At 68.6% G+C, this 57,344-nt stretch carries 48 protein-coding genes and 2 riboswitches (1 of these 50 running past the window's edge); of the genes, 35 read left to right on the top strand and 13 right to left on the bottom strand.

Annotated features, from left to right (window positions below):
* Nucleotides 1-101 carry the beginning of a dTDP-glucose 4,6-dehydratase gene (gene rfbB / locus PMI12_RS26590; protein ID WP_007838954.1) on the bottom strand. The gene continues 970 nt to the left of window position 1, outside the view, so the window shows 101 of its 1,071 coding nt (coding positions 1-101); the start codon lies at nucleotides 99-101; its stop codon lies off the left edge, out of view.
* Between the two features lie 114 nt (nucleotides 102-215).
* Nucleotides 216-312: riboswitch (glycine riboswitch) on the top strand.
* Between the two features lie 7 nt (nucleotides 313-319).
* A riboswitch (glycine riboswitch) is annotated at nucleotides 320-425 on the top strand.
* Nucleotides 426-516: 91 nt separating this feature from the next.
* Between rfbB and PMI12_RS26585 the strand changes: the two genes are divergently transcribed.
* The gene (locus tag PMI12_RS26585) at nucleotides 517-1,818 is read left to right on the top strand and encodes a D-amino acid dehydrogenase (protein ID WP_007838953.1); all 1,302 of its coding nucleotides are present in this window, start codon (nucleotides 517-519) and stop codon (nucleotides 1,816-1,818) included.
* 6 nt (nucleotides 1,819-1,824) lie between these two features.
* Here the strand turns inward: PMI12_RS26585 and PMI12_RS26580 are convergent, their stop codons facing one another.
* From PMI12_RS26580 to PMI12_RS26570, 3 genes are all read right to left on the bottom strand, one after another.
* Nucleotides 1,825-3,105, bottom strand: a complete 1,281-nt coding sequence (locus PMI12_RS26580; protein WP_007838952.1) for an FIST signal transduction protein — start codon at nucleotides 3,103-3,105, stop codon at nucleotides 1,825-1,827.
* A gap of 45 nt (nucleotides 3,106-3,150) precedes the next feature.
* Nucleotides 3,151-3,900, bottom strand: a complete 750-nt coding sequence (locus tag PMI12_RS26575; protein WP_007838951.1) for a PhaM family polyhydroxyalkanoate granule multifunctional regulatory protein — start codon at nucleotides 3,898-3,900, stop codon at nucleotides 3,151-3,153.
* Nucleotides 3,901-3,978: 78 nt separating this feature from the next.
* Nucleotides 3,979-5,403 carry an aminotransferase-like domain-containing protein gene (locus PMI12_RS26570; protein ID WP_007838950.1) on the bottom strand — a complete coding sequence of 475 codons (1,425 nt, stop codon included), beginning with the start codon at nucleotides 5,401-5,403 and terminating at the stop codon, nucleotides 3,979-3,981.
* 113 nt (nucleotides 5,404-5,516) lie between these two features.
* Here PMI12_RS26570 and PMI12_RS26565 point away from each other — a divergent pair, with 113 nt between their 5' ends.
* From PMI12_RS26565 to PMI12_RS29605, 15 genes are all read left to right on the top strand, one after another.
* Nucleotides 5,517-6,116: a LysE family translocator gene (locus PMI12_RS26565; protein WP_007838949.1), complete on the top strand. Its 600-nt coding sequence runs from the start codon at nucleotides 5,517-5,519 to the stop codon at nucleotides 6,114-6,116.
* 8 nt (nucleotides 6,117-6,124) lie between these two features.
* Entirely contained in the window at nucleotides 6,125-7,072 is a 948-nt protein-coding gene (locus tag PMI12_RS26560; RefSeq protein WP_237726178.1) for a DMT family transporter, read from the top strand.
* Between the two features lie 2 nt (nucleotides 7,073-7,074).
* The gene (locus tag PMI12_RS26555; protein WP_007838945.1) at nucleotides 7,075-7,482 is read left to right on the top strand and encodes a VOC family protein; all 408 of its coding nucleotides are present in this window, start codon (nucleotides 7,075-7,077) and stop codon (nucleotides 7,480-7,482) included.
* A gap of 58 nt (nucleotides 7,483-7,540) precedes the next feature.
* Entirely contained in the window at nucleotides 7,541-8,743 is a 1,203-nt protein-coding gene (locus tag PMI12_RS26550; RefSeq protein ID WP_007838940.1) for an aminotransferase-like domain-containing protein, read from the top strand.
* A gap of 14 nt (nucleotides 8,744-8,757) precedes the next feature.
* A complete protein-coding gene (locus tag PMI12_RS26545; protein WP_007838938.1) occupies nucleotides 8,758-9,396 on the top strand; it encodes a LysE family translocator in 639 nt (212 codons plus the stop codon).
* A 14-nt stretch (nucleotides 9,397-9,410) separates the two neighbouring features.
* The gene (locus PMI12_RS26540; RefSeq protein WP_007838937.1) at nucleotides 9,411-10,052 is read left to right on the top strand and encodes a glutathione S-transferase family protein; all 642 of its coding nucleotides are present in this window, start codon (nucleotides 9,411-9,413) and stop codon (nucleotides 10,050-10,052) included.
* Nucleotides 10,053-10,167: 115 nt separating this feature from the next.
* Nucleotides 10,168-11,091, top strand: coding sequence for a PhzF family phenazine biosynthesis protein (locus tag PMI12_RS26535; protein ID WP_007838935.1), 924 nt, complete (start codon nucleotides 10,168-10,170; stop codon nucleotides 11,089-11,091).
* Between the two features lie 23 nt (nucleotides 11,092-11,114).
* Nucleotides 11,115-11,807 carry a VOC family protein gene (locus PMI12_RS26530; RefSeq protein WP_007838933.1) on the top strand — a complete coding sequence of 231 codons (693 nt, stop codon included), beginning with the start codon at nucleotides 11,115-11,117 and terminating at the stop codon, nucleotides 11,805-11,807.
* Between the two features lie 2 nt (nucleotides 11,808-11,809).
* Complete coding sequence (locus PMI12_RS26525; RefSeq protein WP_007838930.1) at nucleotides 11,810-12,442, top strand: LysE family translocator; 633 nt, start codon at nucleotides 11,810-11,812, stop codon at nucleotides 12,440-12,442.
* A gap of 12 nt (nucleotides 12,443-12,454) precedes the next feature.
* Nucleotides 12,455-13,426 carry a threonine dehydratase gene (locus PMI12_RS26520; RefSeq protein ID WP_007838927.1) on the top strand — a complete coding sequence of 324 codons (972 nt, stop codon included), beginning with the start codon at nucleotides 12,455-12,457 and terminating at the stop codon, nucleotides 13,424-13,426.
* Nucleotides 13,427-13,869: 443 nt separating this feature from the next.
* The gene (locus PMI12_RS26515) at nucleotides 13,870-16,257 is read left to right on the top strand and encodes a type VI secretion system Vgr family protein (RefSeq protein ID WP_007838925.1); all 2,388 of its coding nucleotides are present in this window, start codon (nucleotides 13,870-13,872) and stop codon (nucleotides 16,255-16,257) included.
* Nucleotides 16,258-16,339: 82 nt separating this feature from the next.
* Entirely contained in the window at nucleotides 16,340-17,497 is a 1,158-nt protein-coding gene (locus tag PMI12_RS26510) for a DUF4123 domain-containing protein (protein WP_042674517.1), read from the top strand.
* 5 nt (nucleotides 17,498-17,502) lie between these two features.
* Nucleotides 17,503-20,385, top strand: a complete 2,883-nt coding sequence (locus tag PMI12_RS26505; protein ID WP_007838921.1) for a T6SS effector BTH_I2691 family protein — start codon at nucleotides 17,503-17,505, stop codon at nucleotides 20,383-20,385.
* A gap of 8 nt (nucleotides 20,386-20,393) precedes the next feature.
* A complete protein-coding gene (locus tag PMI12_RS26500; protein WP_007838919.1) occupies nucleotides 20,394-21,575 on the top strand; it encodes a hypothetical protein in 1,182 nt (393 codons plus the stop codon).
* Nucleotides 21,576-21,754: 179 nt separating this feature from the next.
* The gene (locus tag PMI12_RS29605; protein ID WP_272943566.1) at nucleotides 21,755-21,886 is read left to right on the top strand and encodes a hypothetical protein; all 132 of its coding nucleotides are present in this window, start codon (nucleotides 21,755-21,757) and stop codon (nucleotides 21,884-21,886) included.
* Here PMI12_RS29605 and PMI12_RS26495 read toward each other — a convergent pair.
* Nucleotides 21,883-23,010: a hypothetical protein gene (locus tag PMI12_RS26495; RefSeq protein WP_007838917.1), complete on the bottom strand. Its 1,128-nt coding sequence runs from the start codon at nucleotides 23,008-23,010 to the stop codon at nucleotides 21,883-21,885. The genes PMI12_RS29605 and PMI12_RS26495 overlap by 4 nt on opposite strands.
* A gap of 229 nt (nucleotides 23,011-23,239) precedes the next feature.
* A complete protein-coding gene (locus PMI12_RS26490; protein WP_007838915.1) occupies nucleotides 23,240-24,070 on the bottom strand; it encodes a creatininase family protein in 831 nt (276 codons plus the stop codon).
* A 371-nt stretch (nucleotides 24,071-24,441) separates the two neighbouring features.
* Between PMI12_RS26490 and pgaA the strand changes: the two genes are divergently transcribed.
* From pgaA to PMI12_RS26465, 5 genes are all read left to right on the top strand, one after another.
* Complete coding sequence (pgaA, locus tag PMI12_RS26485; protein ID WP_007838914.1) at nucleotides 24,442-26,955, top strand: poly-beta-1,6 N-acetyl-D-glucosamine export porin PgaA; 2,514 nt, start codon at nucleotides 24,442-24,444, stop codon at nucleotides 26,953-26,955.
* Complete coding sequence (gene pgaB, locus PMI12_RS26480; protein WP_007838913.1) at nucleotides 26,955-29,015, top strand: poly-beta-1,6-N-acetyl-D-glucosamine N-deacetylase PgaB; 2,061 nt, start codon at nucleotides 26,955-26,957, stop codon at nucleotides 29,013-29,015. The genes pgaA and pgaB overlap by 1 nt, the downstream gene beginning before the upstream one ends.
* Nucleotides 29,012-30,289, top strand: coding sequence for a poly-beta-1,6-N-acetyl-D-glucosamine synthase (pgaC, locus tag PMI12_RS26475; RefSeq protein WP_007838912.1), 1,278 nt, complete (start codon nucleotides 29,012-29,014; stop codon nucleotides 30,287-30,289). Before pgaB ends, pgaC begins: the two co-directional genes overlap by 4 nt.
* Complete coding sequence (pgaD, locus tag PMI12_RS26470) at nucleotides 30,279-30,860, top strand: poly-beta-1,6-N-acetyl-D-glucosamine biosynthesis protein PgaD (RefSeq protein WP_007838911.1); 582 nt, start codon at nucleotides 30,279-30,281, stop codon at nucleotides 30,858-30,860. The genes pgaC and pgaD overlap by 11 nt, the downstream gene beginning before the upstream one ends.
* Nucleotides 30,861-30,960: 100 nt before the next feature.
* Nucleotides 30,961-31,758, top strand: coding sequence for an SDR family oxidoreductase (locus PMI12_RS26465; protein WP_007838910.1), 798 nt, complete (start codon nucleotides 30,961-30,963; stop codon nucleotides 31,756-31,758).
* Between the two features lie 81 nt (nucleotides 31,759-31,839).
* Here the strand turns inward: PMI12_RS26465 and PMI12_RS26460 are convergent, their stop codons facing one another.
* Nucleotides 31,840-32,748, bottom strand: a complete 909-nt coding sequence (locus PMI12_RS26460; protein ID WP_007838909.1) for a LysR family transcriptional regulator — start codon at nucleotides 32,746-32,748, stop codon at nucleotides 31,840-31,842.
* An 86-nt stretch (nucleotides 32,749-32,834) separates the two neighbouring features.
* On the opposite strand from PMI12_RS26460, the gene PMI12_RS26455 reads away from it, so the two are divergent.
* On the top strand, nucleotides 32,835-33,845 hold the full coding sequence (locus PMI12_RS26455; protein ID WP_007838908.1) for a zinc-binding alcohol dehydrogenase family protein: 1,011 nt from the start codon (nucleotides 32,835-32,837) through the stop codon (nucleotides 33,843-33,845).
* 1 nt (nucleotide 33,846) lies between these two features.
* Here the strand turns inward: PMI12_RS26455 and PMI12_RS26450 are convergent, their stop codons facing one another.
* Nucleotides 33,847-35,613 (bottom strand): chloride channel protein, encoded by a 1,767-nt coding sequence (locus PMI12_RS26450; protein WP_007838905.1) that lies wholly within the window; start codon nucleotides 35,611-35,613, stop codon nucleotides 33,847-33,849.
* Nucleotides 35,610-36,035 (bottom strand): MarR family winged helix-turn-helix transcriptional regulator, encoded by a 426-nt coding sequence (locus tag PMI12_RS26445; protein ID WP_007838903.1) that lies wholly within the window; start codon nucleotides 36,033-36,035, stop codon nucleotides 35,610-35,612. Before PMI12_RS26445 ends, PMI12_RS26450 begins: the two co-directional genes overlap by 4 nt.
* A gap of 72 nt (nucleotides 36,036-36,107) precedes the next feature.
* Between PMI12_RS26445 and PMI12_RS26440 the strand changes: the two genes are divergently transcribed.
* The gene (locus PMI12_RS26440) at nucleotides 36,108-36,662 is read left to right on the top strand and encodes a GNAT family N-acetyltransferase (RefSeq protein WP_007838901.1); all 555 of its coding nucleotides are present in this window, start codon (nucleotides 36,108-36,110) and stop codon (nucleotides 36,660-36,662) included.
* A 6-nt stretch (nucleotides 36,663-36,668) separates the two neighbouring features.
* On the opposite strand, the gene PMI12_RS26435 is transcribed toward PMI12_RS26440, so the two are convergent.
* The gene (locus tag PMI12_RS26435) at nucleotides 36,669-38,012 is read right to left on the bottom strand and encodes a PQQ-dependent sugar dehydrogenase (RefSeq protein ID WP_007838899.1); all 1,344 of its coding nucleotides are present in this window, start codon (nucleotides 38,010-38,012) and stop codon (nucleotides 36,669-36,671) included.
* Nucleotides 38,013-38,142: 130 nt separating this feature from the next.
* On the opposite strand from PMI12_RS26435, the gene PMI12_RS26430 reads away from it, so the two are divergent.
* From PMI12_RS26430 to priA, 7 genes are all read left to right on the top strand, one after another.
* Complete coding sequence (locus tag PMI12_RS26430) at nucleotides 38,143-38,901, top strand: alanyl-tRNA editing protein (protein ID WP_007838894.1); 759 nt, start codon at nucleotides 38,143-38,145, stop codon at nucleotides 38,899-38,901.
* 44 nt (nucleotides 38,902-38,945) lie between these two features.
* Nucleotides 38,946-41,165 (top strand): protein-disulfide reductase DsbD family protein, encoded by a 2,220-nt coding sequence (locus tag PMI12_RS26425; RefSeq protein ID WP_007838892.1) that lies wholly within the window; start codon nucleotides 38,946-38,948, stop codon nucleotides 41,163-41,165.
* Between the two features lie 94 nt (nucleotides 41,166-41,259).
* Entirely contained in the window at nucleotides 41,260-41,952 is a 693-nt protein-coding gene (locus PMI12_RS26420; RefSeq protein ID WP_007838890.1) for a thioredoxin family protein, read from the top strand.
* An 11-nt stretch (nucleotides 41,953-41,963) separates the two neighbouring features.
* Nucleotides 41,964-42,599 carry a methyltransferase domain-containing protein gene (locus PMI12_RS26415; protein WP_007838889.1) on the top strand — a complete coding sequence of 212 codons (636 nt, stop codon included), beginning with the start codon at nucleotides 41,964-41,966 and terminating at the stop codon, nucleotides 42,597-42,599.
* 81 nt (nucleotides 42,600-42,680) lie between these two features.
* Nucleotides 42,681-44,018 carry an MFS transporter gene (locus tag PMI12_RS26410; RefSeq protein ID WP_007838887.1) on the top strand — a complete coding sequence of 446 codons (1,338 nt, stop codon included), beginning with the start codon at nucleotides 42,681-42,683 and terminating at the stop codon, nucleotides 44,016-44,018.
* A gap of 64 nt (nucleotides 44,019-44,082) precedes the next feature.
* On the top strand, nucleotides 44,083-45,192 hold the full coding sequence (gene hemE, locus PMI12_RS26405; RefSeq protein ID WP_007838885.1) for a uroporphyrinogen decarboxylase: 1,110 nt from the start codon (nucleotides 44,083-44,085) through the stop codon (nucleotides 45,190-45,192).
* A 476-nt stretch (nucleotides 45,193-45,668) separates the two neighbouring features.
* Nucleotides 45,669-47,744 (top strand): replication restart helicase PriA, encoded by a 2,076-nt coding sequence (priA, locus tag PMI12_RS26400; RefSeq protein WP_007838883.1) that lies wholly within the window; start codon nucleotides 45,669-45,671, stop codon nucleotides 47,742-47,744.
* A 33-nt stretch (nucleotides 47,745-47,777) separates the two neighbouring features.
* Here the strand turns inward: priA and PMI12_RS26395 are convergent, their stop codons facing one another.
* Nucleotides 47,778-47,987, bottom strand: a complete 210-nt coding sequence (locus PMI12_RS26395; protein WP_007838881.1) for a hypothetical protein — start codon at nucleotides 47,985-47,987, stop codon at nucleotides 47,778-47,780.
* A gap of 236 nt (nucleotides 47,988-48,223) precedes the next feature.
* On the opposite strand from PMI12_RS26395, the gene PMI12_RS26390 reads away from it, so the two are divergent.
* The 5 genes from PMI12_RS26390 (at nucleotide 48,224) to nadE (ending at nucleotide 53,855) form a co-directional block, all read left to right on the top strand.
* Nucleotides 48,224-48,898, top strand: a complete 675-nt coding sequence (locus PMI12_RS26390) for a hypothetical protein (RefSeq protein WP_007838880.1) — start codon at nucleotides 48,224-48,226, stop codon at nucleotides 48,896-48,898.
* 264 nt (nucleotides 48,899-49,162) lie between these two features.
* Nucleotides 49,163-51,259 (top strand): ATP-dependent helicase, encoded by a 2,097-nt coding sequence (locus tag PMI12_RS26385; RefSeq protein ID WP_007838879.1) that lies wholly within the window; start codon nucleotides 49,163-49,165, stop codon nucleotides 51,257-51,259.
* Nucleotides 51,256-51,720, top strand: coding sequence for a hypothetical protein (locus PMI12_RS26380; protein ID WP_007838878.1), 465 nt, complete (start codon nucleotides 51,256-51,258; stop codon nucleotides 51,718-51,720). Before PMI12_RS26385 ends, PMI12_RS26380 begins: the two co-directional genes overlap by 4 nt.
* Nucleotides 51,717-52,895 (top strand): phospholipase A, encoded by a 1,179-nt coding sequence (locus PMI12_RS26375; protein ID WP_007838877.1) that lies wholly within the window; start codon nucleotides 51,717-51,719, stop codon nucleotides 52,893-52,895. The genes PMI12_RS26380 and PMI12_RS26375 overlap by 4 nt, the downstream gene beginning before the upstream one ends.
* 120 nt (nucleotides 52,896-53,015) lie before the next feature.
* Complete coding sequence (gene nadE, locus PMI12_RS26370) at nucleotides 53,016-53,855, top strand: ammonia-dependent NAD(+) synthetase (protein WP_007838875.1); 840 nt, start codon at nucleotides 53,016-53,018, stop codon at nucleotides 53,853-53,855.
* A gap of 18 nt (nucleotides 53,856-53,873) precedes the next feature.
* Here nadE and PMI12_RS26365 read toward each other — a convergent pair whose 3' ends face one another.
* Nucleotides 53,874-55,250, bottom strand: a complete 1,377-nt coding sequence (locus PMI12_RS26365; protein WP_007838873.1) for a sigma-54-dependent transcriptional regulator — start codon at nucleotides 55,248-55,250, stop codon at nucleotides 53,874-53,876.
* Between the two features lie 7 nt (nucleotides 55,251-55,257).
* A complete protein-coding gene (locus PMI12_RS26360; protein ID WP_007838871.1) occupies nucleotides 55,258-57,114 on the bottom strand; it encodes a sensor histidine kinase in 1,857 nt (618 codons plus the stop codon).
* Nucleotides 57,115-57,344 lie beyond the last annotated feature (230 nt).

The following is a 57,344-nucleotide window of genomic DNA, read 5'->3' as shown; positions in this document are numbered from 1 at the left end:
GTCAGCTTGTCGAGGTTCACGACCGGCTCGTCGCTGTTGGCGATCCAGTCGAGTACGAAATTGGCGCCGATGAAGCCGGCGCCGCCGGTTACCAGGATCATGGGGTCCCCTGAATGTTTGTGAGAAGTTCGGTGCGGCAGATTAACAAATGATTATCCCATCGCTCATATGGGCAAAAGTCACAGGTCGGTAGTCGCACGAACCCCGCCTACAATCGCCCCACTGCAGGAGAGCGGGCCACCTTGGTGGCCCTACCGAAGGCGCAAACTCCCATAAACGCTCAGGTCGGCCCGAACAAGGGGTCTGTACTGCACCAACTGAAACGCCGTCTGGAGAGCCGCCACGCCATGTGGCGCACCGAAGGAGCAAACCCTCTGCGGGCGCAGCGGGTGAATCTCTCAGGTACCAAGGACAGGGGGAGCGGCAACTTGGACGGCGGTCGTCCGGTTGCTTGCTATTGATTCAATAGCACACCACGTCCGCCGTTCAAGCGCTGCAACCTCAAAGGTACTTGAAATGCGCGTGATCGTTCTTGGCGCCGGCCTGCTCGGCGTGACCTCGGCTTACTACCTCCAGCAACTCGGCCACGAAGTGACCGTGATCGACCGGCAGGCCACCCCGGCCGCCGAAACCAGCTTCGCCAACGGCGGGCAGATCTCGGTCAGCCATGCCGAACCCTGGGCCAATCCCAGCGCGCCGCTGAAGGTGCTGCAGTGGCTGGGCAAGGAAGACGCCCCCCTGCTCTTCCGCATCCGCGCCGACATGCGCCAGTGGCTCTGGGGCCTGCAGTTCCTGCGCGAATGCACGCCGGCGCGCACCCGCCACAACATCGAGCAGATCGTGCGTCTTGGTACATACAGCCGCTCGATGTTGCAACAGTTGCGCCGCGACACCGGCCTGAACTACGACCAGCGCACGCAGGGCATCCTGCACTTCTACACGACGCAGAAAGAGTTCGACGGCGCCCTCGCGCCCGCCGAGCAGATGCGCGCCCTGGGCTGCGAGCGCCAGGTCATCTCGGCCGACGAAGCCGTGAAGATCGAGCCCGCCCTCGCCCACATCCGGCCCAAGCTGGCCGGCGCCACCTACACGGCCGAGGACGAGTCAGGTGACGCCAACCGCTTCGCGCGCGAACTGGTGGGCCTGGCCACGGCAGCGGGCGTCAGGTTCCTGATGAGCCACACCGTGACCGCGCTGCGCGAGGCCGGCGGCAGCATCGACCACGTCGAGGCCACCGACAGCGAAGGCCGCTTCCAGCGCATCCGCGGCGACGCCTTCGTGCTGGCGATGGGTTCGCTGAGCCCGCTGTATGCCGCGCCGCTGGGCATCCGCCTGCCGATCTACCCGGCCAAGGGCTATTCGGTGACGCTGCCCGTGAAAGACGCCTCGAAGGCGCACCAGGTCTCGCTGACGGACGACGAATTCAAGCTCGTGTTCTCGCGCTACACATCCGAGTCGGGCGACCGCCTGCGCATCGCCGGCACTGCCGAGCTCAACGGCTACGACCGCGACCTGAACCGGGTGCGCTGCGAAGCCATCGTGCGCCGCGTGGAAGAGCTGTTCCCGGGCGCCGGCGACACGACGCAGGCGCAGTTCTGGACCGGCCTGCGTCCCGCGACGCCGAGCAACGTGCCGTTGATCGGCAAGACGAAGCTCCCGAACCTGTTCCTCAACACCGGCCACGGCACGCTCGGCTGGACGCACGCCTGCGGTTCGGGCAAGTCGATCGCGCGCATCGTGAGCGGGCTGGCGCCGGAGGTCGATTTCGTGTTCACCGGCATGCCCGCGCCCGCGCCGCGCGCGCTGCAGCCGGCCTGATCGCAGTCAGTCGTTGCTGGCGAACACCGTCAGCACGCCGGTATAGCCATACAGATGGTGGCGAGCGATCTCGCCCGCCGCGAAGAAACCCACCAGCGGCACGTCGCCCAGCGCGTGCCGCACGATCTGCAGTTCCGCCCCCGGCGCACCGAAGTGCGGGCCGCCGCGCCCGGAACAGCTGACGTACACCGCCCCCGCGATGCGCCGCGCTGGATGCGGCGCCGCCTCGGCCTCGCCTGCCGCCACGGCGCGCGCGGTGGCCAGCGTCTGCTCTTCGGGCTCCAGTTCCTCGCGGATTTCGGCGCAGATGCGCATCAGGTCGGCACGCGCGGCCTGCGCATTGCGGCGGCAGAAGCTCAGCCGCATGCCGGCCTCGGCCACGTCGGCGATCGCGATGCCGCGGCGCGTCGGGTCCAGCCCGATGATGTGGCGCACCAGCACGTCGGCCCCCAGGTCACCGGTGCGGCGGATGCCGTCGCTGCCCGCGTCGGCCAGGCCGACCAACGTGTTACGCACGGCGTCGATGGCCTCCTGCGGCCGCTCGAGCGACACCTGAAGGTCGGCCAGCAGCACGTCGAGCGCTGGCTCGCCGTCGAGCTTCAGCAGCAGGTTGCCATCGGCCTCGGTGATCTCGCGCTCGCGCGCCGCCCCCGATCGCAGCGGCTGGCAGCCCTGCGTGACGCGCGACACCAGCCGCACGCCCTCGCCGAAAACCACGCCTGACAGGCCGCCCGAGAACACCCCGCCCGCCGCCCCGTGCCCGCGGATGTTGCCGTTGCCGCCGACCGCGAACTGCAGCGCGCTGCCACGCCCCGAAGACAAGCCGCCGAACAGGTAGCCCGTGTTCGTGCGCCCCGCCATTTCGGCGATCAGCTCGGCAAGGTCGGGGGTGGCCGGATCGGCATGCACCAGCGCCGTGTGGGCCTCGAAGCCGCTCATCTCGGAGTTGCCCAGCGGCGCCACGCCCGAGAACACGCGGTATTGGTCGCTGGGCAGGGCACAGAGCATCAGGCTCAGCCCGGGCTCGTCGAAATACTCGGCATTGTTGGCCGACACGCCGACGCCGACCGTGCCCGACCAGTCGGTCACTTCGGGCAGCTCCGCGCTCAGGTGATCGAGGATGTCCTGCGCCTCGCTCGCATAGTGGTCGGTGATGTAGAGCAGCCCGAGCGTCGGCGAAGACGCGTAGTCGGGCAAGGCCATCTGTGCGCGCAGCTGGGCCAGCACGAGGCCGGCCGCCATACGCCATTGCGGATGGGTGGCGTGGCCGGAGGGAAACAACTTCATGGTGCGTGCCAACCCGTTCTCTTCAACGAATGAATGTGTATGACGTCAGCGCCGGCTGGAGGTTCGCTTGCGGGCGGCGGTCGACGGCCTTTTCTTTGCGGCCGGTGCTGCAGTCTTCTTGGCTGCTGCAGGCTTGCGGGCAGCCGCAGCGGGCTTGCCCATGACCTTGTCGACCGCGTCGGCCAACGGCTGGGCCATGGCCGGCACCTTCAGCTGCGCCGCGTCCTGCAGCGCCGAGCTTGCGATCTGCTGGAACTGCTCGGTGAGCGAGCCCCACCACTGCATGGGGTCGACCACGCCGGGGCCGTCGGGCGAGCCGGCATTCGCCTTGGCCGCGGCAGGCCTGCTGCGCGGCTTCTTCGGCGCCGGAGCTTGCTCCTCGGGCATCTCGTCCGCGTCTTCGACCTCTTCCGGTTCGGGTTCGGGCTCGGGCTCGGGGGATGCCGCTGGCGCCATCGCGGCTGCCTGCTTGGTGAACGCGTTGGCGATGTCTTCCATCCGCACGTTCATGCCGCGCAGCGTCGACAAGGTCATCTTCTGCACTTCGAGCGCCTGGATGGTGGCCTTGAGGGCATGGCCGTTCTGTTCGAGCCAGTACTGCACGGTCTTGAGTTCCTGGATGCGCTTGTCGACCTCTTCCACGCTCAGCGTGGGCGCCACCCAGCTCGCAAGGCTCGGCATCCCCGGCACCGAGCCGGCGCCCGAGCCCGCCGCGGCGCCGCCGGCGAGGTTCTTCAAGAAGTCGAATCCGGGAACGAACTGGCTGAAGTCGAAGGGCTTGCTGGCGTTGCTCATGCGGAGGTCTCCTGGGATGGTTTTCTTGTGTTGCCAGCTTACTCCAAGCCCCCGGCCTTTTTCGGCCTTTCGGCACCGTCAGAGTTCGCTTCGGACCTTGCTGAAGACCTTCCAGAAGGCCGCGTCCTGCGAGGTCGCGAAGTTGATCCGCATCATGGTGCTCGGCGGGCGGCGCGCGTGGAACAGCGAGCCCGGCGCCAACAGGTAGCCCTGGTCGAGCATGCGCTGCGTGAGCGCGTCTGTGTCCACGCCCGTATCGACCCAGCCGAACAGCCCCGCTGGCTCCGAGGCGAAAGTGCAGCCATGCGACATGGCCAGCTTCACCGCCCGTCCCCGTGCACCGTCGAGGCGGATGCGCACGCGCTCCGAATGCCGGCGCAGCTGCCCCTGGTCGATGCACCACGACAAGGCCCGCTCGAACAGCGTGGGCGAGGTCAGCGTGGCCAGCAGCTTGGTTTCGAGCAGCCGTTCCTTCAGCGCTGGCGGCGCGGCCAGGAAGCCGATGCGCCAGTTGGGCGCCAGGATCTTCGCGAAGCCGCTCACGTAGATGGTGCGCTGCAGCCCGTCGAGTGCGCTGAGCCGGGTGGCGTGCTCGGGCGCGAGGTGGCTGTAGGTGTCGTCCTCGACGATGTGGAAGTCGTGCTCGTTCGCCAGCTTGAGCACGCGGTGCGCGCTGCCCGGCGTGAGGCTGTAGCCGGTCGGGTTGTGTAGCACGCTCACGCTGACGAACAGCTTGGGGCTGTGCAGCTTGCAGTACTGCGCCATCACCTCCAGGTCGGGCCCGTCGGCGCGCCGCGGCACGGGCAGGATGCGCATGCCCAGCGCCTCCAGCCGCGCGAACTCCAGCGCCCAGCCCGGCTCCTCGACCATCACCGGATCGCCCGCGCGCAACAGCGTGCGGCTCACGATGTCCAGCGCGTGGGTGGCGCCGATGGTGGTCACGATCTGCTCGGGCGACGCCGGCACGTTGATGCCCACCAGCTTCTGCGAGAGGCTGCGCCGCAGGCTCATGTCGCCGGCCGGCTCGCCGTACTGGAGCGACAGCTCCTGCAGGGCGGCTGTACTGGTCATGCGCCGCACGGCCGTGGGCATGAAGGTCGACGCCATCCAGTCCGGCGGGAACACGCCCATGCCCGGCTGCGGCTTGTCGCTCGGGCGGTGGAACATGCTGCGGATCAGCGAGCTCGCATCCGCCGGTATGCGCGAGGCCATTATCTGCATGACCATGGGCGCGGCCGCGGCCGGATTCGGCGGGCGGCCCTCCTGCGCAGGGGCGGAATCCCGCACATAGAAGCCGCGCTGCCGGCGGGCCTCGACGAGGCCCTGCGCCAGCAGCTGATCGTAGGCGGCGACGACGGTATAGGGACTCACGCCCTGCTGCCGCGCGCATTCGCGCACCGAGGGCAGGCGGGCGCCGGGCGGCAGCAGGCGGGTGCGGATGCGCTCGGCCAGGCGGTCGGCCAACTGCCCCGTCAGCGACTGGGTGGAGGTGCGTGTCAGCATGCGTTTTCCGGGCCGGGCCGGCTTCTGTGTCGAAGGACTGACCAATACAGATTGCCTGATTGTTCGATCATCTGTACCGGAACTGTAATGGTCTCAAGTTTAGAGTGTGTGTCATGAACTGGCAAGAATTCACCGCGCTGCTGGTGCTGGCCACGGCGATGAGCTTCTCGCCCGGTCCCAACACCACGCTCTCCACCGCCCTCGCGGCCAACGGCGGCCTGCCGCGCGCCATGCGCTTCGTGGTCGCGGTGCCCGTGGGCTGGACCCTGCTGCTGGCGCTGTGCGCCGCCGGCATTGGCGCGCTGGTGGTGGCCATGCCCTCGCTGCGCCTGGCCATCAAGGGGCTGGGCATCGGCTACCTGCTGTGGCTCGCGTACAAGCTCAGCGGCAGCGCCACGCTCGGCAAGGCCGACGGGGCGAGCCTGTCGGTCGGCTTCGGACAGGGCGTGATGCTGCAGTTCGTGAACATCAAGGCGTGGCTGCTCGCGCTCACGCTGGTGGCGGGCTGGATCGCCGGCCAGACCGACGCCCTGGGCCGCTTCGCCATCGTGGCGCCGGTAATGCTCATCTATGCCTTCACGAGCAATTTCGCCTATGCGATGGTCGGCGCGCTGCTGCGCGAATGGCTTGCCAAGGGTTCGCGGCTGCTGTGGTTCAACCGCGCGATGGGCCTCGTCCTCGTGCTCACCGCCTGGTGGATGGTGAGCGTATGAAGCTCGCCATGAAAGACGAGACGCTGGGCATGTGGCTCGGCGTCATCGGCGTCGCGATGTTCGCCGTCACCCTGCCCATGACGCGCCTGGCCACCGGCTCGCAGGACGCGCCGCAGCTGTCGCCGTGGTTCGTCACGGTCGGCCGTGCGGCGCTGGCAGGCGTGCTGTCGGCCATCTTCCTGCTGGCAACGCGCGCGCCAAGGCCCGCCGCGCACCAGTGGAAGCCGCTGGGCATGGCCGTGCTGGGCAACGCCATCGGCTTTCCGCTTCTGCTGGCCTTTGCGCTGCGCGTGGTCACGGCCAGCCACGCGGCGGTGGTGACGGCGCTGCTGCCGCTGGTCACGGCCGCCGTGGCGGCCTGGGTGCTGCACCAGCGCGCGCGGCTCGGCTTCTGGCTCTGCGCCATTGCGGGCAGCCTGCTGGTGGTGGCGTTCTCGGTACTGCGCGCGAGCCAGGGTGGCCATGGCTTCGGCTTCGAGTGGGCCGACCTGCTGCTGGTGGGCGCGGTCATCGCCGCCTCCTTCGGCTACATCTACGGCGCACAGGTCACGCCGTCTTTGGGCGCCGAGCGCGTGATCTGCTGGGTCTGCGTGATGGCGCTGCCCTTTACGCTGCCGGCCGCGCTGGCGCTGTGGCCGCAGCAGCCCGTCGCGGTGTCGGCCTGGGTGGGCTTCGTCTACGTCGGCATGTTCTCGATGTGGATCGGCTTCTTCGCCTGGTACCGCGGCCTCGCCCTGGGCGGCGCGCTGCGCGTGAGCCAGACGCAGCTGCTGCAGCCCTTCCTGTCGATCCTCGCGTCGATCCCGCTGCTGGGCGAACCGCTCGACGTGGTGACGCTGGGCTTCGCCATCGCGGTGGTGGCCACGGTGGTCATCGGCAAGCGCCTGTCGCAACCGCAGGCCGCGCCAGCTGCAGCCTCGCTGCCCGCAGGCGCCGTCGGCCCGGGGAGAAGCTGACGATGTTCAGCCACATCACCGTCGGCTGCACCGACCTGCCGCGCGCCGCCACCTTCTACGACGCGCTGCTCGCCCCGCTCGGCCTGAAGCGCCGCCCGGTCACGCCCGACGGCGGGCCCGAGGCGGCCTGCTGGGTCGTGCCGGGACAGGTGCTGCCGCGCTTCTACGTGTACATCCCGCTGGACGGCGAACCCGCCAGCGCCGGCAACGGCAGCATGGTCGCGTTCTCCGCGGCCTCGGCCGAAGCCGTGAATGCCGCCCACGAGGCGGCCCTGCGCCACGGCGGCCGCAACGAAGGCGCGCCGGGCCCCCGCCCACGCTATGGCCATGGCTATTACGGCGCCTACCTGCGCGACCCGGACAGCAACAAAATCCATGTCGTGTACCGTGGCGACATCCCACCGGACTGACCTCCGGCCCGCCTGCCCCCTATCCGAATCTCACCTCACCGCCTGAAAGAAGAAAGCCATGAACTGGAAACTCGCCGCCCGCGCCGCCAAGATGAATCCTTCGGTGCTGCGTGAAATCCTCAAGGTCACCGAGCGCCCCGGCATCATCAGCCTGGCCGGCGGCCTGCCCTCGCCCAAGACCTTCCCGATCCAGGCCTTTGCCGATGCCTGCGCCGAAGTGCTGCACAACGACGGCCAGGCCGCGCTGCAGTACGCCGCCAGCGAAGGCTACGCGCCGCTGCGCCAGGCCGTGGCCGACATGCTGCCGTGGGACGTCGATGCCTCGCAGGTGCTCATCACCACCGGCTCGCAGCAGGGCCTCGACCTGGTGGCCAAGGTGCTGATCGATCCGGGCAGCAAGGTGCTGGTCGAGACGCCCACCTACCTCGGCGCGCTGCAGGCCTTCGGCCCGATGGAGCCGCACCCGGTGGGCGTGGCCAGCGACGATGACGGCGTGATCGTCGAAGACCTCGTGGCCAAGGCCAAGGACGCACGCTTCGTCTACCTGCTGCCCAACTTCCAGAACCCCACCGGCCGCACCATGACCGAGGAGCGCCGCGCCGCCGTGTCCGCCGCCGCCACGGCCGCCAACCTGCCCATCGTCGAGGACAACCCCTACGGCGAACTCTGGTTCGACGAAGCCCCGCCGCTGCCGCTGGCCGCGCGCAACCCCGAGGGCGTGATCTACCTGGGCTCGTTCTCGAAGGTGCTGGCGCCCGGCCTGCGCCTGGGCTTCCTGGTGGCGCCGAAGTCCATCTATCCGAAGCTGCTGCAGGCCAAGCAGGCGGTCGACCTGCACACGCCGATCTTCACGCAGCGCATGGTCTCTGCCGTGATGAAGGACAAGTTCCTCGACCGCCACGTGCCCACCATCCGCGCCCTCTACAAGCGCCAGCGCGACGCGATGATCGCCGCGCTCACGCGCGAGATGAAGGGCCTGGACGTGAAGTTCAACGCGCCCAAGGGCGGCATGTTCCTGTGGGCGCGGCTGCCCGAGGGCGTCGACACCGTCACGCTGCTGCCCAAGGCGGTGGAGCGCAACGTGGCCTTCGTGCCCGGCGCGCCGTTCTATGCGGGCGAAGGCGATCCGCGCACGCTGCGGCTGTCGTTCGTGACGGCCAGCGTGGAAGAAATCGACATCGCCATCGCCGCGCTGGCACAGACGCTGCGCGAAGAGCTGGTGCTGCTCGGCGACAGGCAACTGGCCGCCGCGCAGGTCTGACCCAGGAGCCTCCCTTGATCGGCCTCGCAACGCTCTCGCTCTTCCTGCTCGCGGTACTGGCGCTGTTCCTGTCGCCCGGCCCGAACATGGCCTTCGTGCTCTCGCACGGCGTGGCCCACGGTCCGCGCGGCGGCTTTGCGGCGGCCCTCGGCATCTCGGCGGCCGACCTCGTGCACACACTGTTCGCCGCCACAGGCGTCACCGCGCTGGTGGCGGCGTGGCCGCCCTCGTTCGACGTGCTGCGCTATGCGGGCGCGCTGTACCTCGTGTGGCTGGCAGTGCAGGCGCTGCGAAGCGGTGGCGGCTTGCGCATCGGCGCGCAGGCGCAGCCGGCCGGGTTCGGGCGCATCGTGCGCATGGCGCTGCTGAACAACCTCGTCAACCCGAAGGCGCTGCTGTTCTTCATGGTGTTCCTGCCGCAGTTCGTCGATCCGGCGCGCGGCAGCGTGCCGCCGCAGCTGGTGCAGCTCGGCGTGCTGCTGTCGATGGCCGCGCTGGCCTTCAACACGCTGCTGGGCGCATGCAGCGGCCAGATCGGCCGCTGGCTGCACAGCCGCCCCGGTGCGGCACGGTTCCAGAGCGGCCTGCTGGCCGCCGTGATGCTGGGGCTGGCCGTGCGCCTGCTCTTCCTCGACCGTCCTTCACCCCGCTGACAAAGAAACCGACCATGCTCAACATCTGGGGCCGCATCAGTTCGATCAACGTCCGCAAGGTGGTGTGGTGCGCACAGGAACTCGGGCTCGACTTCCAGCGCACCGAGGCCGGCGGCAGGTTCGGCGTGGTGCAGACGCCCGAATACCTCGCGCTCAACCCGAATGCGATGGTGCCCACCATCGACGACGGCGAAGGCGCCGAGCGCGTGACGCTGTGGGAGTCGAACGTGATCGTGCGCTACCTCTGCGCGAAGCATTCGCACGGCACCCTCTACCCGAGCGAGCTGCCCGCGCGCTTCGACGCCGAGCGCTGGATGGACTGGCAGCAGACCACGCTCAACCGCGCGAGCCGCGACGCCTTCGTGCAATGGGTGCGCACGCCGCCGTCGGAGCGACAGTTGACGCTCATCGACGACTCGGTGCGCGCCAGCGAGGCGCTGTTCGCAATGCTCGACGCGCACCTCGCCCGCCAGCCGTACATGGCCGGCGAGCGCTTCACCATGGCCGACATCCCCATCGGCTGCGAGGCGCACCGCTGGTTCGGCCTGCCCCCCGCCGAATACCGCCGGCCGACGTGGCCGAACGTCGAGCGCTGGTATGCCGAACTGCTTTCCCGCCCGGGCACGCGCGGCGTGCTCGACCTGAGCCTGGAATGACCCCCGGTCTCCACGCACTTCGTGTCGCTTCGCCACCCCCTGCGGCCCGGCAAGGCCGGCTCCACGGTATTCCCCGACTGACATCGCCCATTGATCTGATCCTCCCGAGTCTCCAATGAAATCCCGCCCCTTCAAGCAAGTCGACGTCTTCACCGCCACGGCCTACCGCGGCAATCCGCTCGCCGTCGTCATCGACGGCACGGACCTCGACGACGCCGCGATGCAGCGCTTCGCGCAGTGGACCAACCTGTCCGAGACCACCTTCCTGCTGCCGCCCACCGACCCGGGCGCCGACTACCGCGTGCGCATCTTCACGCCCGGCGGCGAGTTGCCGTTCGCCGGCCATCCGACCATCGGCAGCTGCCATGCGTGGCTGCAGGCCGGCGGCAAGCCGAAGGCCGCCGGCCTCGTGGTGCAGCAGTGCGGCGCCGGCCTCGTGCCGCTGCGCCGTGAAGGCAGCCGCCTGGCCTTCGCCGCGCCGCCGCTCAGGCGCAGCGCCCCGAGCCCCGCGCTGCTGGCCAAGGTGGCCGGCGCGCTGGGCCTGAAGGCGCAGCAGATCATCGCGGCGCAGGTGCTCGACAACGGCCCGGTCTGGTTCGGCCTGCTGGTCAACGATGCCGACGCCGTGCTGGCGCTCGCGCCCGATCACCGCATGCTCAAGGAGCTGGGCGTGAAGGCGGGTGTGGCCGGCGTGCCCGCCGCGCTCGACACCTCGCCGCTGATCGGCCGCTCGAACCGCGAGGCGCGCGCCTTCGGCAACCGCCCGGCGGCCGCTTACGACGACGGCGCGAAGATCGACCTCGAAGTGCGCGCCTTCGCCGAACCCATCGGCGTGCAGGAAGACCCGGTCACCGGCAGCCTCAACGCGAGCCTGGCCGAATGGCTGATCGCCGACGGCCACATGCCCGAGCGCTACCTCGCCGCGCAAGGCCAGTGCCTGGGCCGCGCGGGCCGCGTCCACATCGAGCGCGACCCCGAGGGAAAGATCTGGGTCGGCGGTGATGCCGTGACCTGCATCGACGGCCACGTCACGCTCTGAACCTCGGCGAGAACCATCGCACCATGCACGCGCAGCTCGACCACCTCGTGATTGCCGCCGCCTCGCTCGCCGAGGGCGTGGCGTGGTGCGAAGCGACGCTCGGCGTGACGCCGGCACCGGGCGGCTCGCATCCGCTGATGGGCACGCACAACCGCCTGCTGAACATCGCGAGCGACGCCTTTCCTGCCGCCTACGCGGAGATCATCGCGATCGAGCCGGGCAAGCGGCCCTCGCGCCCCAAGACGCACCGCTGGTTCGACCTCGACGACGCCGCGCTGCAGGCCGGGCTCGCGCGGCACGGGCCGCGGCTGATCCATTTCGTCGCCCGCGTGCCCGATGCGCATGCGGCAACGCGTGCGCTCGCGCATGAAGAGCACGCGCACATCGACCGCGGCCAGCTGCTCGAAGCCTCGCGCGACACGCCCGCCGGCCGGCTCGAGTGGCAGATCACCGTGCGCGACGACGGCCAGCGGCTGTTCTACGGCGCGCTGCCCACGCTGATCCAGTGGGGGCCGGTGCATCCGACCGATGCCATGCCTGCGTCGGGTCTTTCGATGCGCTCGCTGCGCGCCGTGCATCCGCGTGCGCCCGCGCTCTCCGCCGCGCTGTCGGCCATCGGCATGACCGGCATGGCCGTCGCTGCCGGAGCGCCCAACCTCATCGCCGTGCTCGACACGCCGCGCGGCCCCGTCACCCTCGAATCCCAAGGACTCTGACCATGCTGAGCCTCCCTGAAATCGCCTTGTTCGCCCTCGCCTCGCTGCTGCTGGCGCTCACGCCGGGGCCGAACATGATCTATTGCGTCTCGCGCACGCTGATCCAGGGCCGCCGCGCCGGGCTCATCTCGCTGGGCGGCGTGCTGATCGCCTTCCTGGCGCACCTGTTCGCCGCTGCGCTCGGGCTCACCGCGCTGCTGCTGGCCGTGCCGCTCGCGTTCGACGCGATCCGCATCGCGGGCGCGGCCTACCTGCTGTGGCTCGCGTGGCAGGCGGTCAGGCCCGGCGGCAATGCACCTTTCGAGGCGCGCGTGCTGCCGGCCGATCCGCCGGCCAGGCTGTTCCGCATGGGCTTTCTGACGAACCTGCTGAACCCGAAGGTGGCCATGTTCTATCTCTCGTTCTTTCCGCAGTTCATCCATCCCGAGCGCGGATCGGTGCTGCTGCAGAGCATGCAGCTGGGCGTCGCGCAAATGACCGCCAGCGCCGCGGTCAACACGGTGATGATCGTCGGCGCCGCGAGCATCACGGCCGTGCTGTCGCAAAGCGCCGGCTGGCTGCGCGCGCAGCGCTACATCATGGGCAGCGTGCTCGCTGCCCTGGCCGTGCGCGTCGCGCTGACGGAACGCAAATAGATGGGACACCCGATGAGGTTCACCCGCGAAGAAATCGAAGCCGCGCAGCGCACCGTGCATGCGGCCATGCCGCCCACGCCGCAGTACGCCTGGCCGCTTCTGTCGCAGCGCCTGGGCGCCAACGTGTGGGCCAAGCACGAGAACCACACGCCGGCCGGCGCTTTCAAGATCCGCGGCGGGCTGACCTACTTCGAGACCCTGGCGCGCGAGCAGCCGGGCGTGCGCCACGCCATCAGCGCCACGCGCGGCAACCACGGTCAGTCGGTCGGCTTCGCGGCGCGGCGCCATGGGCTGGGCGCGACCATCGTGGTACCGCACGGCAATTCGACCGAGAAGAACGCCGCGATGCGCGCGCTCGGCGTCACGCTGGTGGAGCATGGCGACGACTTCCAGGCGGCTGCCGAGCACGCGGCCGCGCTGGCCGAGCGCGACGGCCTGCACCGCGTGCCATCGTTCCATCGCGAACTGGTGCGCGGCGTGTCGACCGCGTATGTGGAGTTCTTCGACGCACTGTCGGCCACGCCGCCAGACGTGCTGTTCGTGCCCATCGGCCTGGGCTCCGGCTTTGCCGCGGCAGCGGCGGCGCGTGCGCATTGCGGCGCGTCGACGAAGCTCATCGGCGTGGTGTCGGCGCACGCCACGGCCTACCGCGACTCCTTCCGCGCCGGCAAGCCCGTCGAGTCGCCCGTCACCACGCGGCTGGCCGACGGCATGGCCTGCCGCGTGCCGGTGCCCGAGTCGGTCGAGGTGATCCTGCGCGAAGCCGACGACGTCATCACCGTCACCGACGACGAGATCGCCGAGGCCATGCGCATCCTGTTCAGCGACACGCACAACGTGGCCGAGGGCGCGGGCGCCGCGGCGCTGGCGGGCGCGCTTCAGCAGCAGGAACGCTGGCGCGGCAAGACGGTGGGCGTGTGCCTGAGCGGGGGCAATGTCGATACCGGCATGTTTGCCGCGGTGCTGGGGCACAGCGCTTCGTAATCCGGAGTCAGCAGGGCCTGGGCAGCGGGCCGGTGTTGGCGGTGTCTCATCGGCGCCGCCACCGCGTGCCTGCACGCCGGGAACGACCAACGCCAGAAGGCCGTTCAATCCGGACATCGACCCGGCTGGAGTCGGCGTGGACCACATGCGTGTGCATCGGGTCCCCGGTGCCATGCCGGACGAAAGCACCAACAGCCGCTCTCTGGATGCGACTCTTAAAACCAACACCGTACAACGACCGCTCACACACAGAAAAACCATCGCACAACATGACCTAATTCCAACATCGCGCCAGTGAATTCCCGCAGAATCGCCGCCACTGGACGCGACCGGCCACGGTGATGGCACAAAACGTTGCGGCAGTTGTCACCTTCCGAACAAGAACAGCAGGGAGTTCATGTGATCCATTCGCAGCAGAGGGCACTATTGCGCAGGTGCGCGCCATGACATCGCGCCGCGTCACCGTCCGGACGCCGCTGGTCGAAGCACTCCAGTTCCACCGGCTGGTTGGCACCGAGGAATTGAGCAGGCCCTACCTCTTCGAGGTCGATCTGCTGGCAGCCAGCAATGCCGTCGACCCGAAGGCGCTGCTCGGCAAGCACACCACCGTGGCGATCCAGACCGAGAGCGGCCGTGTCCGTCATCTCGGCGGAATCGTCACCCAGTTCGGCCTGTCGCACGAGGACGACCGTCGCTCCCTTTACAAGATGCGCCTGCGCCCGTGGCTGTGGCTGGCCACACGGCGTTCGGACTACCGCATCTTCCAGGATCTCACCGTCCCGGAAATCATCGCAGCCGTTCTCGGGCCCTACGGTTATCCGATGGAACAGAAACTCAGCCGCGAGTACCGTCGATGGACTTATTGCTGCCAGTATGGAGGCGAGACCGATTTCGCGTTCGTCTCGCGACTGGCTGAGCACGAAGGGATGTACTACTGGTTTCGTCATGAAGCCGGGCAGCACGTGCTGGTCTTTGCAGACGACATCGCCACTTCGCATGGGCCGTTGCCTGGCGGCGAGGCGATCCGCTACCACGTCGACCCGTTCGCCGGCATGACCGGTGGCCTCGAGGCCGGTGAACGCATCTACGAATGGACGATGTCCGAAGAGGTGCGCTCGGGTCTCTACTACACCGATGACTACGACCCCGGCAGACCCGGCGCGGATATCTCCAGTCGTCGACGCATGCCTGCCGGTCACGATCACGACCACTTCGAGCGGTACGAGTGGCCAGGCGGCTACACGCAATTGGCCGACGGTGAAGCCTATGCGCACATCCGCACCGAAGAGCAACAGAGCGAGCGCATTCAGGCACGCGGCTCTTCCAATCGGCGCAATCTTGCGCCGGGCTACATCTTTGAACTCTCCAGGCATCCGAGGGCCGACCAGAACCTGCGCTACCTTCTGGTCAGCGTTGCCTATGAGTTGCAGGAGAACCTTCAAGCCAGTGAAGGCGACGGCGGCGAAGGCTCCATCCAGTGCTTCGCCTTCAAGGCGCAGCCGGTGAGCCACGCGTGGCGACCGGCGCGCACCACACCCAAGCCGCGCACCAACGGTCCGCAGACAGCCCTTGTGGTCGGCCCGGCCGGCGAAGACATCTGGGTCGATCAGCTTGGCCGCATCAAAGTGCATTTCCACTGGGATCGGCTGGACCACAAGAACGAGCATTCCTCTTGCTGGCTTCGCGTGTCCTCATCCTGGGCGGGCGCCAGTTTCGGCGACGTCGCGCTGCCTCGCATCGGGCAGGAAGTGATCGTCAATTTTCTGAACGGCGATCCGGACCACCCGATCGTCGTGGGCCGCGCCCACAATGCCGATGAAATGCCGGCGTGGCAGCTACCGGACCAGAAGCACCTCTCGGGCATTCGCAGCCGCGAACTCGGCAGCGGCAGTGGTGGCCGCAGCAACCATCTCGCACTGGACGACGGGCCGCAAAAAATCCAGGCGCAGCTCAAGAGCGACCACTCAAGCAGCAGCCTCGGTCTCGGGCATATAGGCCGCATCGAGGACACCGCCGGGCGCAAGGACGACCGGGGCCAGGGCTTCGAGTTGCGCACCGATGGCCGTGGCGCCTTGCGCGCCGCCAGGGGAATGTTGCTGACCACCGAGGCGCGCCCCGACGCGCACGGTCACACTACCGATATGCCCGAGACGCTCGCGCGCCTCACGCAAGGCCGGGATATGCACGAAGGGCTCAGCCAGGCGGCGATGGAGGCCCAGGCCCACGAGGCCGGCGATCAGGATGCGGTCACGAAAACCCTGAAGGAGCAGAACGATGCTCTCAAGGGCCACGGCGGCAACCCGGCGCAAGGCGTCTTCCCCGAATTTGAAGAGCCCCATCTCACGCTGGCCAGCCCCGCCGGCATCCAGAGCGCCGCCGCGGGCTCCACCCATCTGATGAGCACCGAGCACACCGCCTTCACCAGTGGCGGGCACACGAGCATCAGCTCCGGCAAGAGCTTCCTGACCAGTGCCAAGGACGCAGTGCGCCTGTTCGCCCACAAGGCAGGCATGCGGCTGTGCGCCGCGAACGAGGACATCGACATCCGGGCTCTGAAGAGCAGTGTCAACATCATCGCCAGGCTCGGCATCAGGCTCGAAGGCGAGAGGATCATCATTGCCGCGCGCGAAGAGGTGGTCGTCAACGGCGGCGGCAGCTTCAGCCGCTGGAACGCCTCGGGCATCGAGCACTGCACCCAGGGCCTGTGGCGCGAACATGCGGCCTCGCACAACCTCGTGGGGCCCAAGAACATGCCGCCGCCGAAGGGCTATGAAGCCCGATGCGAATTGCAGAACAGCGATGCCGCAGGCGGCGCATCCGCCTCGCGCTGATGCGAAGAAAGCCATGAGCGCCACTGATCCTCGCGACCCCAGGCGCACGCCCTCGACCTCGCCTTCGCTTGACACATGGGCTTTGCTGCGCCGCCTGCAAAGCGGCTTCATCAAGGCGCAGACAGCTTTCGCATCCACAGCCGCACGTCCGATGCTCGGCGGCCTCATGCCGGCTTCATTGCACGCCTGCCTGGTGCTCGAACGCTGGGAGGCCAACCCGCTGGCTGCCCACCTGCAGGAGCACCATCCCACGCTGGCTGACGAACGAGCCGACGTGCCCGACGAGATCTACAAGGACCGACCCGAAGCCGCGCCTACCCTGGTGCCGCTCCCCGCGGACTGGACCTCGGACGCACCTTGCGACCAGACCCGGGCAGTGCTTCGCACCCTCGCAGTCGCGCTTGCTTCGGCCTGGCAGCAGGCGCGGCGGCGCCTGGCCGAACAGACGCTGTGCGGCGTCGTTTTCAGCCCCGCGACACCCGCGACCATCGCGATGCATTGGAACTGCCTGGGGTTTCAGACTTCGCCAATAGATGGCCACGACAAGCTGTTTCGCTATCAGGATGCCCGCGTCATGCAGCGCGTGTGGCCTGTGCTCGACGACGCGCAGCGATCTTCGTGGCTTGGGCCGGTCACCGAATGGTGGTCCCTGGAGCAACCTTGGGGACCGTGGGCGAGCGCCGAAGCCTTCGGCCAGGGCGATGAAACCGACGGCACCGAGGACGCATCAGGACATCAGCCCGAGTGGTTCATCGCCAGTCGTTTCGCCTTGGCGCGAGCATCGCTGCAGGCGCCCGGGCGGCTGCCATCCCGCGAGGCCATGCGCCACCTTCTGCACCTGGCCCAGTGGCATGCCGCCCACAGTGCATCCGCGGGCAACAGGGCATGGTTTCGCATGGCGTCGCGGCAAGTGCCCGTAGGCAGACAGCCCGATGGCATGACCATGGCTCACCTGCTGGGCCATGGCGCCGGGATGGGGTTGAGCCGGGAGAGCGATATCGCCGATTTCATCGACGCGTCGTGGCGCACCGACCTCCACGCCGGCAAGGCCAGTCCGCGCGACTGGTCGGCGCCGCAGGAAGCCGCCGTGCTGAGGCACACGCTTGCCCTGATGCATCCGGCCCCCGGTCTTGCGACCGTCGCGACGGCATCGCCTCCCGAAGCACCCAGCTTTGCCGGTGCGCTGCACCAGGCCCGGCAAGCAGCTTCGGCCCGCGCGCAGCCCTCACGAAACAACTGAAACCCATGGCTTGCAAAACTCCCTGCAGAAACTGCGATCGCAAGGGCCTGCCCATCCTGTTTACCCGTTATGCCGCCGCCTTCAGCGCGCAGGACCAGGGGATGACTGCGCTCGGGCAACTGCAGCCCACGGGTCATTTCCAGCGCAGGCCCGGCGGCGTTTCCATGCAGACAGCGCTGTACGGCGTCCGCATGCTGCGCCCGGGCTACCTGTACGTGCGGCTGCAGTATGCGGGCCAGGCCAATCCCGAGTGGCTCGCCTACATCGTGCACCCACACGGCTATCTCGCCCAGTTCGACATCGGATTTCCGGAAGCCGCCAAATCCAATCCCGCCTGCGAGATCGAGGTGCGCGGCGCCAACGCCAGCATGGTGTGGATACGCGATGCCAAGGACGTCACCGAACTGAACTACATGTTCCACCCGGACCCGATCGTGCCGAAGCACCTGTTCGAGCAGATCGAGCCGAAACGCAACATCTACATGCAAAGCTTCGATGTGGCGGGTTGGGCGGGTGGCAACACGAGCCAGCAAGACAGTTGCCAGCCCGGCCAGCTCAACAGCCAGGTCATGGAATTCTCCGCGCTGAAAAACCCCGCCGCGCAGACGGTGGGCTGCGAACAGCACTACGGACTTATGGGAATCCATGGTGCCGAGCGCGAGTGGGGAAACTACGAAGAAGCGCGCGTCGGACGGCACTTCGAAGCCGTGCGCCACGAAGCCCGCGGCGCCGACGGCGTGGTGGTTACCGACACAGGGGCGGCCGGTGGTCTGGCACACGGCCCCTACATTGCGCGCATCACCGGTGCGCCGTACAAGGACGTGCACGGTGCACGCCTGCGGAAAATGGTCGAGTTCCTGACCGAGCACAAGGGCGCGGTCGTCGCCTGCGAGGACGCCATCGGCATCGCGCAAGAACTCAGCCTGCACCATCTGACGGCCGCCACCGCTTATGTGGCGTGGCTCAAGGAAACCGACAACACCGACCCAGGCAACGCCCTGGTGACCAACGCCTGGAAGCACGCGGCCAGCGAGAGTATCAAGACCGTGCGCTCGGCCATCTACAAGAAGGCGATGCAGCTGTACGACTCGGAGACCGAGCGCCTGAAGAACGTGCACGAGGTGATGGGACAGCGCCACGCCTACCCGGTGGGCACCGTGATGGTCGAACAAAAGGATGGCAGCCCGGCCGAAGTCCCCGTCAAGGACCTGGAGGCGCAACGACGCACGGCCCTGCAGGAAGAGATCGCGGCGCGCGAGTCGGACCGCCGTCTCATCAGCGATGCCGAATCCAAGGCCGCGCTGCAGAAAACGCTCGCCCACTTCGACCCGGCCCGGCTCGAGGCCTTCGACAAGGCGCACCTGGCGCAGGTCAAGGAGCGCGACAAGCGCATGGACAAGATCAGCGAAGACCTGATCGCTTGGCTGCAGGCCGATGCCTTCCTGGTGAAGACGCTGGGGCGCTACAACCGCAAGCCCGACGGCATCGACACCGGCGACGGGGCGCGCTGCGCGGGCCAGTTGTGCGCCATCCTGGAGACGATGGACAGCAGCCCGAGGGGGCGGCGCTGGTATGCCGAGCTGCAACTGTTCAAAGACGAACCGAGGAACCTCGTGTGGCGCATGGCGAGCCTGAACAACGAGGAAATCTCGCAAGAGCTGCGGCGCGTGATGGACACCCTGCGCGACACCCTGCCGCCGGCCACCGAAGTGCACGACCCGCAAACGGCCGAGGAAAGCGCGCGCCAGCAGCGCGCCTGGGCCGCGATGGCTACGGCATTGAGCAAGATCCCCAAGACGCTCAAGGGCAGCCAGACCTTGATCAAGGAGGTCTACAAGCTGGGCGACCCGGGGCTGAACACGATGCAGAAGATCAAGTCGCTGCAGAAGATCGCCGAGACGGCCCGAAAGAATGTGCACGCGGTCTGGGCTGTGGCGGTGGTGCAGGCAGCGCAGAAGCTGAGCGCCTCGGCGATGGAACTGAGCTTCGCGAAGGCGCAGATCGTCCTGCTGTCGCACGGCCTGGGCGACAAGGCCGTGGAGTTCGTGCGCAATGAGCAGCGGGCGCTGGCCCGCAAGCTGGAAGACCAGGGCCGGCAGGCGGCCTACAGCAACAAGCGCAATCCGCAGCCCGACAGCCGGGCGTGGACGCGCCACTACGACCACAAGGGCGAGAAGATGCAGGTACGGGTCGACCGGGCCTTGACGCTGGTGGGCGAAGACAACGCGGTGAAGAACATGCGCATTCCCGGCGCGCTGGGCGCGCTGGAAATCATGAGCCTGATTCCGACCTTCGGACGCGCAAGCGAGCGCGGCGACGACCCGAGGGCGGGCAGCCAGAGTGCGGGCGCCGTGGCCAGCGCCATGGGCACCTGGAAGGGCCTGCGCTCCGACTACTACGAGAAGAACATCTTCGAGGCGATCAAGGCCGATGCGCCGCTGGCTGCGCGGGGCGATCTGGTGAAGGCGGCTGGAGAGGATCTGCGCATCTTGAAGATCGGTGCTGCGCACTGGGTTGCTTCTGCGGCTGTCGTGGGGGTGGTTTGGGATGCGATTGATGGCGTTACGGCCTTCAGAGAAAAAGACCGCGTGCTGATGGCTGCCTACTTTGGTCGTGCAGCAATGGGAACCGCAACCATTGGATCAACGCTTGTTGGAGCTTATTTTTACGACGTTACGAAGATCGTGCGCTGGTGCACGCGCATCAATCTCGTGACGGGGACGATCACGCTCGCCGCGAGCTATGCGATCGACAAGCTCAAGGAAAAGGAGTGGATCGACTGGCTGCAGGCCCAGCCGTTCCGCAAAATCGACAGCAAAAAGTTTCCGCATCGCAGCGAGCAGTTCATGCTCGGTCAGTTGGCCAATGCGATCGCCGACATGGATTGAACCAGACAATGTTTATCTCGGAGAACAGCTTCCGGCGGGAGTGCCGCAGCGGGGGTACGCCGGAAGCCTTGGCGTATTACGCGGACGTCAACCAACACACGCGCTTGTACGGTATTCATGAAGGCGTGCGACCTCGCGTCGGGAACGAACCCAAGCCCGCCCGCAAGGAGAAACTCCAACAGCAGGAATATGCACGACCCTCGCTCCATGGAATGCGTGTCCTGTTCGACTTCAATGAGCACTTCATCGAGCTGAGCAATGCGGGAGAAGAAAAGCGCTCACTTGGGCTTTTGCTTCTAACGCTATTTGGACTTGTTGCCTTGTTTCCGACCTATGGCATAGGTCTCTTGCTTACGGACCAAAGACCGTACCCGCAGGATTGGTACATCGCGATGGGCATCTTGTTGCTGATGGGTGTTCTGGTTTTTCTCCTGATCTATTTCATGATCTGGCCCTACATGCTCGCGCCAACCTTCCTGACCAGTCTGCGCGCCCGCTACCGCTTCAATCGAACCACCCGCAAGGTCTACGCGCTGCGCCCAAAGAAGTACGGCGGCAACGTGGTGCTCGACTGGGACCGCGTGCAGGCGCATGTGCGCTGGGCGCCGCCCAAGTCGTGGACAGCCGAGGAGCTGGCCGCCAGCGAAACCGCACGCGAAGAACGCCTGCGCTCGGCAGGCCTGGACAGCAACCTGCTGCTGTACTGGCCCCCGCTGGACCCCAGCGATCCCGAGCGCAAGGGAGAGGACGTTCTGTGGGTAGGCCCCAGCGGCAGCGATGCATCCCTGTGGCAGTACATCCGCACCTTCATGGAAGAAGGCATGGATGCCGTGCCTCCTCCCGGAGAGGACGACTGGCTGCGCAAGGGTTTCAGCGGCCCTGGCGAGCATCTGGAAGAGACTGTCATGCACGGCGCGCACAGGCGCGACGACATCCTGGGCAGAGGCACCTCAGGTGCGACTTTCACCAGCTATGCGGTGAACTTCATCTGGGCACCGCTGCACAGCCTGGCCGAGCGGCTGTGCTACTGGCCCACCTTCCCGGAAGAATGGGGCAGCGACTGCGGCCAGCGCCGCCGCGAGAGCGGCATCGGCCCTGAGGAACCATTGCGGTGGGCCCACGGGAGTTGTCCCCATCGCCTGCACGATGAGTTCGTGCTTCGCAACGGCGCTGATCGTTCGACGAAATGAACTGTGCCGGGCATCCGCTGCATCGTCGGCAAACGAGCCCTGAAGAGCCATCGATGGACATAGGCATGACCGCAGACCGGCCTCACAGACACGCTCCCGGTCCCACCAGATCGAGCGCTGCGCCTCGCTGATCAGAGACAAGAACACCGGCGTGACTCGTTCGCCGGTTTCAAGCAACCGTGCAACGCATCGGCCACTTCGTGGATGCCTGGAACGCCAGCTTCCGGCGCTGCAAGAGGATCGCGACCACAGTTTCGATCATCGAAAAGCTGCATCGACTTTGCTCGCTGATCGACGAAATCGGAAGCTAGGGCAACTTGGCCCTCCACCTCAGCGGTTGCTCGGGCCCGATGCCGCTTTCGCGTCGTGCCTGGCCCGAGTCGCTTTTCCACTCCGAGGGAAAAACCGGCCAATAGCACAGGCACTCCGCCAGCCAGTTGAGTACCCGATCCGGATCGCGGCCCTTGCATATCCATGCATTCGGGACTTCGGGAGCGGGCACGGCGTCCATGCCCCGCTGCATGAAAGTCTGCAGGTAGCGCCAAAAGCGCTCGCCGCTATTGCTCGGCCCAACCCAGATCAGGTCCTCCCCACGGCGTTGCGGATCCGCGGTATTCAGCGGTGGCCAATACAGCAGCAGGCAACCATTGCTGCTTGCACTGCGTCTTTTCCTTCGCGCTTCATCGGACAGGTCATAGCGTGGTACGCCAAGCCCCATGATCAGATCCAGCAGTCCAAAGTAGGCCAGGCTGCCATCCACTTCCCAGCCAAAGTGCCGCGATGCATTCAGCTGCTTGTGGAGTTCCTGAGTCGTTTCGTCGACCGACGCAGCATGGTGTCGGTTTTGCGCCGATTCGATAGGCGGCGCCCAATGAACGTGCGCTTGTGCACGCGACCAGTCGAGCATCGCATTGCCGCCCCATCGATCGGGCCGAAGCACATAGACCTTGCCAGTAGTCCGATTGAAGCGGTAGCGCGCACAGCGCGCGGTGAATATCTGGCCTGCGAACTCGCGCCACAGCATGACCGTCATAGGCACACTGAATATTGCCAGCGCCAGCACGCCAAGGAGCAGTCCAAGTTCCGCGAAGGAAGTCGGCGGAAAGGGCATCCGCGAATCGCCGACGAACACGATATTCCACAAGAACCACAGCGCACCCACGCCCATGATCAAGCAAAACGGTGCGAACAACGCCCGCATCACCAAGGCTATCCAACGCGGCGCTTCGCCGCTGCGCAGATTGCTCAGCTCCAGGAAGTGTTCGTTGAAGTCGAAGACCGTGGGCTCGGGCGGCCACAAGATCACCGGCTCTGACGAGGTGGGCTTGAGCGCGTGCCGCATGGGCGCATCTTGCAGATCGGCATAGTCCGCCAGTGCCTTGACAATGCCATGCTTGCGCCGATAGAGGTGAAAAGCAATTTCGAATGTGAACATCTTCGGAGGGGATATCTCGCGCGGTCTATTGCCGGTTCAAGCTGCAATTCACAACGCTTTGCTGAGGCCCGGCGTCAATCCTTCATTCGATCGATCGTCGTGCCGTCGGTCGCCGATATTTGTGTCGGCAATTGGCCATCTGGTCGCCCCCGCCCCGAGGAGAATTTGCAATGGGCGAGCCATCCCTGGCTGCGGCGCAGCCTGAATAACTCACGGCGGAAAAGGCAGGCTACGGCAGCAGCCCCGTATTGGCCGTGTCCAGCGGCAGCCTCGACACCTCTTCCAGCAGCAGCGCCAGCTGCCGGGCTGCCTCGTCCACCACCGCCTGCCCATGCGCCGCCGTGGCGGCGGCCGCGTTGCCGGCGGCGCCGTGCGGGTTGTAGTCCTCGATGGCCCAGCCCAGCTTGGCGCTCTTGCCGTTGCCCAGGATCGCGTAGTCGGCCGCGCGCTGGCGCGAGGTGGAGTCGAAATCCTGTGCCTTGCCCATGCGAACCAGCTGCGGCGACAGCGCCAGCATCATCGAGGTCTCGATCTCGCCCGCGTGCACGCCGAATCGGTGCTCCTGCGCGCTGAACTGCGCGCCCGCATCGCCCAGCGGCAGGTTGAACCAGCTCACGCTGTAGACGATGAGCCCATGCTCGGCGCGCAGCTCGCGCGCCACGATGTCCATCGGGCCCACGTGGCCGCCGTGGGCGTTGAACAGCACCAGCTTCTTCACCCCGGCGCGCGCCACGCCGGCGCCGATTTCCTTCCACATGCGGATCAGCGTTTCGGCCGACAGCGTGAGCGTGCCCGCGAAGCGCGCGTGCTCGGGGCTCAGGCCGATCTGCTGGGTCGGCAGGAACAGCACCGGCAGTTCGGCCGGCAGCAGGGGCAGCGAGGCGGCGACGATGCCGTCGGCCAGCACGGTGTCCACGCCCAGCGGCAGGTGCGGGCCGTGCTGCTCGGTCGCGCCCAGCGGCAGCACCGCGACGGTGGTCGCCGCATCGAGCGACGCGAAATCGCGCGTGGTGAGCTGGGACCAGAAACGGGGCAACGGAGGGGCCGAAGGAGCATTCATCACGCAATCTTAGGCTGGTGGCGAGCCGGCCTCGAAAGCTTCGGTCCGGACAAGGCGGTCGACGCGGACGCCAAAAACGCCAAGCTATTCACACATACAACCAGTTCGTGGCACTTTGGTTTGCGTTAGTTAACAGTTATGTCTAGAGTGATTCTTGATTTGATTTTCTAGAACCGCCGACCTGTCACATATCGGTGGTTCGGCTTTCGCGGCGGCATCTCTAGTCGTGAAAGCTGTGGTTCCAAGGGAGCAGAGTGTTCATCCAGAAAAAAACTGGAGGCACGGTCACGGACGGACGCAAATCGGCGTCCGCCCGATCGTTGCCTCGCCATCTCGCGCAGGCGGCACGAGAATTTCCGTCCCTCGTCTGCATGCTGGCCTTCGGCGCGTCCGGGGCATTCGCAGGACCGTCGGTCACCGCGGCACCCGCGGTCGACCGGAGTGCATCAGCCTACGACGCCCAGCGGCACGATGCGCTGATCGTCGCGCGCCGCGAAGGCCGCATCACCGCGGCCCAGGCGCTGCAGCAATTGAAGGACTGGCTCGCCGCGCCGATCGACGGCGCAGCCCGCCAGCGAGTGGCCTCCGATGCGATCGCGATCGCCTCCGCCGACGGCCGTTTTGCCGAAGCCGCCGCGCTGGGCCGCCAGGCCAAGCCGTCGAAACTGAGCGACTACGCCCTGGGCCCGCTCGCACTGGCCGCGCGGCGCACGCATGACCTTGCCCTGCAGGGTGAGGCCATCGGCCTCTGGCGCGCGCATCAGCCCGGGGCGCGCGAGGCGCGCATCCACGAGGCCTACTGGCGCCTCGACAGCGGCGACGTCGCGGGCGCGCAGGCGCTGTACCGCGCGCTGTCGCAGCCGGCGCCCACGCAGGTCGAAGACCGCGTCGCGCTGCTGGAGCTGCGCGCCGCCCTGGCGCGCGCCGAAAAAGATCCGCTGCAGGCGCTCGCCGCCTATACCGAGGCCGGCGCACTGCGGCCCGGGCGCGGCGACATCCGGCGCGAGGCCGACTTCCTGCTCGCGAGCAGCGGCGCCGCATCGAGCGCCTTCGACAACGCCGAGGCAGCGGAGCGCGCCGCGCCGGGCAGCTTTTCGCCGCTGGCGCTTTCCACCCTGCAGCAGGAGGCGCTGGCGCAGCGGCTGCGATGGGCGATCCAGGCGCGCGACCAGCGCATTGGCGCGGAGCGCGTCACTGCACTCGATCGCGTGCTCGGCGACCAGGAAGCCGCCTTGGCACGAGCCGATGCCGCGGCCTCGAAAGCCGCGCCCGAAGACGCCGGCGCATGGCGCACCGTGCGCGCGCGGCTGCTGTCCGATCGCCTGCTCGCGCTGGTCGAACGCGGCCGCCCGGCCGACGCCGTCGCGCTCTACGACACAGTGCGCGCCACAGGCACGGAACTGCCGCCCTACGGGCTCGGCGCCGCGGCGCGCGCGCTCGCACAGGAGCGCCGCTCGGCCGAGGCCGTGCCGATCTACGAGACGGCCATCGCCCGCGGCGGCGCCGACCTGCCCATGCCCAACGACATCCACCTGGGGCTGGTCTACGCCTATCAAGACGTCGGCCGCTTCAGCGATGCCGAGGCACTGCTGCAGCGGCTCGAAGCCGCCACGCCGGCCCTGCTGCACCTCGCGCCGGAAGCCGGCCGCCCCAACGGCGAGTACACCGAGGTGAGCGGCATGCGCGGGCTGATGCAGCTCTACACCGACCGGCCGGCGCTCGCGCAGCAAAGCTTCGCGGCCCTGGCGCGCGAAGCGCCGTTCAACGCCGGCTACGCCTCTGGCGCCGCCCTCACCGAGCGGCTGCGCGAGCACCCCGAAGCCGCGCTCGCACGCTTCGAGGCGCTGGCGACCGACGCGCCCTACGACGTCGGCGCACGCACCGGCCATGTCGAGGCGCTGCTCGATGCCGGTGAATTCGGCGAAGCCCGCCGCCGCGCGGAATCGCTCGCCGCCGACCTGCCCGACTCGAAGCAGGTGCGCGACATGGAACGCAGGCGGCTCACCCAGGTCGGCCCACGGCTCGACGTGGACGCCGGAGCCTCCTCCGGCGGCGCGGCCATCGCCAACCGCGAATGGCGCATCGACAGCCGGCTCGCCTCGGGCCTCATCGACGACCAGTGGCGCGTGTTCTACGACCAGTCGCTGGGCCGCGGAACCACCGACCTCGGCAGCGCGAACTGGGCGCGCGGCGGCCTCGGCCTGGGCTGGCAGCGCGGCCGCTGGCTGGCCGAAGGCGTGCTGCAGCATGCGAACGGCGGCCCCTACCGCAACAGCGCGGCTGGCCGGCTCGACTACCGCGCAAGCGACGCCTGGCGGCTGTCGGCCACCTACGACGGCGACAGCAGGGAACTGCCGTGGAAAGCGCGCGCGGCCGGCATCGGCGCGCACGAGGCCGGCGCGAGCGTGGGCTACGTGGTGAACGAATCGCGCCGCTTCGACCTGAAGTGGCAGCAGCTCGACTTCAGCGACGGCAACCTGCGCAGCGGTCTCGGCCTCGGCTGGCGCGAACGCTGGGTGAGCACGCCGGCGTTCCAGCTCGAAACGACGCTCGGCGCCGACGCGAGCCGCGGCCGCGACATCGACACCGCGCCCTACTTCAACCCGTCGAGCGACGGCAGCGCGCAGCTCTCGGCACGCGCGCAGTGGCTTGGCTGGAAGCGCGACGACCGACAGTTCTTCCACGTCGTCGAACTCGGCGGGGGCACCTATCGGCAGGCGGGCTTCGGCAGCGGCCCGACGTGGAGCCTGCGCTACGAGCACCGCTGGAACCTCGGTTCCAAGCTCGCGCTGCGCTACGGCCTGCGCATTGCCAGCCACCCCTACGACGGCGTGCGCGAACTACAGCGCGGCGTTTTCCTGAACCTCTCGATGCCCCTGCAGTGATGCGAACGACGAACAACCCTTTCACCTTCCTGCGCGCGGTCCTTGCGTGGCTGCTGCTGGCGCTTTCGCTGCCGGCCCTTGCGCAGCCCCTGCCGAGCGCCGACCCCGACGACGGCGTGAGCTTTCGCGTGATCGCCTTCCACGACGTGCGCGCCAACGTGCGCGCGAGCTTCGAAACCTCGCCCGAGGCGACCGCGGTGGACGAGCGCACCTTCGCCGAGACCTTGGCCTGGCTGCAGTACAACGGCCACCACCCGGTGAGCCTGCAGCAGATCGTCGATGCGCGCGCCGGCGGCAAGCCGCTGCCGCCCAAGCCCGTGCTGCTGACCTTCGACGACGGCTATCGCAGCGCCTACACCAAGGTGTTCCCGCTGCTCAAGCGCTACAACTACCCGGCGCTGTTCGCGCTGGTGACGAGCTGGCTCGAGGTGCCCGAGGGTCAACCGGTGCACTGGGGCGACAAGCCCGCGCCGCGCGAGAACTTCCTGCTGTGGAGCGAGGCCGCCGAGATGGCCCGCTCGGGCCTCGTCGAATTCGCGAGCCACAGCGACGCCATGCACACCGGCATCCTCGCCAACCCGCAGGGCAACATGCTGCCGGCCGCTGCCACGCACCGCTACGACCCCAAGACCGGGCGCTACGAGGACGATGCCGCCTACACGCAGCGCATCGAGTCCGACCTGCGCCGCAGCCGCGAACTCATCGAAAAGCGCACCGGCGCGAAGGTGCGCTCGATGGTGTGGCCCTATGGCGCCTACAACGCGGCAGCGCTCAAAGCCTCCGAGCGCGCGGGCATGCCCATCACCCTCACGCTGGACGACGGCTCGAACACGCCGACGGTTCCGCTCGCGCGCGTCCGCCGCGCGCTTGCGGAGTACGACAACGAGGCGCCCGAATACGCCCGGCTGCTGCGCAGCCCCGCAGGCGGCGAGGTCTGGCCCGTCAACCGCGTGATGCACGTGGACCTCGACTACGTGTACGACCCCGACCCGGCCCAGCAGGAGCGCAACCTCTCGAAGCTGATCGACCGCGTGGCCGCCGTGCGCCCGCGCTCGGTGTTCCTGCAGGCCTACGCCGACCCCGACGGCGACGGCGTGGCCGACGCGCTGTACTTTCCCAACCGGCACCTGCCGATGCGCGCCGACCTGTTCAGCCGCGCGGCCTGGCAGCTGCGCAGCCGCGCCGGCGTGAAGGTCTATGCATGGATGCCGGTGACGGCCTTCCGCCTGCCGGCCTCGAATCCGCTCGCCACCCACACGGTGATGGCGCAGGGCGGCGCGATGCCGGCCGGCCGCTACCACCGGCTCACGCCCTTCGACCCCGCGGTGCGCGCGCTGGTCGGCGACATCTACGAAGACCTCGGCCGCCACGCCTTCTTCGGCGGCCTGCTGTTCCACGACGACGCGACGCTGTCCGACGACGAGGATGCGAGCCCCGCCGCCCTCGCCACCTACGCCCGCTGGGGCCTGCCGGCCGACGTGGCCGCGATCCGCGCGAAGCCGGAACTGACGGCGCGCTGGACCGCCGCCAAGACGCGCTACCTGATCGACTTCACGCACGAACTGGCCGCGCGCGTGGGCGCCTGGCGGCCCGCGCTGGAAACCGCGCGCAACCTTTATGCACGGCCGGTTCTCGACCCCCAGGCCGAGCAATGGTTCGCGCAGAACTACGAGGCCTCGCTCGCGGCCTACGACTACGTCGGGCTCATGGCGATGCCGCGCATGGAGCGCGAGGCCCGAACCGACGCCGACAGCGATGCCTGGCTCTCGCGGCTCGCGCAACGCGCGGCCGGCACGCCGCGCGGCCTCGACGGCACCGTGTTCGAACTGCAGGCGCGCGACTGGCACACCGGCAAGCCCGTGCCCGACGCCGAGCTCACCCGCCAATGGACGCTGCTGCAGCGCGCCGGCGTGCGCCACCTGGGCTACTACCCCGACGACTTCCTGAACGACCAACCCTCGCTGGAAACCGTGCGCCGCGCGATCTCGGTGCGCACGCTGCTGCCGCGCGCGCTGCGTGCCCCGGCCGCCGCGACGACCCCTGCACAGCCCGCGCCATGACCACCGTCCAGATCCTCGCGCACTCGTTGCCCACGCTGCTGTTCGGCTTCGTCTTCTACTACCCCTTCTTCATGGCCTACGTGTGGATGGCGGGCGGCCTCTCGCATGCATGGGTGTTCGAGCGCAGGCGCGACGCCGACGCCAATCCGCTCGACTCGCTGCCCTCGCACCCGCTGGTCACAGTGGTGGTGCCCTGCTTCAACGAAGCGCCGCACCTGCGCGAGGTGATCGAACAGCTGATGCGCACGCGCTACCCGCACTACGAGGTCATCGCCGTGAACGACGGCAGCACCGACGGCACCGGCGAGCTGCTCGACCAGATGACGCAGGAATACAGCCGCCTGCGCGTGATCCACAACGCCAGCAACCAGGGCAAGGCGGTCGGGCTCAACACCGCCTGCCAGCTCGCGCGCGGCGAATACATCCTGGGCATCGACGGCGATGCGCTGGTGGACGTCGACGCCATCGCATGGATGCTGCGGCCGATGCTGCGCTCCGAACGCATCGGCGCGGTCACCGGCAATCCGCGCATCCGTACGCGCACCACGCTGCTCGGACGCATGCAGGTGGGCGAGTTCTCTTCGATCATCGGGCTCATCAAGCGCTCGCAGCAGCTGGTGGGCACACTCTTCACCGTCTCGGGCGTGCTCGCCATGTTCCGGCGCCGCGCCGTGATCGAGGTCGGCTTCTGGAGCCCCGACGTACTCACCGAGGACATCGACATGAGCTGGAAGCTCCAGCTCGGCGGCTGGAAGCTGCGCTTCCAGCCGCGCGCGCTGTGCTGGATCCTGATGCCCGAGACCTTGCGCGGCCTCTGGAAACAGCGCCTGCGCTGGGCCGTCGGCGGCATCCAGACCATGCTGCGCTACACCTCGCGCATCCTGCGGCCGCGCCACTGGCGGATGTGGCCGATCTACCTGGAGTACATGACCAGCGTGGTGTGGGCCTATTGCATGGCAGCGGTGCTGGTGATCGGCCTCGTGCGGCCGCTGCTGCCGGCGAACTCGTCCTGGCATTCGGCGCTGCTGCCGCACTGGCAAGGCACGCTGCTGGCCATGACCTGCATCCTGCAGATGCTGCTGAGCCTGTGGATCGACCGCCGCTACGACCGCGACCTGATGCGCTATTTCGCCGGAACGATCTGGTACCCGATCGCCTTCTGGATCATCACGATGGCGACCACCGTCATCGCCCTTCCCAATGCTCTGATACGCCGCCGCGGCAAGCGCGCGGTGTGGACGAGCCCCGACCGAGGAGTTTCCGATGCGCCCTGAGACCCATGCCCAAAGCCGCCTGCACGAGACGCACGACGACAAGCCGCCGCCGAGCCGCCAGCGCTCCTGGGGACAGCCCGCGGTGGACGAGCCGATCATCGACGCTGCACGAATCCCGCTGCGCGCCTTCGGCACGGGCCGCTCGCCACTGCGCACGCTGGCCATGTATCTGTGGCTGCGCGTGCTGCGCCCGGCGGTCACCCTCGGCGTCTGGCTCTGCGCGATCTGGTACGCATGGCCCTATGTGCTCGGCGCGCGCTCGCAGCCCGAGGTGATGCAGCTGCTCGGTTTCTATGCCATCGCGATCGGCGTGATCCTGGTCTCGATGCTGGTGATGGCGCCGCTGCGCCGCCGCCAGCAGACGCGCGAGACGCCGCCGGACCAGGAACAGTCGTCGCTGTTCGCGCTGGCCTCCTACATCGAGGTGCCGCCGGCGCGGCTGTCGGCCTGGCAGCGCGCGCGGCAGCTGCTGGTGCACCACGACAACAACGGCCACCTGCGCGACGCCACGGACACCGCGCCGGGAGCGCTGGAGCCCGAGCCGCTGCAGCGCGCGGCCGCGGGGCACTGACGCCGGACGGGGCACGGCGGCATACGGCCGCATCCGTGCAGGGGTTTCGCGGCGGTGCTTCAATCACCGCCACACTCCACTCTCCATCAAGGACTCTTTCATGGATCTCCAGCTCCAGGACCAGCACGTTCTCGTCACCGGCGGCAGCAAGGGCATCGGCCTGGCGTGCGCGCTGGGCTTCCTGCGCGAAGGCGCACGCGTGAGCCTCGTGTCGCGCGATCTCGCCAATCTGGAACAGGGCCGCAGGATGCTGGTGGATGCCTTCGCGCAGGCCGAAGGCCGGATCTCGGTGCATGCGGCCGACCTCAAGGACCCGGCCGGCGCCGTGGCCGCGCTCGACGCGGCCGAGCAGGTGTTCGGTGCGGTCGACGTGCTCGTCAACTCGGCCGGCGCCGCGCGCCGCACCCCGCCCGACGAACTGACGGCCGCGTCGTGGCACGACGCGATGGACGCGAAATACTTCACCTACATCCACATGATCGACCCTGTGGTGAAGCGCATGGGCCAGCGCGGCCGCGGCGCCATCGTCAACGTGATCGGCCAGGGCGGCAAGGTCGCGAGCCCGGTGCACATGGCCGGCGGCGCGGCCAATGCAGCGCTGATGCTGGTGAGTGCCGGCATGGCCGCGGCCTATGCCGCCAAGGGCGTGCGCGTGAACGCGGTGAACCCGGGGCTCACGCTGACCGAACGGCTGCAGGAAGGCATGAAGGCCGACGCGAAGCTGCAGGGCATCGGCACCGATGAGGCGCTTGCGCGCGCCAAGGCACGCCTGCCGCTGGGGCGCATCGCGACGCCCGAGGAAATCGCCAACACGGTGGTCTTCCTCGCGTCACCGAAGGCGAGCTACGTGACGGGCGCCATCGTGGCGATGGACGGCGCGGTGACGCCGATGATCTGAAGGCGCGGTTTCAAGCGCCGCCGCCCTCACCCCAACCCTCTCCAGGAGGGAGAGGGAGCCGATCCGGAGCAGCCTCTTTACTCAGGCAACAGCCTGCAACGCCTCGAACTTCAGCGCCAGGAAATCGACGAACGCCCGCACGCGCGCGGGCACGAAGCGCCCGCTCGGCAGCAGCGCATGCAGCGGGTAGGGCTCCGTCTCCCAGTCGGGCAGCAGGCGCACGAGGCGGCCTTCGCGGATGTCGTTGCGCACGTCGAGCGCGGACTTGAGCGACACGCCGTAGCCCGCCACCGTCCATTCGCGCGCGAGCGAGGCGTCGTCCACGCTGCGGTTGCCGTTCACGCGCACTTCGGTCCACTGGCCGTTCTGCGCGAAGCGCCAGACGCGGTGGCGGCGCCCCGAGCGGTTGAAGATCAGGCAGTTGTGGTGCACCAGGTCTTGCGGCACCTTCGGCGCGGGATGGCGGCGCAGGTAGCCCGGTGACGCCGTGAGCACCGGGTTGGTCAGCGCGAAGGGCCGCGCCACCAGGCGCGAATCGGCCAGCGCACCGTAGCGCAACGCCACATCGACCTCGTCGCGCATCACGTCCAGCGGACGGTCGCCGACCGACAGCGAGAGCTGCACGCCGGGATGCAGCGCCAGGAATTCGTCGAACCACGGCAGCAGCGTGCTGCGCGTGAGGTCCGAGGGCGAAGCCACCCGCAAGGTGCCGACCAGATCGCCGCGGTCGGCCGTGACGAGCGACTCGCCCTCGTCCAGCAGCTCGAAGGCGCGCACCGCGTAGTCGAGCAGCGTCTGGCCCTGCGGCGTGAGGCGCATGGCGCGCGTGGAGCGCTCGAACAGGCGCGCGCCGAGCTGTGCCTCCAGCCGCTTGAGCGTGGCGCTGGCGGCCGCGGGCGTGATGCCCAGCGCATGCGCCGCCGCCGTGAGCGTGCCGCCGCGCGCTGTCTGCACCAGTACCTGCAGGTCGGAGAGATTTTCAATCTTCATTTGAAAGTGTTGCTGACTCAAGCCGCCTTATCAAACCTTCCTTGCAATCCTACAGTTCAGGCATCGTCACTGAAAGGTTCCTCCCCATGAAAGCCGTCGGCTACTACCAGCCCCTTCCCATCGACAACCTCGAATCGCTGCAGGACATCGAGTTGCCCGCCCCCGTGGCCGGCCCGCGGGACCTGCTGGTGCGCGTGAAGGCGGTGTCGGTCAACCCCGTGGACACCAAGGTCCGCAAGAACGCCGCACCCGAGGCCGGCCAGGCCAAGGTGCTGGGCTGGGATGCCGTGGGCACGGTCGAGGCCATCGGCAGCGGCGTGAAGAACTTCAAGGTGGGCGACCGCGTCTACTACGCGGGCTCGATCGTCCGCCCGGGTGCCAACGCCGAACTGCATGCGGTGGACGAGCGCATCGCGGCGATCGCGCCGAAGACCCTCGACGACTCGCAGGCCGCCGCGCTGCCGCTGACCACCATCACCGCGTATGAACTGCTGTTCGACCGCCTGCGGGTGCCCAAGGGCGGCGGCGGAGGCCAGACGCTGCTGATCACCGGCGGCGCGGGCGGCGTGGGCTCGATCCTGATCCAGCTCGCGCGCCAGCTCACGAAGCTGCGCGTCGTCGCCACCGCTTCGCGCGCCGAAACGCGCGAATGGTGCCTGGCGCTCGGCGCGCACACCGTCATCGACCACTCGAAGCCGCTCGCGGCCGAGCTCAAGGCGGCCGGCATCGGCGAAGTCGACATGGTCGCCAGCCTCACGCAGACCGAGCAGCACTACGCGCAGATCATCGAGAGCCTCAAGCCCCAGGGCCAGATCGCGGTGATCGACGACATGAAGATGCTCGATGCGATGCCGCTGAAGACCAAGTGCATCTCGCTGCACTGGGAAATGATGTTCGCGCGCTCGCGCTTCGAGACGCCGGACGTCGCCGAGCAAGGCGCGCTGCTGGCGGAGGTTGCGGCGCTGGTCGACGCGGGCCGCGTCCGCACCACCGCCAATGCGAGCTTCGGCACCATCAATGCGGCGAACCTGAAGAAGGCGCATGCGCTCATCGAGAGCGGCAAGGCGCAAGGGAAAGTCGTGCTGGCCGGGTTCTGAGCTACGTGGACTGCCACGGCAGACCGCGCATGCGCTCGCGCTTTTCTTCCTCGTCGAAGTGCGCGAGCGAAGGCTTGATGAGGTCGCTGCGCGCCACGATGCCGGCCAGCGCGAGCGATTGCGCGTCCTTCACCACCGGCAGCCGTTCGAGCCGGTGGCGCGCGAGCCGGGTCGCGACGGCGCGACAGTTCTCGCCAGGCAGCGCGAAGTACAGCGGCGCGTCGGCGCAGGCATCGCCCACGGTCGCGATCGGGTCGCACGTACCGCGCGCGGCCAGCATCGCGCGGTCGGCCACGCCGATCACCGCGCCGTTGCGCAGCACGGGGAACGCACGGTGCGCCTGCCCTTCGCCGAAGTAGCTGAACAGCGCCTGCGCCACCGGCATGGCCGCGTCGATGCTGCGCACCTCGCGCGTCATCACCTCCTCGACCGAATGCCGCTCCAGCGGATCGATGCCGTACTCGCGGTAAATGTGATAGCCGCGGCGCGCGATTTTCTCGGTGAGGATCGAGCGGCGCATCGTGAGCACCGTGAAGCCGTAGGCCACGGCAGAGGTGGTCAGCAGCGGCAGCAGCGCATTGCTGTCGTGCGTGAGCCCGAAGGCGAAGATGGTGGCGGTGAGCGGCGCACGCATCACGCCGCCCAGCGTGGCCGCCATGCAGACCAGCGGCCACAGCATCGGGTCGTTGCCCGGCAGGATGTGCGAGAGCACCACGCCCAGGCCGGCGCCCATCATCAGCAGCGGCGCCAGCACGCCACCCGAGGTGCCCGAGCCTAGCGAGATGACCCAGATGACGGCCTTCACCGCCAGCAGCGCGATCACCACGCCGAGCGCGAGGTGGTTGTGCAGCAGGTCCCCGATCACGTCGTAGCCCACGCCCAGCGCACGCGGCTGCAGCCAGCCGCCGATGCCGACCGCGAGGCCGCCGATGGCGGGCCACCACATCCAGTGCAGCGGCAGCTTGCCGAACCAGTCTTCCACCTTGTAGAGCGAGATCGACAACGACGCCGACAGCGCGCCGCACAGCACGCCGGCGATCACGCACGACAGCATGGCGAGCGGGCCGGGCACGGCCGTCTGCAGCGGGAACAGCGGGCCGGCGTCCATCAGCAACGGCCGCGCGAAGCCCGCCACCGCGCAGGCCACGGCCACCGGCAGCAGGCTGCGCGGGCGCAACTCGAACAGCAGCAGTTCGACGGCCAGCAGCACCGCCGCCACGGGCGTGCCGAACACGGCCGTCATGCCGGCCGTGGCGCCCGCCACCAGCAGCGCCTTGCGCTCGGCCGCCGTGAGATGAAAGTGCTGCGCGATCAGCGAGCCGATGGCGCCCCCGGTCATGATGATCGGCCCTTCGGCGCCGAACGGGCCGCCGCTGCCGATCACGATGCCCGAGGACAGCGGCTTGAGCAGCGCGACCTTCGGCGACATCTTGCTCTTGCCAAACAGGATCGCCTCGATGGCCTCGGGAATGCCGTGGCCGCGGATCTTGTCGGAACCGTAGCGCGCGACCAGGCCGACGATCAGACCGCCTATCACCGGCACCACGATGACCCAGGCGCCCAGCGTGTGCGTGGCCGGCGAACGGTCGGCCAGCGAGAAAGTCTGGAAGAAGAACAGGTTGGTGAAGAAGCGGATCAGGTCGAGCAGCACGCGCGCGGCCACGGTGCTGACGGCGCCGATGACGGCCGCCATGACGGTGATGCGCATGAGGCGCGTGTTGAGCGCGAAGTCGCCGCGCGGCGGATGGGAGTTGGCTTTGGAGCTCATGGAATTTCCGGAAGATCGATTTGCGGCACGTCGAACACGCCCTTGAGCGAGCGCAGTTCCGCGCGGTGGAGCTCGGCCAGCCGCAGCAGCAGCTTCTCGCCCTCGGCGAGCAGGTGCACCTCGACCTGCCGGCGGTCCGTTTCGCTGGGCCGGCGCTGCACCAGTCCGAGCGCTTCGCAGCGCGTGACGAGCGCAACCGCGCCGTGCGGCTGCAGCTGCAAGCGTTCGGCGATCTCGCCCACCGAGGCCCAGTCGCGGCCGGGCACGCCCTTGATGTGCAGCAGCACCAGGTATTGCTGCGGCGTGAGGCCCTCGGCCTGCGCGGCGCGCTCGGAGAAGCGCTCGAAGCGGCGCATCTGGTAGCGGAACTGGGAAAGCGCCTCGAAGTCTTTCTTGGCGAGCTTGCGGGGGGTGGAAGCCATGGCGAGGGGAGATGCCGGAATGGCCGAAATATATCACGTCGTGACATATATACCGTGCGACACAATGGGTGCATGACCGCCGACCCCATCGAATTCGACACTCCGCGCCTGCGCTTGCGCCAGTGGCGCGAGAGCGATCTGGCGCCCTTCTTCGCGCTGGCTTGCGACCCGCAGGTGATGGAGTTCCTGCTGCCGCTGCCCACGCGCGCCGACAGCGATGCGCTGGCCGATCGCATCCGCGCGCGCTTCGCGGAAAACGGCTGGGGCTTGTGGGCGGTGGAGCACAAGGCGTCCGGCGGGTTCATGGGCTTCACCGGCCTGAACTCACCGGCGGTCACGCTTGCGTTCTCGCCGTGCGTCGAGATCGGCTGGCGATTCGGGCGCGGCTGGTGGGGCCAGGGTTTCGCGAGCGAGGCCGCACGCGCTGCGCTGCAGGTCGGCTTCGAGCGGATCGGGCTGGACGAGATCGTCGCCTTCACCGCCTGGAACAACACCCGCTCGAGCGCGGTGATGGAGCGCATCGGCATGAAGGAAGACGTGGCCGGCGCCTTCGACCATCCGCTGGTGCCCGAAGGACACGCACTGCGCCGGCACAGGCTCTACCGCATCGCCCGACCGCAGCGCTGAAGAAAGCTACTTCGCCCTCGACACCCGCCACACGGCGTTGCCGACATCGTCGGCCACCAGCAGTGCCCCGCCCTTGTCGAGCGCCACGCCCACCGGCCGGCCCTGCGCCTTTTCGTCGGCGGTCAGGAAGCCGGTCAGCACATCGACCGGCGGCCCGCTGGGCTTGCCTCCGATGAAGGGCACGAACACCACCTTGTAGCCCGACTTGGGCTTGCGGTTCCACGAGCCATGCTCGCCGATGAAGACGCCGTTGGCGAACTGGTCGGGCATGCCGCCCGGCCGCGAGAAGGCCATGCCGAGCGGCGCGACGTGCGCGCCCAGCGCGTAGTCGGGCGCGATGGCCTTGGCCGTCATCTCGGGGTTCTGCGGCGTGACGCGGGCGTCGACGATGCCGCCGTAGTAGCTCCAGGGCCAGCCGTAGAAGGCGCCGTCCTTCACCGAGGTGAGGTAGTCGGGCACGAGGTCGCTGCCGATCTCGTCGCGCTCGTTCACCACGGTCCACAGCGCCTTCGTGTCCGGGTCCCAGCCCATGCCGTTGGGGTTGCGCAGGCCGCTCGCGAACAGGCGCTTCTCGCCGCTCTTCGTGTCGACTTCCCAGATGGCGGCACGGCCCTCTTCAGCCGCGAGGCCGTTCTCGCCGATGTTGCTGTTGGAGCCGACCGTCACATAGAGCTTGCTGCCGTCGGCATTGGCGATGACGTTCTTGGTCCAGTGGTGGTTGATGCCGGCGGGCAGCTGCGTCACCAGCGTCGGGTTGGCGCGGATGGAGGTCTGGCCCTCGGTATACGGCACCTTCACCAACGCGTCGGCATTGGCGATGAAGAGTTCGTTGCCGACCAGCGCCATGCCGTACGGCGACATCAGGTTGGTCATGAACACCTGCTTCACCTCGGCGAGGCCGTCGCCGTCGGCGTCGCGCAGCAGGGTGATGCGGTTGGCGCTGGGCACGCCCGCGCCGGCGCGGGCCATGAGCTTGCCCATGACCCAGTTGCGCACCTTCGCGACCACGCCGCTGCCGCCGTCGCTGCTGCCGCCCGGCTTGGGCGGCTTGTTGCTCTCGGCCACGAGGATGTCGCCGTTGGGCAGGGTATAGACCCAGCGCGGATGGTCGAGGCCGCGTGCCAGCGCCGTCACCTGCAGGCCTTCGGCGGGGATGGGCGAGGCGGTGTCGGTCCAGCCGACGGCGGTCGCGACGTTGACGGTGGGAATCAGGGTCTTGTTCGGCTGGGCCAGTTGCGGGCGAGGGCCGGTCGTGAGCTCCGGGGCCAGCTTGGCGGTCTCGCCGCAGCCGGCGACGAGCAGCAGCGCGGCGGCCAGGGCCAGTGCGGATGCTTGCTGCGGTGCTGTCATGCGTGTTCCTTGCGCGGCCGGGTGCCGCATGCACCGGATGATCCCCAGCCGGGCAGCCCCGGGGTTGTCGGCCACGGGCGCTTTCTGGCGTGGGCGCACCTCATTTGCGCATCGCCGCTACCATCGCCGGATGACCGACGACCTGTTCCGAGCCGACGCCTACCTGCGCACCTGCGACGCCCGCGTCCTGCGTATCGACGAAACCGGCATCGTGCTGGACCGCACGGTGTTCTATCCGCTGGGCGGCGGACAGGCCGGCGACACCGGCGTGCTGGCGCTGGCCGACGGGCGCGAACTGGTCATTGCCGACACCCGCAAGGCCAGGAACGAAGAAGGCCAGCCGACGAATGAATTCGTGCACGTGCCCGCCCCGGAACAAGCCGACCTGCTGGCCGCGCTGAAGCCCGGCGACACCGTGACCGCCCGCCTCGACTGGGAGCGCCGCCATCGCCTGATGCGCTTCCACACCGCCTCCCACCTGCTGTGCCACCTCGTGCCGGTGCCGGTGAACGGCTGCTCCATCACGCCCGAATACGCGCGCATCGACTTCCACATGACCGATCCGCTGGACAAGGAAGCGCTGACCGCCGGGCTCGCGAAACTGGTCGAAGCGGCCCATCCGCTGGCCGTGGGCGCCATCACCGACGAGGAACTCGACGCCAACCCCGCGCTGGTCAAGAGCATGAGCGTGCAGCCGCCGCGCGGCACGGGCACGGTGCGCACCATCCGCATCGGCGGCGACGGCGATGCCCAGATCGACTTCCAGCCCTGTGGCGGCACGCATGTTGCAAACACTTCCGAGATCGGGGCGGTGATGGTCACCAAGATCGAGAAGAAGAGCGCCAACAGCCGCCGCGTGGTGCTGGGCTGGGCCCCTGCGGCGGCCTGAAACGGCCCGGAACTTCGCCTCCATTGAATGCTCCGACTGACGGCATGATCTTTTCGCGCATCCATTTCGCTACGCTTCTGATAGCAATCACCGCAGCCAGCATGCCGGCTGCGGCGCAATTGGCTTCCAAGCCAGGCGCCGTGGTGACCACCCCCCACGTGCGCGCCGAACTGATCGCCCACGCCCCCGACGGCGTGGCGCCCGGCGCCCCGGTCTGGGTCGGCCTGCAGATCACGCACCAGCCCGAGTGGCACACCTACTGGAAGAACGCCGGCGATTCGGGCCTTCCCACCGAGATGGCGTGGACGCTGCCGGCCGGCGTGTCCACCGGCGAGATCGCCTGGCCGGTGCCGACGAAGATCCCGGTCGGCAACCTCGCCAACTACGGCTACGAAAACACCGTGCTGCTGCCGGTGCCGCTGGAGGTGTCGACGCTCTACAAGCCGCCGGTGGCGCTGGGCGGCGGCACGCCGGCCATGGACATCCGGCTCAAGGCTTCCTGGCTGGTCTGCCGCAAGGAATGCATCCCCGAAGAAGGCACGTTCACGCTGCCCCTGCCGCTGCAGGGCTCGACCGCGCTGCACAAGGCCGAGTTCGACGCCGCACTGGCGGCCCAGCCGCAGCCGCTGGCCAAGGCCGGCACCATCGAGGTCGATGGCCACAACCTGAAAGTGCGCCTCGAAGGCCTGCCCGCCGCCGTGCAGGGCAAGACGCTGGGCTTCTTCCCCGAGACCCCCGAGGTGATCCGCACCGCGGCCGTCTCCGGCAAGGACTGGACCCAATCCTGGCAGGGCGGCACCTGGACGGCGACGCTGCCGCTGGCCGATCAGCGCAGCGCGAGCCCCACGGTGATGCCGGTGGTGGTGGCGCTGGCCGAGTCCGACCGGCAAGCCGGCCAGCCGGTGGCCTGGCGCGCCGAAGCGCCGGTCACGGGCGCCTGGCCGGCAGGCACTGCGCCGCGCGCCGAGGTGTCGCCGGCGCTGCAGGCTGCGCTCACCGCCAATGCAGCCAAGGCAACAGCCCCGGCCGGCGATGCTCCGGCGCCCTCCTCGACCACCTTCATGGCCGCGCTGCTGGGCGCGCTGATCGGCGGCCTGCTGCTCAACCTCATGCCCTGCGTGTTCCCGATCCTCGCGATCAAGGTACTGGGCTTCGCGCGGCAGGCGGGCAACGCCAGCGCGCACCGCAAGGCCGGGCTGGCCTACACGGGCGGCGTGATGCTGTCCTTCCTCGCGCTGGGCGGCGGCATGCTCGCGCTGCGCGCGGCCGGCGCCGGGCTGGGCTGGGGCTTCCAGCTGCAGTCGCCGGGCGTGGTCGCTGCGCTGGCGGCGCTGTTCACACTGATCGGGCTCAACCTCGTGGGCGTGTTCGAGTTCGGCCGCGCCGCGCCCTCGTCGGTGTGCAGCGCGCAGGCCAAGCACCCGCTGGCCAACGACTTTCTCTCGGGCGTGCTCGCCGTGGTCATCGCCTCGCCCTGCACCGCGCCGTTCATGGGCGTGTCGCTGGGTTTCGCCATCGGCCTGCCGGCCGGCCAGGCGCTGCTGCTGTTCGCGGCGCTGGGCTTCGGGCTGGCGCTGCCGTACCTCGTGGCCGGCTTCGTGCCCGCCGTGGCGTACCTGCTGCCGAAGCCCGGCCCGTGGATGGGCACGCTGCGCCGCCTGCTCGCCTTTCCGATGTTCGCCACCGTGGCCTGGCTGGTGTGGGTGCTGGGCCAGCAAAGCGGCATCGACGGCGCCGGCACGCTGCTCGCGCTGCTGGTGTGCCTGGCCGCCATCGTCTGGGCGCTCACGCTGCGCGGGCGCACGCGGGTCGTGATCGCCACCGTGCTGATCGGCTTCACGGCCGTGCTGACCGCCACCATCGGCCGCAATGTGCTGCAGGTGGTGGAGCCGGCCAGGCTGGCGGCGGCATCCGGCACCGCCGGCCAGCGCTGGCAGCCCTGGTCCGCCGAGCGGGTGTCCGAGCTGTCGGGCGCCGGCCAGCCGGTGTTCATCGACTTCACCGCTGCGTGGTGCGTGACCTGCCAGTACAACAAGAAGAGCACGCTCTCCGATGCCGCGGTGCTGGCCGACTTCGATGCGAAGAAGGTCGCCATGCTGCGCGCCGACTGGACTCGGCGCGACCCCGCCATCACCGCCGCGCTCACCGCGCTGGGCCGCAGCGGCGTGCCGGTGTACGTGCTGCAGGCGCCGGGCAAGCCGCCCGTCGTGCTGACCGAGATATTGGGCAAGGACGAAGTCCGCGCCGCCCTCGCCGCACTTTGACCACCAGCGTGACATGGGTTGTCACACGCACTTGAAGAAACCGTTCTAAGCTGCAGTTGTTGTTTGGAATTTTGTTCTGGAGTTCAAGCTGGCCATGTCTCTTTCGCCATCCACAGACTCGCGCTCCCGCCGTGCCGCGCGCCATGCCCGCGCCGCACTGAGCCGGGCCTCCCGCCGTGCGGTCGTTGCCGCCGCCGTGGCGCTCGGCGCCACCTTCCTGATGGGTACCAATGCCGCCGCCGCGCCCGCGGTGGGCCAGCAGGCGCCCGATTTCATCGCCGTCGACACCAGCGGCGCCAAGCACAAGCTGTCCGATTTCGCGGGCAAGTTCGTGGTGCTCGAATGGACCAACCCCGGCTGCCCCTTCGTGCGCAAGCATTACGGCAGCGGCAACATGCCCGCCACCCAGAAGGCCGCGACCGACAAGGGCGTGGTGTGGTTGGCCATCAATTCCACCGAGCGCGCCGCCACCGACTACCTCAAGCCCGAGGCGCTCGACGCCTGGATGAAGTCGCAGAAGGCCGCGCCCACCGCCGTGCTGATGGACGAGGACGGCGTCATCGGCCAGGTCTACGGCGCGCGCACCACGCCGCACATCTTCATCATCGACCCCAAGGGCACGCTGGTGTATGCGGGCGGCATCGACAGCATCGCCTCGGCGCGGGCGGACGACATCAAGACCGCGACCAACTACGTGAACCAGGCACTGGGCGAGGCCTTCGGCGGCAAGCCGATCTCGGCCGCCAGCACGCGGCCCTACGGCTGCTCGATCAAGTACAAGACCTGAGCCCGACCCGGATGACGCAAGTCCCGGGCACCGCCGGATACGGAGCCAACGCCGCGGCGCTGGCCACCCAGTACGAAAGCCTGCACTTCGCCGACGTACACCGCGAGGTGCTGCATCTCTTTCCCCCGCCGCCGGCCCGCGTGCTCGACATCGGCGCCGGCGCCGGGCGCGACGCGGCGGCGCTGGCCGCGCTGGGCCACCGGGTCGTGGCCGTGGAACCGACCGCCGAACTCCGCGCCGAAGGCCTGCGCCGCCACGCCGCGCTGCCCATCGAGTGGGTCGACGACCACCTGCCCGGCCTGCATCGCACCCGGGCGCTCGGCGAGCGATACGACCTGATCCTGCTGACCGCCGTCTGGATGCACCTCGACGACGCGGAACGTCGCGCCGCGATGGCGGCCCTTGCCGGACTGGTGGCCGACGGCGGGCAGATTGCAATGTCGCTGCGCCATGGCCCCGTGCCCGCGGGCCGGCGGATGTTCGAGGTGTCGGCTCAGGAGACCTGCGAGCTTGCCGAAGCGCACGGTCTGCGGCGCCGGTTTCTAGGCCAGCGCGAGGACATGCTCGGCCGCGCAGATGTGACATGGAGCGTCCTCGTCCTCGGGGCCCGGGCCTCGCGCGTGACGCTGCCAGTGACAGCTACCTGACTCGCACAGTCAGCCAGCGGTCGGGAAGCCCACCTACCCTCGGGCGAGCACATCGCCAATATCGCCCAAGGGGACAACCAGATGAATCCTGCGCCCACCGCCGCGCAACCGGGCACGGCCGCCCACGCCTCCTCCGCCTCTTCCTCCAAGTTCGCCACTGTCCTGCGCGTGACCGGCGGCAACTTCATGGAGATGTTCGACTTCTTCCTGTTCGGCTTCTACGCCACGCAGATCTCGAAGGCGTTCTTCCCCGCGGGCAACGAGTTCGCCTCGCTGATGCTCACGTTCATGACCTTCGGCGCGGGCTTCCTGATGCGGCCGCTGGGCGCGATCTTTCTCGGCGCGTACGTCGACCGCGTCGGCCGCCGCCAGGGCCTGATCGTCACGCTCGCGCTGATGGCCGTCGGCACCCTGCTGATCGCCTGCGTACCTTCCTACGCCACCATCGGCCTCGTCGCGCCGCTGCTGGTGCTGGTCGGCCGGCTGCTGCAGGGCTTCTCGGCCGGCGTGGAGTTGGGCGGCGTGTCGGTGTACCTGTCGGAAATGGCCACGCCGGGCCGCAAGGGCTTCTACGTGAGCTGGCAGTCGGCCAGCCAACAGGTGGCCATCGTCGTGGCGGCTGCGCTCGGCTACTGGCTCAACGTGACCTTCACGCCGCAGGAGATCGGCGACTTCTACTGGCGCATTCCGTTCTTCGTGGGCTGCCTGATCGTGCCGGCGCTGTTCATCATCCGCCGCTCGCTGCAGGAGACCGAGGAGTTCATGGCGCGCAAGCACCGGCCCGACGCGCGCGAGATCTTCCAGTCGATGATCGCCAACTGGGGCCTCGTGCTCGCCGGGATGATGCTGGTGTCGATGACCACCGTGTCGTTCTACCTGATCACCGTCTACACGCCCACCTTCGGCAAGGCCGTGCTGCACCTGAGCACGACCGACGCGCTGATCGTCACGCTGTGCGTGGCCATTTCCAACTTCATCTGGCTGCCGATCATGGGCTCGCTGTCGGACCGCGTGGGCCGCAAGCCGCTGCTGATCCTGTTCACGGTGCTGACCATCCTGACCGCGTACCCGTCGCTCAAGTGGCTGGTCGGCGCGCCGAGTTTTGTACGCATGCTCGAGGTCGAGCTGTGGCTGTCGTTCCTCTACGCAAGCTACAACGGCGCGATGGTCGTGGCGCTCACCGAGGTGATGCCGGTGAACGTGCGCACCGCCGGCTTCTCGCTCGCATACAGCCTGGCGACGGCGCTGTTCGGCGGCTTCACGCCGGCGATCGCGACAGGGCTGATCGAGATGACCGGCGACAAGGGCGCGCCGGGGCTGTGGATGACGGCCGCCGCGGTGTGCGGGCTGATTGCGACGCTGCTGCTGTACCGGCGCAACGTGGACCCGGCCGATGCGCGGCGCGTGCCGGTGGTCTGAGCGCATCGATAGGCGATAGGCCGGGCTGCGGGGAGCCGGGACACACCCCTGCGACAATCGCGGAATGCCTTTCGCCCCCCTGCAAAACGACACCTTCCTGCGAGCCTGCTGGCGCCAGGCCACCGACCACACACCCGTCTGGCTCATGCGCCAGGCCGGCCGCTACCTGCCGGAGTACGTCGCCACGCGCGCCAAGGCGGGCAGCTTCATGGGGCTGGCGACCAACACCGACTACGCCACCGAGGTCACGCTGCAGCCGCTGGCGCGCTACCCGCTGGACGCGGCCATCCTGTTCTCCGACATCCTGACGGTGCCCGACGCGATGGGCCTGGGCCTGTCGTTCGAGGCCGGCGAGGGCCCGCGCTTCGCGCACCCGGTGCGCGACGAGGCGGCCGTCGCCGCGCTCGAAGTGCCCGACATGGACAAGCTGCGCTACGTGTTCGATGCCGTGGCCTCGATCCGCAAGGCGCTGGACGGCCGCGTGCCGCTGATCGGCTTCTCGGGCAGCCCGTGGACGCTGGCCTGCTACATGGTGGAAGGCGCGGGTTCCAGCGACTACCGCCTCGTGAAGAGCATGCTCTACGGACGCCCCGACCTCATGCACCGCCTGCTGGCCGTGAATGCCGACTCGGTGGCCACGTACCTCAACGCCCAGATCGACGCCGGCGCGCAGGCCGTGATGGTGTTCGACAGCTGGGGCGGCGTGCTGGCCGACGGCGCGTTCCAGGAATTCAGCCTCGCCTACACAGCCCGCGTGCTGGCCGGCCTCAAACGCACCGGCGCCGACGGCCAGCCCGTGCCGCGCATCGTGTTCACCAAGGGCGGTGGCCTGTGGCTCGACGCCATGCGCGAGCTCGACTGCGAAGTGCTCGGCGTCGACTGGACCGTGAACCTCGCCACCGCGCGCAGGCAGATCGCTGAAGGCACCGACGGCAAGGCCAAGGCGCTGCAGGGCAACATCGACCCCAACGTGCTGTTCGCGCCGCCCGCGCAGATCGAGGCCGAGGTGGCGAAGGTGCTGAACGCCTTCGGCAAGCCCCATGCCGACCGCAACGCCAAGGGCCCGACCCACATCTTCAACCTGGGCCATGGCATCAGCCAGTTCACGCCTCCGGAGCATGTGGCGGCGCTGGTGCAGGCGGTGCACGCCCAGTCGCGCGCGCTGCGCGGTTGAAACCGTCACTTCGAGGCGGGCCGGCGATGGCGCCGGACCTGCCCGAAAGTGGGTTCGCAGCCGTTTGTCAAGCACAAAAACGGTCTATCAGCGCTGACTTATGCACAAAACAGGTGTTGCACCGCGCAAGATTATCTGAGTGGCCTCTTTCTTTGCTCCTAAAGAAATAGCGAAGCTAAGTTGTTGATTTATATAGGATTTGAACTTTGCTTTTTTTCCGGGCATTCCAGCCAGAGCCTTGATTTTCAAGGCCTCGCAGCGAGTCGAGCCCGCTTGTCAACAAAGTTATCCACAGAAACTCTGGATGGGCCTCAAAGCCCAGACAAATCAACGACTTAAGCGCTTTTGCTCAAAGTCGCATTAACAAACCTTTCCAAGAAGGACCGCTCATCTCCACAGCCGGCTCACCCCTCGGCGGGGCTCACCAGACGACGGACGGCGCTTCGCCGGCCCTGCCGTGGCGGCTCGACCTCGCGGTGCAGACGCCCGCGCATGCCGCGCTCGGCGACCTGCTGAGCTACGCCGGCACCGAGCCGCTGGTGCCGGGCACGCTGGTGCGCGTGCCGCTGGGCAAGCGCGAGGTGCTGGGCGTGGTCTGGAACGAGCCGGTTTCGCTGGCGGGCGCCGAGCCCGACAGGGCGCTGAAGCCCGTGGGCGCGGCGCTCGACGCACTGGCCCCGCTGGGCGAGGCCTGGCGCGATCTGGTGGCCTTCGCCGCGCGCTACTACCAGCGCTCGATCGGCGAGATCGCGCTGGCCGCGCTGCCGCCGCAGCTGCGCGACCTGTCGACCGCGCAGCTGGCGCGCCGGCTCAAGCGCGGGACGGCGGCCGGGCCGGTGGCCGAGACGGCCGAATCCGCCAACCTGATCGCGCTGAGCGCGGAGCAGACCGCCGCGCTGGCGCGCATCGAGGCAGAAACGGGCACCTTCCTGCTGGTCGGCAGCACCGGCAGCGGCAAGACCGAGGTCTACCTGCGCTGCGTGGCCGACCTTCTCGCGCGCGACCCCGAGGCGCAGGCGCTGGTGATGGTGCCCGAGATCAACCTCACGCCGCAGCTCGAAGCCCGCTTCAAGGCCCGCTTCGGCGACGAGGCCGTGGTGTCGCTGCACAGCGGCATGACGAATCCGCAGCGGCTCGCGAGCTGGCTGGCGGCGCATGGCGGCGCCGCGCGCATCGTGCTGGGCACGCGCATGGCGGTGTTCGCGTCGATCCCGGGGCTGAAGCTCATCGTGGTCGACGAGGAGCATGACCCGAGCTACAAGCAGCAGGAAGGCGCGCGCTACTCGGCGCGCGACCTCGCCGTGTGGCGCGGCCAGCGCGAGAAGGCCAAGGTGATCCTGGGCTCGGCCACGCCCTCGCTCGAGAGCTGGCACCAGAGCCGGCCCGCCGAGGGCGACGACCCGGGCGGCCGCTACGTGCGGCTGGCCATGCCCTCGCGCATCGGCGCCGGTGAGCTGCCCGCCGTGCGGCTCGTCGACATGAACCTGCAGCCGCCGAAAACGGTGATTTCCGCCGCGCTGCTCGACGCCATCGGCCAGCGCATCGCGCGCGGCGAGCAGAGCATGATCTTCCTGAACCGGCGCGGCTATGCGCCGGTGCTGGCCTGCGGCGACTGCGGCTGGAAGAGCGAGTGCCCGCACTGCAGCGCCTACCGCGTGTTCCACAAGATCGACCGCACGCTGCGCTGCCACCACTGCGGCTTCACCGAGCGCGTGCCGCGCGCCTGCCCGGCCTGCGGCAACCCCGACATCGCGCCTGTGGGCCGCGGCACGGAACGGCTCGAAGAACACCTGGCCGAGCTGTTCGCAGGCGTGAAGCACCCGGACGGGAGTGCGGTGCGCATCGCGCGCATCGACGCCGACAGCACAAAGAAACAGGGCGCGCTCGAATCGCAGCTCGCGGCCGTTCACGCGGGCGAGGTCGACGTGCTGGTCGGCACGCAGATGATCGCCAAGGGCCACGACTTCCGCCGCATCACGCTGGTGGCCGCGGTGAACCCCGACGGTGCGCTGTTCTCCAGCGACTTCCGCGCGCCTGAGCGGCTGTTCAGCCTGCTGATGCAGTCGGCCGGCCGCGCAGGCCGCGACGCCGCCTACCTCGCCGCGCAAGGCGCCAAGGCCGAGATGTGGATCCAGACGCACCATGCGCAGCATCCGCTGTTCATGGCGCTGCGCAGGCACGACTACGCCAGCTTCGCGCAGCAGCAGCTCGACGAGCGCCGCGCCGCCGGCATGCCGCCGTTCGCGTTCCAGGCGCTGCTGCGGGCCGACGCGCGCGAGCAGCCGGTGGCGCAGGGCTTCCTGAACACGGCCGCGGACAAGGCCGAGGCGCTGCCGGGTGCCGAGCTCGTCACGCGCTACCCGGCCGTGCCGCTGGCGATCCAGCGCGTGGCGAATGTGGAGCGTGCGCAGATGCTGATCGAAAGCCCCTCGCGGGCGGCGCTGCAGCGCCTGCTGGCCGCCTGGCAGCCGCTGTTGCACGAACTGCGGCGCACGCCCGAGGGCAAGGGCGTGATCCGCTGGCTGGTCGACGTCGACCCGCACAGCATCTGAACCTGGAACGCCAGCGACCCTGAAGCCGCGGTTTCAGTGGTGGCCGACGGGCTCCTTGCCCATGTCGACGTAGCGCAGCTCGCCATGCCTGCGCCGCACGATGCTCCCGGGCCACGCGAACACCACGAGGCTCAGCGCGGCGAGCGCTATCGCGGTGGCGGTGCCGAACCTGTCGGCATGCCAGAACCAGCCGACCACGAAGAGCCAGGCCAACCACAGCAGGATGCGAGAAAGAATTGCCATCGCGCGCTCCATTCACATCTTTGACTTGCAAACACTGTAGCAGCTCATCTGCAAACTCAAGTATTCATCTGAAGTGATAGCGATAGCTATGCCTTACGGCCTGCCTCGGCCTACCCGAAAATTTGTGAAAAAAGAGTTGACGCCATACCCCGGCGCTGGCCAAGCTGTCACAGCGCCAGCCCCCCGCGGGGACCGTGTTCCAAGCAAGCTCGCTCGTCGCAAAGGCAAGGGTCGCCGTGAAACCGTCGTCTTTCTCTGTTTGGGTCCTCTCGCTCGCTTCGAGCCTCGCCTGCATCGCGGGCGTGCCTTCGGCTTGCGCGGCCGAACTGGAGGTGCAGGGCAGCCGGCTGTTGGTGTCGGGCATGCTCGACGGCACCGCCATCAAGGAATTCACCGAGCAGCTGACCAGCGGCACGGTGCATGTCGTGGTCTTCAAGGATTCGTTCGGCGGCACCGCCGAAGCGGCCGGCGCCTTTGCCGACGCCATCCGTGCGAGCGGCGTGCAGACCGAGGTTCGCGGCCAGTGCATGGCGGCCTGTGCCTATGCCTTCCTGGCGGGCAGGACGCACCGCTTCGGCTACGGCCCGCAGGTCAACGGCATCCTGCTGCCGGTGGCGGCGCGGCCCACGGCTGCCGAGCTCGCGGTGCGCTGGCGCGGCGACGAAACCCACAAGACGCTCGCCGACTTCACGCCGACCGCCGGGTCGGCGGCCAAGCCGGTGGAAGCGAGCGCCCCGCCGCCCAAGGACAACTGGCAGCCCGACCACGGCGTGCTCTTCACCGCCAGTCCCACGCTCTTCGGGCGTGTCTACAACACCTACTACTGCGACGGCACGCAGGGCCGCGACTTCTCGAAGTGCGAGCGCCTCGCCGATGCCGATCCGTACAAGCTCGGCGTGCTGACCCCGTAGCGCGCGCGCCGCGAGCGGAAAGCCGAAGAAGGCAGTCCCCCGTCGTCCACTGGACGACGCGGGCGATGCGGCCGCGCTCGGCGCAAAGAAAGGGAAAGTAACAAGGACTACAGGCGGCACCGGTCCGCTGTCGCCGGGCCGCTCCAGGGCTGCATGGGGGTGTCCGGGCTATAACCCCGCAAAGGCCGGCCCCGTATCATTGCCCGCTTTGCGCCAGCCGTTCCCCACGGCCTTCTTCGCGGCCTTCCCGGTTCTTTTTCTCCCATGTCTCACGGTCTCAATCTCGCGCAACAAGAAGCGGTCAACTACATGCATGGTCCCTGCCTGGTGCTTGCCGGTGCGGGCTCGGGCAAGACGCGGGTGATCACGCACAAGATCGGCCGGCTGATCCAGTCGGGCATCGAGCCGCAGCGCATCGCGGCCATCACCTTCACGAACAAGGCGGCCGCCGAGATGCGCGAGCGCGCGAAGGACTTGATCGGCAAGGACGCGCGCAAGGTCGTGGTCTGCACCTTCCACGCGCTGGGCGTGCGCATGATGCGCGAGGATGGCGCGGTGCTCGGCCTGAAGAAGGCCTTCAGCATCCTCGATTCCGACGACGTCACCAAGATCCTGAAGGACGCCGGCGGCACCACCGATGCGGCCACCGCGCGCATCTGGCAGTGGACCATCAGCAAGTGGAAGAACATGGGCCTGAACGCCGCGCAGGCCGAAGCCCAGGCTGCCGACGACAACGAGCGCATCACCGCGAAGATCATGGCGCGCTACGAAGAGCGCCTCGCGGCCTATCAGAGCGTGGACTTCGACGACCTGATCGGCATGCCGCTCAAGCTGCTCTACGAATTTCCCGAGGTGCGCGCCAAGTGGCAAGCCGCGCTCGGCCACATCCTGGTGGACGAATACCAGGACACCAACGCCACGCAGTACGAAGTGCTCAAGGCCCTGGCCGGCGAGCGCGGCCACTTCACCGCCGTGGGCGACGACGACCAGTCGATCTACGGATGGCGCGGCGCCACGCTCGACAACCTGCGCAAGCTGCCGGTCGACTACCCCACGCTCAAGGTCATCAAGCTGGAGCAGAACTACCGCTCCACCAGCGCCATCCTGCGCGCGGCCAACAACGTGATCGGCCCCAACCCCAAGCTGTTTCCGAAGACGCTGTTCTCCGAGCTCGGCGAAGGCGAGCCGGTGCGCATCGTCGATGCCGACAGCGAAGTGCACGAGGCCGAGCGCGCGGTGGCGCGCATCGTCAGCATCCGCGCGGGCGACGTCATCGCGCAGGGCAAGCAGTACAAGGAGTTCCGCGACTTCGCGATCCTGTACCGCGCCAACCACCAGGCGCGCGTGTTCGAGCAGGCGCTGCGCAAGGCGCAGATTCCGTACAAGGTGTCGGGCGGCCAGAGCTTCTTCGACCGCGCCGAGATCAAGGACCTGTGCGGCTGGTTCCGCCTGTGGGTCAACAACGACGACGACCCCGCGTTCCTGCGCGCCATCACCACGCCCAAGCGCGGCATCGGCCACACCACGCTGGCGAGCCTGGGCACCTTCGCGAGCCAGTACAAGCTGAGCCTGTTCGAGGCGCTATTCAGCCCCTCGCTGCCGAGCGTGATGCCCAAGCGCACGCTCGAAGGCATCCACGAGTTCGGCCGCTACATCAACGACCTGGAATACCGCGCGCGCCGCACCATGGGCGCCGAAGACTCGCGCACCTTCATGCTCGACTGGCTCAAGGAGATCGACTACGAGAAGCACCTCTACGACGGCGAGGACAGCGAGGCCGCCGCGGCCTCGCGCTGGACCAACGTGCTGGAGTTCGTCGACTGGATGTCGCAGCGCGCCGGCGGCACGCTCGACGATGCCTCGGGCGCCAACGACAACGTCGAGACCGAGCGCAAGAGCCTGCTCGAAGTGGCGCAGACCATCTCGCTGCTGTCGACCATCAGCGAGCGCGAGCAGGACCAGGACGTGGTCACGCTCTCGACGCTGCACGCCTCCAAGGGCCTCGAATGGCCGCACGTGATGCTGATCGGCGTGACCGAGGGCCTGCTGCCCTTCAAGCTCGAGGACGACAACGGCCGCCAGAAGGTGGTGAGCGACGACACGCTGCAGCGCCTGCAGGAAGAGCGCCGCCTGATGTACGTGGGCATCACGCGCGCGCAGCGCAGCCTGGCCGTGAGCTGGACCAAGAAGCGCAAGCAGGGCCGCGAGATGGTGCCCTGCGTGCCGAGCCGCTTCATCGCCGAGATGGGCCTCGACAAGACAACCATCAAGGAAGACCCGCGCGAGAAACTCAAGGCGCTGCGCGCCGAGTTCGCGCGCAAGGCACAGGACAACGCGGCGAAGGCAGCGGCAGCGTCATGAAGGCGAACAGCTTTTCCGCGCTGCTGGCCGGCGCCGTTCTTCTTTCGCTGTCGGGCTGCGCCTCCGTGCGGGGCAGCGCCGACTGCCCCGCCGACGCGCGCGACCTGCCGCTGCAATCGCTCTACGGCCGCTGGGATGCGCACTTCGACGGCCTGCCGGCCGTGGCCGCCGTGCAGCTCGGAAAGCACCCCGACTACGACGGCGTGCGCGGAACCATCACACGCCACGGCGCCAACCCTGCGAAAGCCGCGGTCGCGCAGCTCGCGGGCGACGTGGACGACGAAGGCGCGCTCTCCATCGATGAATCACAGGACGGCCGCGCCATCAGCGCCGTCTGGTCGGGCAAGCTACAGGCCGGCTCGTGCGGGCGCGAATTCAGGGGCACGTGGCGCAACGCCGCGGACGAGAGCACGCACCCGTTCGTGCTCAGCAAGACAGTCGCGCAGGAAGGAAAGCAATGACGACGACACGACGACAACCTCACTTCAACCTGGCCGCGCTCGCGGCCGTGGCCGCCTGCCTCGGCGGCGGCGCCACGGCGCACGCACAGGCCGTGGACAAGCCCGCGAGTCCGCTGGCCGACGCCCAGCTCACCTGGCAGCAGTGCGCCGCACTCGGTGCCAACAACGAGGCGCGCCTGGCCTGCTTCGACCGCTGGTCGCAGCAGCAGACGCTGCCCTCGGTGTCGGTTCCCGCCGCGCCGCCCGTGCTGGCGAACACCCAGCCGCCGGTGGACGCCTCGATCCCGGCCACGCGCGTCGTCTCGGTCGCCACCGCCGAAGGCTGCCGCGACCGCCAGTACTCGGTGCTCTCGCGCTTCTGGGAACTGGAGGAGGCCACCGATTGCGGCACCTTCGGCTTCCGCGGCTACCGCCCGCTCAACGTGTCGGTCTCGGCCGCCACCAAGAAACCCGAGACGCCGACCTCGCCCTCGGCCGGCCACACCGCCGATCCGGTGGCCTACCAGGCCAACGAAATGCGCATCGGCCTGTCGGTGCGCACCAAGCTCGCCCAGGGCATGCTCACGCAGAACGATCCGGCCAACAGGAAAGATTCGCTGTGGTTCGCCTACAGCCAGCAGTCGACGTGGCAGCTGTTCAACGGCGCCATCTCGCGGCCCTTCCGCACCACCGACCACGAACCCGAGCTGATGTACGTCTACCCGACCGACTTCAAGCTGCCCGGGGGCTGGCGCTGGCGCTATTCGGGCCTTGGCATCGTGCACCAGTCGAACGGCCAGACCCTGCCGCTGTCGCGCAGCTGGAACCGCGTCTACCTGATGGGCGGCGCCGAGCTCGACGACCGCTTCACCATCACCGGGCGTATCTGGAAGCGCGTTTCCGAGAGCGCCGCCAAGGACGACAACCCCGACATCTCCGACTACATCGGCCGCGCCGAGCTCACCGGCCGCTGGAACCTCAACCGCGACAACCAGCTCGCCGTGACCGTGCGCAACAACCTGCGCGACAGCGGCCGCGGCTCGGTGCGCCTCGAATGGCTCAAGGCCATCGGCGACCCGACCAAGAGCAACCTGCGCTTCCACACGCAGCTGTTCTCGGGCTATGGCGATACGCTGGTGGACTACAACCGCAAGCGGACCGTCCTGAGCATCGGCCTGAGCCTCGTGGATTTTTAAGCTCGCCCCCAGGCTTCGCGCGCTTCGTGTCGCTTCGCCCCCTGCCGGGGGCAACACCTGCGGCCCGGCAAAGCCGGTTCCGCGGTGTTCCACTGAAAGAATGCAAGGAAGAATCGCCGTATGAATCAGGACCTCACTCCCGTCGACGACACGCAGCGCGAGATCATCGCCGCGCTGCACGTCGCGCCCGTCTTCGATGCCGCCCGCGAACTGGAACGGCGCGTCGACTTTCTCGCCGGCTACCTGAAGCAGACCGGCCTGAAGACGCTGGTGCTGGGCATCAGCGGCGGCGTCGATTCGCTGACTGCCGGCTGCCTCGCGCAGCGCGCCGTCGAAAAGCTGCGCGCCACAGGCTACGACGCCACCTTCATCGCGATGCGCCTGCCCTACGGCGTGCAGAAGGACGAAGCCGAGGCGCAGGCCTCGCTCGCAGTGATGAAGCCCGACCGCACCATCACCGTCGACATCCGCCCCGCCGCCGACGGCATGCTCGCGGCGCTGAAGGCCGGCGACCTGGCGTTCCGCGATGCGGCGCACGAAGACTTCGTGCTCGGCAACATCAAGGCGCGCCAGCGCATGATCGCGCAGTTCGCGGTGGCCGGCGCGCACGACGGCATCGTCATCGGCACCGACCACGCGGCCGAGGCGCTGATGGGCTTCTTCACCAAGTTCGGCGACGGCGCGGCCGACATCACGCCGCTCACGGGTCTCAACAAGCGCCGCGTGCGCGCGGTGGCGCAACTGCTGGGCGCGTCCGACGCGCTGGTCTACAAAGTGCCGACCGCCGACCTCGAATCGCTGGTGCCGGGCAAGCCCGACGAAGACGCCTTCGGCGTCACCTACGAGCAGATCGACGACTTCCTCGAAGGCAAGCCGGTGTCGGCCGAAGCCCGCCGGATCATTCTTGCGACGCACCGCAGGAGCGCGCACAAGCGCGCGCTGCCTGTCGAACCCTTCTGACGGCGGCCGTGCTGCCGGTCAGGCCGCGGGCTTGAATTCGTCCACCGTCAGGCCGAGCTTGCGCACCTTGTCGTGCAGCGTCTGGCGCGCGATGCCGAGCGCGGCGGCCGTGGCGGGCTGGTCGCCGTGCTGCCGCCGCAGCTCCTCGACGATCACCGCGCGTTCGAACGATTCCACCTGCTGCGGCAGCCCGCGCGGCAAGGTCGGCACGCCGTCGGCGCCGTTGCCGCCGCGCGTCTGCGTCAGGCGCTCGCCGAGCAGGCCCAGCACGAAGCGGTCGGCCACGTTGCGCAGCTCGCGCACGTTGCCGGGCCAGGCGTAGGCCATCAGGTCGGCCAGCTGCGCGTTGCTCAGCAGCGGCGCGGGGCGCTCGTAGCGGCTCGCGGCCTGCAGCGTGAAGTGCTCGAACAGCAGCGGGATGTCCTCGCGCCGCTCGCGCAGCGGCGGCAGCTCGATGAAGGCGACGCCCAGGCGGTAGTAAAGGTCGGCCCTGAACTTCTGCTGGTCGCTCATGGCCTTCAGGTCGTCCTTGCTCGCGGCCACCACGCGGCAATCGAAGGGAATGGTCTTGTTGGAGCCGATGCGCTCGATGCTGCGCTCCTGCAGCGCGCGCAGCAGCTTGATCTGCACCGCCATCGGCATGCTCTCGATCTCGTCGAGGAACAGCGTGCCGCCGCTGGCGTATTCGAACTTGCCCACGCGCACGCGGTTGGCGCCGGTGAAGGCGCCGGCCTCGTGGCCGAACAGCTCGCTCTCGGCCAGCGACTCCGGCAGGCCGCCGCAATTGAGCGGCACGAAATGCTGGCGGCGGCGCGCGCTGTGGTCGTGCAGGCATCGCGCCACCAGCTCCTTGCCGGTGCCGGTCTCGCCGTAGACCAGCACGTCGGCCGAGGTCTCGGCCAGCGTCTTCACGGTCTGGCGCACCTGCTGCATCTGCGCCGAACGGCCGATCAGCACCGACTGGATGCCCTGCCAGTTTTCCAGCGCGTCGCGCAGCGCGCGCACCTGCAGGCTGAGCTGCCGGCGCTCGATGGCGTGGCGCACGATGGCCACCAGCCGCTCGGAGCTGAAAGGCTTCTCGATGAAGTCGTAGGCACCCTCGCGCATGGCCTGCACGGCCATCGCGATGTGGCCGTGGCCTGTGACCAGGATCACGGGCAGCTCGGCATCGACGTTGCGCAGCTCGGGCAGCCACTCGGTGCCGCTCAGGCCCGGCAGGCGCACATCGCTGACCACGACGGCCGGCACGCCGAAGCCGATGTGCGGGCGCGCGCGCTCGGCGCTCGCGAAGGATTCGACCTCGAAACCGGCCAGGGTCAGCACCTGGGTCGTGCTGATGCGGACGTCTTCGTCGTCCTCGACCAGCAGCACCCGGATGGCAGGGGCTTCGCTCACTTGGGGGTCACTCCTGTTGTGCAGTGGAAAGGGGGGGTGAATGAGAGGGTACGGGCGGGTTGTGGATCACGGCAATGGCGGCGGGCAGGTCGATGACGAAGCATGCGCCGCCGCCATCCAGGTTGGCCGCGCGCAGCGTGCCGTCCATGGCGCGCACCAATTGTGCCGAGATCACGAGCCCCAGGCCCAGCCCGGAACCCGCGGCCTTGCCGGTGACGAAGGGTTCGAACAGGCGCGGCAGGATATCGGGGCGAATGCCCGGGCCGGTGTCGGTCACCGAAAGGAGCACGCGCCCCTCCTTCGGCCGCGCTTCCAGCCGCAGCGTGCGCAGCGGCGCGTCCTGCATGGCATCGATGGCGTTGCGCATCAGGTTGGCGAGCACGCTGCCCAGCGCGGCGTCCTCGGCCATGGCGCTCAGCGCCGCGGGCTGCACGTCGACCTCGATGGCCACGCGCTGCTTCTTTGCGGCGTCGGCGACGATCGCCTGCGCTTCGGCGATCGCCTGCGACAGCGGCACCGGCGCCAGCGGCACCTCGCCCTTGTAGGCGAAGGTGCGCAGCTGCGAGGTCAGGCGCGCGAGCCGGTCGACCATGTTGCGGATGCGCTGGAGGTTGCCGCGCACGTCGTCGATGCGGTTCTTGTCGAGCAGGATGACGGCGCTTTCCGACAGCGTGCGCATGGCCGTGAGCGGCTGGTTGAGCTCGTGCACCACGCCGGCCGACATCTGGCCCAGCGCGGCCATCTTGCCGGCATGCACCAGCTCGCCCTGCGCCGCGCGCAGCTGCGCGGTGCGCGCCACCACGGTCGATTCGAGCGTGTCGTGCGCCGCCTGCAGCGCAGCCTGGCTGGCCAGCTTCTGGCGCACCGCGCGGCGGCGCTGCCACAGCGCGACGGCCACCAGCAGCAGCACCGCCATCGCCAGGCTGGCGGTGATCGCCGCGTAGCGTGCCGCCGTGCGCAGCGGCGCGAGGTCGTCGAGCACCACCAGCTGCCATGGTGCGCCGCGCAGGATGCGCGCCGACGCGAGCTGGTCCACGCCGTCGAGCGAGATCACCTGCACGTCGCGGTCCAGCACCTCCTTCTGCGTCCACTGCAGCGGCTGCAGGCTGGCCTCGCCGTAGGGGCGCGAGCGCAGCACCTCGGCGCGCTGCAGCGCATCGAGCGGCAGCAGCGGTCGGAATTTGAGGTCTTCGCGGGTGGAAAGGATCACCACGCCGCGCTGGTCGATCAGCGCCACGTCGCCGGGCAGCTTGCGCCAGGCGCGCTCGGCCTCCTCGAGGTTGATCTTGACGGCCACCACCCCGCGCGAGGACTGGCCGCGGCGCAGCGCATACGACAGGTAGTAGCCCGGCTTCTTGCTGGTGATGCCCACCCCGTAGAAGCGGCCCCGGCCCTGCCCCAGCGCGTCGATCACGTAGGGCCGGAACGACAGGTCCTGCCCGACGGTGGTGCCGGGCTTGTCCCAGTCGGACGCGGCCAGCGAGGTGCCGGAGGCGTCGAGCACGTAGAGCATCTCGGCGCCGGCCGTGGCGTTGACGCCGTCGAGGTAGCGGTTGACCGCGTCGCGCAGGCGCGTGTCCGACGGCGTGCCGAGCAGCTCCGGCACGACGGGCGTCATCTCCAGCAGCGCGGGCAGGTAGTCGAAGCGGGCGAGGTCGGCGTCGAGCCCGGTCGCGAGCATGTCGAGCCGGTGCTCGGCCGCCTCGCGCAGACGCGCCAGGCCGGCCTGCATGGCGATCTGCTGGCCGGCGAAGGCGGCCACGGCCACCAGCGCCAGCGCGCCACACCAGCGCGGCAGGGCGCGCCATCCCCTCGTGTGGTCGAAAGGTCCATCGAAATGCAGGCCCGGCTCCCTTGAAATCATGGGAGCGTTATTGCACAAGGCCGGGCCGTCCGCATCGGTGGCAGCCCGATGGCCCCTGGCGGGGCCGAAGGCAGGGTCAGGCCTGCCGTGCCTGGCCGGCGGGCATGTGCGCCTGGGCGGCGTCGAGCACGCGCTCGGGTTCGTCGGCTTCGGCGGTGCTTTCCTGGTTCAGATGCTGGTGCATGCGCACGGTGTCGAGGTCGCCGGTCCACTTGGCGACGACCAGCGTG

Source organism: Variovorax sp. CF313 (assembly GCF_000282635.1).
GTDB lineage: Bacteria > Pseudomonadota > Gammaproteobacteria > Burkholderiales > Burkholderiaceae_C > Variovorax.
This window is presented reverse-complemented; position numbering and strand designations above follow the sequence as displayed.

Bases quoted from the DNA above. Each gene is read 5' to 3' on its own strand.
- nadE (WP_007838875.1), top strand. From the start codon at position 53,016: ATGAATCAGGACCTCACTCCCGTCGACGACACGCAGCGCGAGATCATC.
- PMI12_RS26430 (WP_007838894.1), top strand. From the start codon at position 38,143: ATGACCGACGACCTGTTCCGAGCCGACGCCTACCTGCGCACCTGCGAC.
- PMI12_RS26555 (WP_007838945.1), top strand. From the start codon at position 7,075: ATGTTCAGCCACATCACCGTCGGCTGCACCGACCTGCCGCGCGCCGCC.
- PMI12_RS26380 (WP_007838878.1), top strand. From the start codon at position 51,256: ATGAAGGCGAACAGCTTTTCCGCGCTGCTGGCCGGCGCCGTTCTTCTT.
- pgaC (WP_007838912.1), top strand. From the start codon at position 29,012: ATGACCACCGTCCAGATCCTCGCGCACTCGTTGCCCACGCTGCTGTTC.
- PMI12_RS26385 (WP_007838879.1), top strand. From the start codon at position 49,163: ATGTCTCACGGTCTCAATCTCGCGCAACAAGAAGCGGTCAACTACATG.
- PMI12_RS26550 (WP_007838940.1), top strand. From the start codon at position 7,541: ATGAACTGGAAACTCGCCGCCCGCGCCGCCAAGATGAATCCTTCGGTG.
- PMI12_RS26535 (WP_007838935.1), top strand. From the start codon at position 10,168: ATGAAATCCCGCCCCTTCAAGCAAGTCGACGTCTTCACCGCCACGGCC.
- PMI12_RS26520 (WP_007838927.1), top strand. From the start codon at position 12,455: ATGAGGTTCACCCGCGAAGAAATCGAAGCCGCGCAGCGCACCGTGCAT.
- PMI12_RS26495 (WP_007838917.1), bottom strand. From the start codon at position 23,010: ATGTTCACATTCGAAATTGCTTTTCACCTCTATCGGCGCAAGCATGGC.
- PMI12_RS26570 (WP_007838950.1), bottom strand. From the start codon at position 5,403: ATGCTGACACGCACCTCCACCCAGTCGCTGACGGGGCAGTTGGCCGAC.
- PMI12_RS26580 (WP_007838952.1), bottom strand. From the start codon at position 3,105: ATGAAGTTGTTTCCCTCCGGCCACGCCACCCATCCGCAATGGCGTATG.
- PMI12_RS26445 (WP_007838903.1), bottom strand. From the start codon at position 36,035: ATGGCTTCCACCCCCCGCAAGCTCGCCAAGAAAGACTTCGAGGCGCTT.
- PMI12_RS26460 (WP_007838909.1), bottom strand. From the start codon at position 32,748: ATGAAGATTGAAAATCTCTCCGACCTGCAGGTACTGGTGCAGACAGCG.
- PMI12_RS26435 (WP_007838899.1), bottom strand. From the start codon at position 38,012: ATGACAGCACCGCAGCAAGCATCCGCACTGGCCCTGGCCGCCGCGCTG.
- PMI12_RS26360 (WP_007838871.1), bottom strand. From the start codon at position 57,114: ATGATTTCAAGGGAGCCGGGCCTGCATTTCGATGGACCTTTCGACCAC.
- hemE (WP_007838885.1), top strand. From the start codon at position 44,083: ATGCCTTTCGCCCCCCTGCAAAACGACACCTTCCTGCGAGCCTGCTGG.
- pgaA (WP_007838914.1), top strand. From the start codon at position 24,442: ATGCTGGCCTTCGGCGCGTCCGGGGCATTCGCAGGACCGTCGGTCACC.
- PMI12_RS26500 (WP_007838919.1), top strand. From the start codon at position 20,394: ATGTTTATCTCGGAGAACAGCTTCCGGCGGGAGTGCCGCAGCGGGGGT.
- PMI12_RS26395 (WP_007838881.1), bottom strand. From the start codon at position 47,987: ATGGCAATTCTTTCTCGCATCCTGCTGTGGTTGGCCTGGCTCTTCGTG.
- PMI12_RS26575 (WP_007838951.1), bottom strand. From the start codon at position 3,900: ATGAGCAACGCCAGCAAGCCCTTCGACTTCAGCCAGTTCGTTCCCGGA.
- PMI12_RS26440 (WP_007838901.1), top strand. From the start codon at position 36,108: ATGACCGCCGACCCCATCGAATTCGACACTCCGCGCCTGCGCTTGCGC.
- PMI12_RS26420 (WP_007838890.1), top strand. From the start codon at position 41,260: ATGTCTCTTTCGCCATCCACAGACTCGCGCTCCCGCCGTGCCGCGCGC.
- PMI12_RS26540 (WP_007838937.1), top strand. From the start codon at position 9,411: ATGCTCAACATCTGGGGCCGCATCAGTTCGATCAACGTCCGCAAGGTG.
- pgaB (WP_007838913.1), top strand. From the start codon at position 26,955: ATGCGAACGACGAACAACCCTTTCACCTTCCTGCGCGCGGTCCTTGCG.
- PMI12_RS26505 (WP_007838921.1), top strand. From the start codon at position 17,503: ATGGCTTGCAAAACTCCCTGCAGAAACTGCGATCGCAAGGGCCTGCCC.
- PMI12_RS26425 (WP_007838892.1), top strand. From the start codon at position 38,946: ATGATCTTTTCGCGCATCCATTTCGCTACGCTTCTGATAGCAATCACC.
- PMI12_RS26530 (WP_007838933.1), top strand. From the start codon at position 11,115: ATGCACGCGCAGCTCGACCACCTCGTGATTGCCGCCGCCTCGCTCGCC.
- PMI12_RS26450 (WP_007838905.1), bottom strand. From the start codon at position 35,613: ATGAGCTCCAAAGCCAACTCCCATCCGCCGCGCGGCGACTTCGCGCTC.
- PMI12_RS26525 (WP_007838930.1), top strand. From the start codon at position 11,810: ATGCTGAGCCTCCCTGAAATCGCCTTGTTCGCCCTCGCCTCGCTGCTG.
- PMI12_RS26490 (WP_007838915.1), bottom strand. From the start codon at position 24,070: ATGAATGCTCCTTCGGCCCCTCCGTTGCCCCGTTTCTGGTCCCAGCTC.
- PMI12_RS26410 (WP_007838887.1), top strand. From the start codon at position 42,681: ATGAATCCTGCGCCCACCGCCGCGCAACCGGGCACGGCCGCCCACGCC.
- PMI12_RS26465 (WP_007838910.1), top strand. From the start codon at position 30,961: ATGGATCTCCAGCTCCAGGACCAGCACGTTCTCGTCACCGGCGGCAGC.
- PMI12_RS26565 (WP_007838949.1), top strand. From the start codon at position 5,517: ATGAACTGGCAAGAATTCACCGCGCTGCTGGTGCTGGCCACGGCGATG.
- PMI12_RS26415 (WP_007838889.1), top strand. From the start codon at position 41,964: ATGACGCAAGTCCCGGGCACCGCCGGATACGGAGCCAACGCCGCGGCG.
- PMI12_RS26560 (WP_237726178.1), top strand. From the start codon at position 6,125: ATGAAAGACGAGACGCTGGGCATGTGGCTCGGCGTCATCGGCGTCGCG.
- PMI12_RS26375 (WP_007838877.1), top strand. From the start codon at position 51,717: ATGACGACGACACGACGACAACCTCACTTCAACCTGGCCGCGCTCGCG.
- PMI12_RS26585 (WP_007838953.1), top strand. From the start codon at position 517: ATGCGCGTGATCGTTCTTGGCGCCGGCCTGCTCGGCGTGACCTCGGCT.
- PMI12_RS26515 (WP_007838925.1), top strand. From the start codon at position 13,870: ATGACATCGCGCCGCGTCACCGTCCGGACGCCGCTGGTCGAAGCACTC.
- pgaD (WP_007838911.1), top strand. From the start codon at position 30,279: ATGCGCCCTGAGACCCATGCCCAAAGCCGCCTGCACGAGACGCACGAC.
- PMI12_RS26455 (WP_007838908.1), top strand. From the start codon at position 32,835: ATGAAAGCCGTCGGCTACTACCAGCCCCTTCCCATCGACAACCTCGAA.